A 49147-nucleotide genomic window follows, 5' to 3' on the forward strand; every position below is an offset into this window, starting at 1 on the left:
TTTTTCTGTTTTTTTTAAGTATGGATATCACCTGCGTATCTTTTTTTATCTTATAGCTAATAAGTCTAAATATATTTATTTCCCTAGTGTTGCTTTGATGAAGGAGGCTAAGCAATATTACTTTTTGAATAATAACTTAAATAAAAGTTGTTTTATACCAAATCCTATTAATGATTATTGGATTAGTAATATATATGAGTTTGATAACTTAGCTATATCTGAGAAGAAAATTCTATTTGTTGGGAGTTTTGATTATAATAAAAACCTTTTAGCTGTTTTTAATGCATGTTCTATTTTATATGAATGTAGAAAAGATTTTGAAGTTGAGTTTGTTGGGGGGTATGAAGAAGATTTTAAAAAACTATGTAAAATTGATATAATCCCTAAATGGATTTCCATTTCTCATAAAGTTGAAAAAGAAGAACTTTTATTGAAATATAGGTCTGCAAATATATTAATTGTTCCATCCTTTTTAGAAACTTTTGGTATGGTTTATTTAGAAGCTATAAGTCAAGGTTGCATAGCTATATGTTCTAAGGGACAAGGTGTGGATGGGTTGTTCAAGGATGAGGGAGTTCTTTATTCTATTAATCCGAATGATTTTGTGGAGATATCTAATACAATTAATAACTTGTTAGATGTAGAAGTAAAAATTTCTTCTGCTCATTTGAAGAAAGTTTTAGGTCCTTTTTCTTCTAATAATGTTGTTGATTTGTACACATGTTTTCTTACTAATGATTATTAATATTTATACATATTTGTATCCGCTTTAAGTTTGTGTTAACTTTTTTTGTTTTGAAAGTGCTATCGATAAAGAGTTTTTAAAACTACATAGTTGTTAATGTGAACTTATTAACTTTTAATTGTTGATAGTATAATATCAAATAGATCATTGTTAATATCTTAAATAGTGCGTAATCTAATGAATGCAAAAAAAACTTTTTGGCTTATAAACCAATATAGCTCAACGCCAGAAACTGCTATGGGGGGGCGCCATTATTATCTTGCACAGGAGTTAGCAAAGAAGGGCCATCAAGTTTATGTGATTGCTGGTCGATATAGTCATCTATTACGTAATCCAAAACAATTTGATGAACAGTATTTTATTGAGGAGATCCTTCCTAATTTCTCATTTGTATGGGTAAATTTACCTGAATATCAAGAAGCACATAGCAAACAGCGTGTATTAAATTGGTTTAAATTTTCCTGGCTTTTACGGAATATGGTAAATGTAATTCCAGCAAAGCCCGATTTAGTTTTATATTCATCCCCCTCTCTTATTGGCTATTTGGGTGCTAAGTATCTTGCAAATAAATTTAAGGTGCCTTTTATTTTTGAAGTAAGGGATATTTGGCCTTTGACTTTAATGGAGCTAGGTGGTCACTCATCAAAACATCCATTTATAAAATTTATGCAATGGATTGAGGATAGAGCTTACAAAAAAGCTGACTATGTATTTTCAAATTTATATAATGCTGTTGAACATATGCAAAGTCGGGGATTAGACAGTAACAAATTTCACTGGATACCGAATGGCGTGTCTTTAGAAGAGGTTTCTCAAAAACAGCCCTTGCATCCAGAAACATTTGCTCAATTACCTAAAAATAAATTTATCATTGGCTATACAGGGACTATAGGCGTAGCGAATGCTATAGATGACCTAATTGAATCGGCAAAGATACTTTCAAATAATACAGATTTGCATTTTGTTCTTGTCGGATCTGGAAAGGAAAAAGAGGGTTTAATACAAAAAGTTGAATCCTTAGGCTTGAAGAATATCACCTTCATTGATTCAATTCCGAAAAAGCAGATTCAATCAATGCTTGAGCAGTTTGATGTTTGTTATATTGGTTGGCAGAAAAATCCACTTTATCGTTTTGGGATAGCACCAAATAAATTACCAGAATATCTTTATGCAGGAAAACCTATAATTCATGCCTTCTCTGGTAAGGGTGACATTGTTCAGCAAGCAAAAGCAGGTATTACGATTGAAGCTGAGGATCCTCAAGCAATTGTAGATGCTGTAGAGCATTTATATGGTTTAACTACGGAGCAACGTCAAGAGTTAGGTACAAATGGTAAAAATTTTGTATTACAAAACCTTGAATATGCCATGATTGCAGAAAAACTTGAAAATATTGTTTTTAAATAATGGATAACTCATGAAACGATTACTGGATATCATTATTGCATCAACTGCCCTAATTCTGCTTTCACCTTTATATTTCTATGTTGCTTATAAAGTAAAAAAGAACTTAGGTTCGCCAGTTTTATTTCGGCAAGTTCGTCCAGGTTTACATGGTAAGCCATTTGAAATGATCAAGTTTCGCACCATGAAAGATGCAATCGATGAGCGAGGCAATCCATTACCAGATAGCGAGCGTCTAACGCCTTTTGGCAAGATGTTACGTTCAAGTAGTCTGGATGAAATGCCTGAACTCTGGAATGTGATCAAAGGTGATATGAGTATTGTAGGCCCACGTCCATTATTGATGGAATACCTGCCATTGTATAATAAAGAGCAGGCAAAACGTCATGACGTACGTCCAGGTATGACAGGACATGCTCAGGTCAATGGGCGTAATGCGATTAGTTGGGAACAAAAGTTTAAGCTTGATACTTGGTACGTTGAAAATCGATCGCTTTGGCTAGATTTTAAAATCATGCTACAGACAGTGAAAAAAGTCATTGCCAAAGATGATATTAATGAAGCTGGCGAAGCGACAATGACAAAATTTACTGGCACCCCATCGGAAGAGAAGGAATGAGCCAATCTATCTATGCAATCTATGGGGCATCAGGTTGTGGTCGCAGTCTGATGCCTGTAGCTCGACAGCAATTGCGACGTTTGAACATTACAGCTGAGATTTACTTCATTGATGATAGTCTACAAGAAGAAAAAATCATAAATGGACATAAAGCTTTAAATTATCAAACATTTAAAAAAATAGATGCGATAGATAAATACGTTTTAATCGCGATCGCGAATAGCCAGATTCGTGAGAAAATAGCAAATCAACTCGCCAGTGATGATATCCAGTTATGGACAGTTCAAGCTGATAATACGGTCATGATGGATAATATTGAGATTGGTGAAGGCGCGGCATTAAGCCCTTTTGTTTCAATTACATCAAACATAAAAATCGGCAAATGCTTTCATGCTAATTTATATAGTTATGTTGAGCATGACTGTGTGATTGGTGACTATGTTACCTTTGCCCCTGGCGTCAAATGTAACGGTAATATCCATATCGAAGACCATGCATATATTGGGACGGGTGTTGTGATCAAGCAGGGAACACCAGATAAGCCATTAGTGATTGGTAAAGGTGCTATCGTTGGTATGGGTGCAGTTGTGACTAAAAGCGTGCCTGCAGGAGTCACTGTAGTCGGTAACCCTGCAAGAATTTTAGAAAGAAAGTAAGACATATTTTTAATAGGAAATCATAATGTTAAATACTGCATTTGAACCATGGCCAAGTTTTACCCCAGAAGAAGCAGACGCAGTTAAAAATATATTACTTTCAAATAAAGTAAATTATTGGACAGGGCAAGAATGTCGTGAGTTTGAAAAAGAGTTCGCAACATTTGCAGGTACTCAATATGCAGTGGCGCTAACCAATGGCACTGTTGCTTTAGATGTGGCTTTAAAAGCTTTAGGTATTGGCGCTGGTGATGATGTTATCGTGACCTCACGTACCTTCCTTGCATCAGCTAGTTCGATTGTTACAGCGGGCGCCAATCCTGTGTTTGCTGATGTTGAGTTAGATTCCCAGAATATTTCGCGTCGTACCATCGAAGCTGTTCTTACACCAAATACCAAAGCCATTATTTGTGTGCATCTGGCGGGCTGGATGTGTGATATGGACCCAATTATGCAGCTTGCTCAAGAAAAGGGTTTGTCTGTCATTGAGGACTGTGCACAAGCGCATGGTGCAAAATACAAAGGCAAACCTGCAGGTTCAATTGGACATATTGCGGCTTGGTCTTTCTGTCAGGATAAGATCATGAGCACGGGTGGGGAAGGCGGTATGGTCACCACCAATGATGAAGTGCTGTGGAAGAAAATGTGGTCTTATAAAGATCATGGTAAAAGCTATGATAGTGTTTATAACAAGCAACATCCGCCAGGTTTCCGATGGTTGCATGATTCCTTTGGTACAAACTGGCGTATGATGGAAATGCAGGCGGTAATTGGTCGTATTCAGTTAACACGTATGACTGAGTGGACACAAAAACGTACCGAGAATGCAGAGAAAATCTTAAAGGCTTTTGAGGGTTCTCCTTACTTTACTGTTCACTTGCCTTCAAATGATTATGTACATGCGCATTATAAATGTTATGTACAGGTCAATTTAGCTGCATTACCAGAGGGCTGGTCGCGTGATCGAATCATGCAAGAGATCAATGCACAAGATGTGCCTTGCTTTAGCGGTTCGTGTTCAGAAGTCTATCTGGAGCATGCATTTGATGGAACGCCATGGCGTCCAGAACAGCGTTTGCAAAATGCACAGCAACTCGGTGAGACAAGTCTCATGTTCTTAGTGCATCCAACACTGAGCACAGAGAGCATTGATAAAACAATTAGTGCAATTGACAAGGTAATACGCGCAATTTAATAAGGTTAAAAAAGTAAGGGGAAGAGTGCAATAATCTTTCAAATGCTTCCCCTTATGATTGTGTAATCAATATGTAAAAGTCATTTCTAGTTCTGTCAGAAATGCGTATAAAGATCAAACTGTAAAATGGAATGATTAGAAGATCATTGTGAAAAAGATTATTCATCAATTCGCCTCAGCACCAAGGCTTTTTAAGCAAATTTTCCTTGTTCTTTTGGATGCTCTAGCTTTCCCTATAATTTTATGGTTGTGCTATGTGATCCGTTTATTTGACTTAGGTGCAGATGTTATTCCTGGTATTCCTCATGGAATCATGCTGGTCAGTTTTATTACGGTTCTGAGTCTGGCACTTACAGGCGTTTATCATTTTATTGTACGCACATTTAATGAAGTCTTTATTGTTAAACTGGCGATTTCCGTGGCATTGACCATGGCAACCTTGTACATCCTGAATGTGATTACGCCAGCCTATATCCCAATGTCGATTCCATTCATGTATGGATTTATGATGTTTGCCTGGGTATGGCTCAGTCGTGCAGTGATTCGTTTTATTATTAAAGCTTCTTTTTATTCTGAGATTGGTCGTAAACGAATCGCAATTTATGGAGCGGGTGACGCAGGGCAGCAAATCGCAGCAGCATTACATCGTTCAGATGACCATTTACCAGTATTCTTTATTGATGACTATACTTCTTTACAGGGCCAAACTGTTGGTGGTTTAAAAGTTTATTCGGTTGAAAAAGCGTTACAGCGATTTAAAAAAGACCGTATTGATGAAATTCTACTGGCACTTCCTTCTGTTGGACGGGTGCGTAAGGCTGAAATTATCCAGCAATTTGAAATCGCACGTTTAAAAATTACGGAATTACCTGGTCTAACCCGTTTAGTGGATGGCGAAATCCAAGTTTCGGATATTCAGGAAGTTGATATTATTGATTTATTGGGCCGTGATCCAGTTCCACCGATTTCACATCTGATTGCCAAAAATATCCAGAATAAAGTGGTTATGGTAACAGGAGCAGGCGGTTCAATTGGTTCTGAACTGTGTCGTCAAATTATTAAGAATAAGCCTAAAATGTTAGTGATTTATGAGCTAACAGAATTTGCGTTATACGATATTGATAAAGAGTTAAGACAAACAGCAACTTGTGAAATTGTTCCGATTTTGGGAACGGTACAAGATCAGCAAAAACTTGAACGTATTATTGAACAATATCATATTCAGACGGTTTATCATGCCGCAGCTTATAAGCATGTCCCTCTGGTTGAATGTAATCCTATCGCTGGCTTAAAAAACAATGCGATTGGTACTGCGAATAGTTTGAATGCAGCCGTGAAAAAAGGCGTTGAAACCTTTGTTTTGATCTCAACGGATAAGGCGGTACGACCAACCAATGTGATGGGTGCATCAAAACGTATGGCTGAGCTGTATTGTCAGGCGGTCGCTGAAACCAAACCTGAGACGCAAATCAGTATTGTGCGTTTTGGTAATGTCTTGGGATCTTCTGGTTCGGTTGTTCCACTCTTTAAGCAACAGATTGCAAAAGGTGGTCCGATTACCGTGACTCATCCTGAGGTGACCCGTTACTTTATGACTATCCCTGAAGCATCACAGCTTGTCATTCAGGCGGGTGCATTGGGCACTGGGGGCGATGTATTCTTGCTCGATATGGGTGAGCCCGTCAGAATTCAGGATCTTGCTCGTCAAATGATCAAACTCAGTGGTTTGAAAGTGAGAGAAAGTGGTTCACTGGATGGTGATATTGAAATTGCTTATAGTGGTTTGCGTCCAGGTGAAAAACTGTATGAAGAATTGCTGATTGATCAGGACAATACCGAATATACTGAACATACCCGTATCTTACGTTCGTTTGAAAAACATTTTCCCTTAGAAGAAATTCAGTGTGTATTTGGTAAAATCAATCAAATGACAGCAATCGATCATGATGTTGACTGGGCTTTAACACAGCTTGAGCATTATGTTGATGGCTATAAACGTAGTGACGAAGTTCGAGTTAACTAATCTGAGAAAGCAATGATCAAAAAAGCAATTTTACCTGTGGCTGGTTTAGGTACACGTTTCTTACCTGCAAGTAAATCTATTCCAAAGGAAATGGTGACTGTTGTTGATCGCCCTGCAATTGAATATGTGGTGCGTGAAGCAGTAGAAGCAGGTATTGAGCAAATCATTTTGGTGACTCACTCTTCAAAAGCATCGATTGAAAACTATTTTGATCGTAATTTTGAGCTAGAAACGACGTTAGAGCAGAAGAAGAAATTTGATCTTCTTAAAGAAATTACCGATATTTTGCCAAAGCATGTCAGTGTCGTGAGTGTACGTCAGCCACAGCCGTTAGGGCTTGGGCATGCGGTACTCTGTGCCAAAGATATTGTAGGTGATGAAGCCTTTGCGGTGTTATTACCCGATGTGCTGGTCAAAAACCAGAGTGCTGAAAATGATTTGTCATTGATGATTCAGCGTTTTGAAGCATCTCAAGCTGCGCAAATTATGGTAGAAGCAGTACCTGACCACTTGGTTGATCAATATGGAATTGTGGACGTTGCTGTATCACCGAATGAAGGTGAGAGTATTGTTATGCAAGGTATTGTTGAAAAACCTGCCGTGGGAACAGCACCTTCAAATCTATCTGTGGTTGGTCGTTATATTTTACCCGCACAAATTATGGGCCTTTTGGAAAATACACCGCGTGGCGCTGGAAACGAAATTCAGCTGACGGATGCGATTGCGACTTTACAGCAAGCACAGGCCGTTGAAGCATATCGTATGAAAGGGCAGACCTTCGATTGCGGTAGCAAACTTGGTTATCTGAAAGCTGTGTTACATTATGGTGTTGAGCATCCAAAACTGGGCGCAGAATTTAAGGGCTTAATCAAGGAATTGGCCCTCTAATCATTTAGGGCAAGTATTTTATGAAAGTCGCGATCTTTGGTAATACTTTATATGCAGGCGTTATGTCTGCATTATTGTCTGAATCTGGTCATTTGGTGTATTGGTGTTCACAGCTTAATAGAGAAGTAGATGATCAACAATATGCCTTCCATGATGAAAACGTCAGTCATTTATTGCAGAAACAGCTGAGCAGCGGTTTTCTGCATTATAGTGATTTAGCGGGCATACCTTTAGATATTGATGCTTATCTATTTAGTTTTAACCAAACGCAAGAGCAACAAGTCTTTCAACTGTTACACTCTTTGAAACAACGTCCGATTATTCATCCAAAACTGATGATTAATGCGTCAACTTTTGGTTTGCGTGGCACAGAGAAATTTCAACAGATCCTTTGTGATGATGATTGGGCGTATCTGCCTGATACCATGCAGGAAGGAAACGCTTTACAAAGTTTAACTCAAGCAAAACAGTTGATTGTGGGCTGTACACGAACTGAAGTACAGGTGAAGGTCAAAGAGTTATTAAGACCTTTCTTTCCCCTAGAACAACAATATCTATTTATGCCGATTCTGGATGCCGAGTTTACCAAGCTGAGTATTTCGGGCATGTTGGCGACACGTATTAGTTATATCAATGATTTGGCTGTCGTGGCGGAAAAGCTGGGTATTGATATTGCCTCTGTGCGTCAGGGCATGGCTGCTGATAACCGGATTGGATCAGCTTATCTGGCACCCGGTGCTGGTTTCGGTGGTGAAAACTTTTCTCATGATATTTTAACCCTTGCCAACACAGTTGCGAATACTGGGGTGAAAAGCCAGTTACTTGCCCAAGTTTGGGATATCAATGAGCAACAGAAAGAAATCCTGTTTCGCAAGTTCTGGAATTATTACCACGGTGATTTACAAGCCAAATCCATCGCGATCTGGGGTGCATCTTTTAAAGAAAATACCTCAAGTATTCAACAATCTCCAATTCATCAAATGCTTGCCGCTTTATGGGCTCAAGGTGTAACCGTTCATTTGCATGATCCACAGGCCTTAGATGAAATTGAAATGATGTATGGGCAGCGCAGTGATTTGATTTTGCATCATGATCAATATGATGCTGTTAAAGATGTGCATGGCTTATGCGTTTTAACAGCTTGGAAACAATACTGGAGTCCGGATTTCAAACAATTAACACAATTGATGGAACATCCCTTGATTTTAGACGGTCGAAATATTTATGACCCACACTATGTAAAAGCCCAAGGTTTTGCTTATATGGGAGTGGGACGTTAATGATGACTAAGCAGATTCATCCTTTCGCTGTTAAAGCACAGTCCTCTGTTTTGGAAGAGCTGGCTGTTTTACAAAAGCAGTTTAAGGCGCTTCATCTAAATGCTTTATTTGCAGAGGATCCTACTCGCTTCAAGCATTTTTCAGTCGAATATGATCAGATCGTTTTAGATTTTAGTAAACATCGTATTGATCAGCAGGTGTTAAATCAATTGGTGGATTTGGCCCATGCTCAGGATCTGAATGGGTGGATTAAACGACTATTCTCATGTGAGCAGATTAACTACACTGAACATCGGGCTGCGATGCATTGGGCCTTACGTCTACCTAAATCAAGTCCAAAGCTACCAGAGATCAATCAAGCCGTTCAAGATCAACTGAAGCAAATGTATGCGTTGGTTGAAAAAATTCATGCTGGCCAATGTCGTGGTGCAACGGGTGAAGTGATTCAGGATGTGGTGAATATCGGGGTCGGTGGATCTGATCTGGGCCCCCTCATGGTCACCCATGCGCTTTCAGACTTTAAAGTCAAAACGGCAAAGCCTTTAGACATTCACTTTGTTTCAACCATGGATGGCAGCCAGCTCTCCGAATTGTTACATCAGCTTCGCCCTGAAACGACCTTATTTATTATTTCTTCCAAGTCGTTTGGTACCATCGATACACTTTCGAATGCTCAAACTGTACGACAATGGTTAGAAAAAGCGTTAGGAAGCAATGAAAAGATTCTGAAGAATCACTTTGTTGGAGTTTCGACTAAACCAGAAAAAATGACGGAATGGGGGATTGCACCTGATAAGCAGCTTTTGCTTTGGGATTGGGTTGGTGGTCGTTATTCACTGTGGTCATGTATTGGTTTACCGATTGCGTTAACGATAGGTGTTGAAGGGTTTAAACAACTGTTGGCAGGGGCATATGCCATCGATCAACATTTCCAGACGGCTTCATTTGAACAGAACATCCCTGTCTTGATGGGGCTGTTAGGGGCGTGGAATAATAATTTTCTCGATATCCAAACCCATGCGGTATTGCCTTATGATGGGCGACTCAAGTATTTCGCGGCTTATTTACAGCAGCTTGAAATGGAGTCGAATGGTAAGTCCATTCAACGCAATGGGGAAAAGGTCAATTCAGCCACCTGCCCAATTGTTTGGGGGGAAGTGGGACCGAATGCCCAGCATGCCTTCTATCAGCTGTTACATCAAGGCACGCACTCGGTCAGCTGTGATTTTATTGCCCCAGTAAAACGTTATAACGCAAACCAGTTTACCTATGCAGAAAGTGCAGAGGCACTGGTCGAGCAACATCATCTTGCTTTGTCTAACTGTCTGGCTCAATCACGTTTACTGGCGTTTGGAAATCAGGCTTTAGCCGCTGACGAACTTGAAGCTTTACCTGCGTATAAGCAATATGAAGGGAATCAACCGAGCTCAACCATTTTACTTAAAGAACTCAACCCTTATAGTTTAGGGATGTTGATTGCAATGTATGAGCATAAGGTGTTTGTGCAATCTGTACTCTGGAATATCAACCCCTTCGATCAATGGGGCGTTGAAAAAGGTAAAGAAATTGCCAATCAGTTATTACCGATTTTAAATCGTGAGCAAGAAGATTTATCTTCATTTGATGCATCAACGCAAGGTTTGCTGAAAATATTGTTAGGAAAGACAGATGGCTAAGATTTTAGTCACAGGTGGTGCGGGCTATATTGGTTCGCATACCTGTTTAGAATTGCTGGATGCAGGCCATGAAGTTATCGCATTTGATAATTTGTCCAATAGTTCGGAAGAAGCTTTGCGCCGTGTCGAAAAACTGGCAAATAAAAGCCTGATTTTTGTAAAGGGTGATATTCGCCATGAGCAGGATCTAGATCAGGTCTTTCACAAATTTCAGATTGATGCGGTGATCCATTTTGCAGGTTTAAAAGCAGTGGGTGAAAGTCAGCAAATACCTTTAGCCTATTTTGAACATAATATTGCGGGGAGTATACAACTCTTCAAATCGATGGAAAAAGCAGGTGTTTTTAGCTTAGCATTTAGTTCATCTGCAACGGTATATGGGGAGCTCAATCCCTCACCTTATCAAGAAGATATGTCTCTAAGTTTGCCAAATAATAATTATGGTTATACCAAACTGATTATTGAACAGATGCTAGAAAAGATGGCGCTGGCAGACTCAAGATGGTCGATTGCCTTGCTACGTTATTTTAATCCAGTCGGTGCACATAAAAGTGGGCAGATTGGAGAAGATCCTCAGGGTATTCCCAATAATTTAATGCCCTATGTCACACAAGTAGCGGTAGGACGTCGTGAAAAACTGTCTATTTTTGGCAATGACTATCCAACCAAAGACGGCACTTGTGAGCGAGATTTTATTCATGTGGTTGATTTGGCGAAAGCTCATGTGCTGGCTGTTTCCAATCGTCTCAACAATAAAGGTTGCCGAGCTTGGAATATTGGAACCGGAGCTCCAATTTCAGTTCTACAAATTAAAGAAACCTTTGAGAAAGTGAATGGAATTAAGATTCCGACAGAATTTGCGGAGCGGAGAACCGGAGATTTAGCCGCATTTTATGCAGATACTTCACGAGCTAAAGCAGAGCTTGGCTGGCAACCCCAATATACTTTGGAAGATATGCTGGCAGATAGCTGGAACTGGCAAAAGCAAAATCCAAACGGTTTTAACTGAATCGGATGATAATAAAAAAGGAGCATGAAGCTCCTTTTTTATTGGGAGTAAATTAGCCTTGAATCAAAGCTGTTAATTCGTCGATATAATGCTGCATCGGTTGCGGATTTTTGTCTGCACGGCTTTCGATATTTAAGCGCAATAATGGCTCAGTATTTGATGCACGTACATTCAGGCGCCAAGCACCAAAATCGAGGCTAACGCCATCGGTACGGTCTACCTGAGGATTCTGGTCAGCATAATGATCAAAGATTTTTTGTACTGTGGCTTGTGTGTCAGCCACTTTAAAGTTGATCTCGCCACTGCACGGGAATTTGGCAATCATGTTTTCAACCAGTGTTGAAAGCGATTGTCCTGTTTCTGAAAGCAATGCAATGGTGAGTAACCATGGAATCATACCGCTGTCACAATAGGCAAAATCGCGGAAATAATGGTGGGCGCTCATTTCACCGCCGTACACTGCATTGTGTTCACGCATCACGTCTTTAATGAAGGCGTGTCCTGATTTTGACTGTACTGCAATACCTTGATATTGATCGACGATATCAAAGGTATTCCAGACTAGACGTGGGTCATGCACGATTTTCTCACCTGATTGTTTGATCAGGAAGGCTTGTGCCAATAAACCGACGATGTAATAGCCCTCAATAAACTGACCTTTTTCATCAAACAAGAAGCAACGGTCAAAATCACCATCCCAGGCAATGCCCATATCAGCTTGATGTTGCAGTACTGCATCACGGGTACTGTCGCGGTTTTCAATTAAAATTGGGTTAGGAATACCATTTGGGAAGTTGCCATCAGCTTCATGATGAATTTTAATAAATTCCACAGGGATGTTGAGTTGCTGGAATTTTTGTTCAATGGCATCAATCACATGACCTGCTGCACCATTGCCCGCATTGACCACTAGCTTGAGCGGACGAATTTTTTGCGGATCGATATAAGTGAGTAGATGCTCGATGAACTCAGGCAAAATATTGTAGTTTTGCGTGGTGCCTTTATTCGCAACTTCAGTGAATTGCCCTGATTCAGCAAGTGCCTGAATTTCTTTTAAGCCTGTTTCCGCACTGATAGGACGAGCATTTTCACGCACCAGTTTCATGCCGTTGTAATCCATTGGATTGTGGCTGGCAGTCACTTCAATACCGCCTTGCACATCTAAGTGGAAGGCTGCGAAATAGACTTCTTCTGTGCCTGTCATACCCAAATCAAGCACATTGATGCCTGCATCATTCAAACCACGAATGGTTGCCTGTTTTAAGCCTTCGCTACTTAAACGGATATCACAACCAATCACTACAGTTTTAGGTTGATAGATCTGTCCATAGGCACGACCAATGTTATAAGCAATCTCTTCATTCAGTTCTGTGCCGAGTTTGCCGCGAATATCATAGGCTTTAAAACAAGTCAGTTGAGTCATATTGTTCAATTCATAGTGATGTGATTTGAGTTGTGAACACATTATACAGATATCGCCAAGAAGTCATATTTATAGTTCTTTATCGAGTGATTACGGTTGAGTTTAACTTCGTAGAGTTGCCGTAAAGACAACCCTTTCATAAGACTTTAGTCGAATGTGAAATAAGAAGATTGATAGAAAAGGGTTGATTTAGTTTAATTATTATTGGTCATACCAATTATTGTCGTTACAGTGGGGTTGATCCTGATAATTCATATAATTAAGATGCATAAAGATTGCAAATGGGTGGGATTTGCTTATTTATGGAATATTGGTCATACCAATATTGGAAAGATTCGTTAAATATCGAAGTGAAAACAAAATGACGCCCAGCATTTCAAGGAGATGAGAATGCTAAATGTGTGGCAACAAATTTATGACCCTTTAAATAATATCTGGCTATCCAGTGCGGTTGCGCTGATTCCGATTATTTTCTTCTTCTTAGCTTTGGCTGTATTTCGCTTAAAAGGCAGTGTTGCGGGAACCTGCACTGTGATTATTGCCATGCTGATTGCTTTATTCTTCTATCAAATGCCCGTTGAAATGGCATTTGCTTCTGTAGTTTATGGTTTTATTTACGGTTTATGGCCAATTTCCTGGATTATTATCGGTGCCGTTTTTCTGTATAAAATTTCAGTGAAAACAGGGCAGTTTGATGTCATTCGCTCCAGTATTTTATCGATTACCGAAGACCAGCGCTTACAAATGCTGCTGGTGGGTTTCGCCTTTGGTACTTTCCTTGAGGGTGCGGCAGGTTTTGGTGCGCCAGTTGCGATTACCGCTGCCTTATTAGTCGGACTAGGTTTTAAACCGCTTTATGCCGCTGGTCTGTGCTTGATTGTAAATACGGCACCAGTGGCCTTTGGGGCGATGGGGATTCCGATTATTGTGGCAGGGCAGGTATCTGGTGTAGATACCATGGAAATCAGCCAGATGGTGGGGCGCCAGTTGCCATTTTTAACCATCATCGTGTTGTTCTGGATCATGGCGATCATGGATGGCTGGCGTGGGGTGAAAGAGACTTGGCCTGCGGTACTGGTTGGTGGAAGTGCCTTTGCCATTGCGCAATATCTGACCTCGAATTTTCTGGGGCCAGAACTGCCTGATATTACTGCCGCGATTGCCTCATTGGTCAGTCTCACCCTGTTATTCCGTGTCTGGAAGCCGAAGCATATTTTCCGTTTTGAGGGCGTAGAACCACAAAATACAAGCTCAGCAGAGCAAACGCCACAACGCTATAGCATTGCGCAGATTGCCAAAGCATGGTCTCCGTTTATGATTTTAACGGTCATGGTGACCATCTGGAGTATTCAACCGTTTAAGGCTTTGTTTGCCAAAGATGGCGCATTAGCGGACTGGATTTTTAAAATTGAAGTGCCGTATCTGCATAAGCTGGTAGAAAAAATGGCGCCGATTGTGCCTGAAACCACAGCTTATGAAGCGATCTATAAATTTGACTGGTTCTCTGCCACAGGTACAGCGATTTTTTTTGCAGCCATCATTACCATCATTTTCCTGAAAATGAAAACGCGTGAGGCGGTCACTACCTTTGGCGAAACATTGAATGAATTAAAAACGCCAATTTATTCGATTGGGATGGTGTTGGCCTTTGCTTTTATTGCCAATTATTCAGGTCTTTCTGCGACTTTGGCTCTAGCATTATCACACACAGGTCATGCTTTTACGTTCTTCTCGCCATTCTTGGGGTGGCTGGGAGTATTCCTGACGGGTTCAGATACGTCATCGAATGCCTTGTTTTCGGCTTTACAAGCGACCACAGCCCAGCAAATTGGGATTCCAGAAGTATTGCTAGTGGCTGCCAATACCAGTGGTGGCGTGACGGGCAAGATGATTTCACCACAATCGATTGCGATTGCCTGTGCAGCGGTAGGTCTCGTTGGAAAAGAGTCAGACTTGTTCCGTTTCACGGTAAAACATAGCATCATATTTACTGTCTTTGTTGGCATCATCGTCACGGTTCAGGCTTATCTGGTGCCGTGGATGATTCCATAACGCTAATCAAGGAAATGTGATGAGAATCTCCGATCAAGTGGTCATGAAATTACAGGCGCTCATTGAGCAGCGTCAGATGAAACAAGGTGACCGTTTGCCTGCTGAGCGTCAGCTTGCAACCAGCTTGGGAGTGTCTCGTCCGTCCTTGCGTGAAGCGATCCAGCAGTTGAACAGTCAGGGCGTGCTCAGTAGCCGCCGTGGCGATGGGACTTATATCCAGCAATTGCCAGAACAATGGTCACAACAGTTGATTGTGAATCCGATCAGTAACCTGATTGAAGAAGATCCGCTGTACCGTTTTGATGTGCAAGAAGCCCGTTTGTTATTGGAAGGTGGAACTGCGTGGTATGCAGCATTGCGTTCTACACCTGAAGATCGTGCCAAAATCCATCATTATTTTGATGAGATTAGCCGCCATCAAAATGCAGGGGATTCGGCTCAGGCTGCGGTTGCAGATGCAGAATTTCATCTGGCGATTGCTGAGGCCTCACACAATATTGTGTTGATCCAGATGATGCGCGGCTTGTTTGACTTGTTGCAATACAACGTCTTATTGGGACGCAAGAAAGTTTATAACGATCCTGTTAATGGTGACTTGCTCAGTGAGCAGCATTTTCAGGTGATGGATGCGATTGATCGTAAAGATCCCGAAGCTGCACGCCAAGCGGTGTGTGGTCATATTGAATTTGTGATTAATCATGTACGTGCGCTGGACGAAGATGAAGCTCGCCAGAAACGTGCAACACGTTTAACAAGAGTTGACTCAAAATGATTATTTCTTCTGGCAATGATTATCGTGCTGCGGCACAACGTCGTTTACCGCCATTTTTATTTCATTACATCGACGGTGGTGCCTATTCGGAACATACCTTAAAACGCAATGTACAGGACCTTTCTGAAATTGCCTTGCGTCAACGGGTCCTGAACGATATGTCGGCACTCAGTCTGGAAACCAAGCTGTTTAATGAAACCTTATCGATGCCAGTTGCGTTGGCACCAGTTGGTTTAACCGGTATGTATGCGCGCCGTGGTGAAGTTCAGGCGGCAGTGGCAGCGGATAAAAAAGGCATTCCATTTACCTTGTCGACGGTTTCGGTTTGTCCGATCGAGGAAGTTGCCCCTGCAATTCAGCGTCCAATGTGGTTCCAGCTCTATGTTTTGCGTGACCGTGGCTTTATGCGCAATGCTTTGGAACGTGCCAAAGCCGCAGGTTGTTCGACACTAGTGTTTACCGTGGATATGCCAGTGCCGGGTGCGCGTTATCGTGATGCTCATTCAGGGATGAGTGGCCAAAATGCGGCGATGCGTCGGTATATGCAATCGATGTTGCATCCACATTGGGCATGGAATGTCGGAATGTGTGGCCGTCCGCATGATTTGGGCAATATCTCGAAATATCTGGGCAAACCGACTGGGCTTGAGGATTATATCGGTTGGTTAGGTTCTAACTTTGATCCGTCGATTTCTTGGAAAGATCTGGAGTGGATTCGTGAGTTTTGGGATGGCCCGATGGTGATTAAGGGGATTCTTGATCCTGAAGATGCCAAAGATGCAGTGCGTTTTGGTGCAGATGGCATCGTGGTATCCAATCATGGGGGGCGTCAACTGGATGGCGTGATGTCTTCTGCACGGGCTTTGCCTGCGATTGCTGATGCAGTGAAGGGTGATCTGGCGATATTGGCAGATTCAGGTATTCGTAATGGTCTGGATGTGGTACGGATGCTGGCGCTTGGTGCGGATACGGTGTTATTGGGACGTGCCTTTGTGTATGCCTTGGCGGCAGCAGGTGGACAAGGGGTGTCGAATTTACTTGATCTGATTGATAAGGAAATGCGGGTGGCAATGACGTTGACGGGTGCGAAGTCGATTCAGGAGATTAATGCAGATTGTTTGGTACAAGCCATTAAACAAGGTTTTTAAGAATTCTTTTCTAAGTTTAGTAGTAGGCACAGCCGCCAAGTTTGGTGACATGCTTATGTCTGAGGTAGAGGCATTTGTCACTTTTGAAGGATCAAAAGTAACCAAAAATCCTCTATTCCGATGACGGTACTTCCCTGCTACGGCATCGGAACAGGCGGCATCCTTGCCGCCAATCGCGATAGCAAAATGAGATGTTCTCAATTAGAAAAAGAGCGACCTAAGCTCTTGATAGTAAATTATGCCAAAGGAGCCATTATGCAAACATTTTCCCCCAAAATGGTGATTGATCGTTTACAGCAGATTGTTGGGCGTCAGCATGTGCTGAGTGATGATCAAAGTACACGGCAGTATCGTCAAGGTCGTCGTTTTGGTGAAGGCAAAGTATTTGCAGTGGTCATCCCGGGTACCTTGCTGGAACAGTGGCAGGTGCTGCAAGCGGCGATTGATGCAGATTGTATTGTCATCATGCAAGCCGCCAATACAGGGCTGACCGGTGGTTCAACACCCTATGGCGATGATTATGACCGGCCTGTGTTGGTGATGAGTACGCGCCGTTTAAAGGGCATTCAAGTGATTCATGACGGTAAACAAGTGATTTGTTTGCCTGGGGCGACTTTGGATAATCTGGAACAGCTATTGAAAGGCTATGATCGGGAACCACATTCGGTGATTGGTTCTTCCTGCATTGGTGCTTCGGTATTGGGTGGGGTGTGTAATAACTCAGGCGGTGCCTTGGTGCGTCGTGGACCTGCTTATACGGAGTTGGCACTGTATGCACAGGTCAATGCCCAAGGTCAGTTGGAATTGGTGAATCATCTAGGTGTAAATTTAGGTTCGAGTCCTGAAGAAATCCTGACCCGTTTAGAGCAACAACAATATCAAACCACAGATATTTTAGATGATGCAGAAAAACAGGCATCCGATCAGCGTTATGCGCAAGATGTCACCCAAGTCGATGCCGATAGCCCTGCTCGTTTTAATGCTGATCCATCGCGCCTGTTTGAAGCCTCAGGTTCAGCAGGGAAAGTCTGCGTGTTTGCGGTACGTCTGGATACCTATGAAAAGGTGGAGAGCAGCGTATTTTATATTGGCACAAATGATGCCGACGACCTGACCGCGATCCGTCGTTATTTACTGACTTCATTGCCAAGCTTACCGATCGCAGGGGAATACATTCACCGCGATGCGTATCATATTGGTGAAAAATACGGTAAGGATACCTTTCTTTTTATTGAAAAATTTGGCACAGCCAATGTGCCGAAGGCCTTCGCACTGAAAGATAAGGTCGATGGTTTTTTAGAAAGATTTAAAATCAAAGGGCTGACTGATCATATTTTACAAGCGATCACGGCCTTGCTACCGAGCCATTTACCCAAACGGATGACGGAATATCGAGATCGTTATGAGCATCATTTGATGTTACGCGTTGAAAATAACTGCAAAGCCCAGACCGAGCAATTTTTACAAGATTATTTTAAAGTCCATCCCTCGGGCAATTTCTTCCTTTGTGATGCTGAGGAAGGGCGTAAAGCCTTTTTGCATCGTTTTGCGGTGGCAGGCGCAGCGATTCGTTATCGTGATACCCATCGGGATGAGGTTGAAGATATTGTGGCATTGGACATCGCTTTACGTCGCAATGACCGTGAATGGGTAGAGCAATTGCCTGCGGAGATGGAACAGCAAATCATTCATAAGCTTTATTATGGGCACTTTTTCTGTCATGTCTTTCATCAGGATTACATCATTAAAAAAGGCAATGATCCTTTAGCAATGGAGCACCAAATGTGGCATTTGCTGGATGCCCGCCGTGCTGAATATCCAGCCGAGCATAATGTCGGTCATCTGTATATTGCCAAGCCTGCATTGGCCAATTTCTATCAGAAACTTGATCCGAATAATTGTTTTAATGTCGGGATTGGACAGACCTCTAAATTGAAGTATTGGGGCAAGGCTAAGTCCTGATTTTAAATAAAAAAGACAATAAAAAAGGCGCTTGAGGCGCCTTTTTTTATCTGTTACAACTTAAGCTGTTGCAGCAGATTTTGCTAAAACTTCAGCCACGGCTTTTGCAACTTTGTACACGTTATTCATGTTCAGACCTGCAACACAGATACGACCACTGCGTACCAAGTAGATTGCATATTCTTCACGAAGAATGTCCACTTGCTCAGCCGTTAAACCGGTGTAGCTAAACATCCCTTTTTGGTTCACAAGGTAGCTAAAGTCACGGTCAGGAAGGGCTTTAGTCAATTCATCTTTTAAGATACTACGCATTTTGATAATACGCTCACGCATCTCTTTCACTTCGCCTTGCCATTGTTGATTGAGATCAGCGTCATTTAATACTTGATCAACCAACCATGCACCTGTTGTTGGTGGGCTAGAGTAGATACGACGTACTGTAGCTTTTAACTGACCGAATGTACATTTTGCTGCTTCAGCATCGTCACATACGAAAGTCAAACCGCCAACACGCTCACCGTAAAGTGAGAAGATTTTAGAGAACGAGTTGCTGACAATAAAGTTCAGACCTGCTTGGTCTAAAGCACGAATTGCATAGGCATCCTGTTCCATACCATCGCCGAAACCTTGATACGCGATGTCGAGGAATGGAATGAGGTTACGTTCTTTTAATACTACAATCACTTGATCCCATTGTGCTGGGTTCAAGTCTGCACCTGTTGGGTTATGGCAGCATGGGTGTAATAACACAATGCTTTGTTCTGGCAATGTTTTTAAAGTAGACAACATACCGTCAAAATCAACACCACGAGTTTCAGCATCGAAGTACGGATAGAAGTTGCTCTTGATGCCTGCACCATTGAAGATCGCAACGTGGTTGTCCCAAGTTGGCTGGCTTACCCAAACTTCTGAATTCGGGAAGTAGGTTTTTAAGAAGTCTGCACCCACTTTTAACGCGCCAGAACCACCAAGCGTTTGAATTGTTGCAACACGACCTTGTTGAATTGCAGGGCTATTCGCACCAAACAATAACGCTTGAATCGCATCACGGTAAGGCTTGAAACCTTCCATTGGTAAATAAAGCTTGGTTTGCGTGTTTTTAGGAGCAATACGTTTTTGCGCTTCGATAATGGTATCAAGCTGAGGAACGATACTGTCTTCGTTATAGTACAAACCAATACTAAGGTTAACCTTTTCAGCACGCGAATCAGCATTGAACTGTTCCATTAATGAAAGGATCGGATCGCCTGCATAAGGTGGGATATGTTGAAACATTAACAATGTCCTTTTCTTCAACAAAGTGCATAGATGTCTGGGGAAGTTGCGCTTCATGAGCGGAACCTTCGATGCCCAATAATGTATCAATAAAGACTGCATGAAGCACGCTGTTATTTACATTTTGGTGCAGTATTTACTTACAAAATTTGTCGGGATTGCTCAATTATAAAGATTGTCTACAATCAAGCTGTCATACCATGGTCGTAGGATAAAAAGTAGCAGCTCTGAAAGGGCAGTGAAAAGACCTAAGATCCGATCCTGTATTTTGAATTTAAGTGATTGTTTTATATTTTATTTTAATAATTCTGCCAAGAGGCAATATACGTGTGTCAAGGCCATTGGATTGACATCATCAGTCTCATTTATTGTCGACAATCCTATTGCATTTTTTGTTATACCTCGTTATAAAATCATCAAAACTGTAGAGATTGTCGACAATATGCAAGATACCCTTGTTCCTCAAGCCATCAGCACCAGTCAGGGAATGACCCTGACGGAACATGTATTTAAGCAAATTCAGTCGGCAATTGTGTTGGGACAAATTCCTGCGGGCAGCAAGATTTCAGAGCCTGAGCTGGCACGTATTTATGGTATTAGCCGTGGCCCGCTACGTGAAGCCATTCACCGTCTGGAAGGGCAGAAACTGGTTGAGCGTACTGCCCATGTTGGTGCGCGTGTGGTGTCGCTGTCACTGCAACAGTTTCAGGAACTCTATCAAATTCGTGCGTCATTAGAAGGCTTGGCCTGCAAACTGGCGGCCCATCATATTGATAAAAAACAGATTCTGGCCTTGCGTGATGTATTGCGTATGCATGCCGAAGATGAAAATTTTAAAGCAGGCAAAGGCTATTATCTGCAAGAAGGTCAGGACGATTTCCATTACTGCATTATCAAAAGCAGTGGCAATAAAACCCTAGAAAAAATGTTATGCGATGAGTTGTATCACCTCATTCGTATGTATCGAATTCAGTTTTCAAATACCCCAGATCGTCCGAGCAAAGCTTGGGATGAACATATCCGCATTTTAGATGCGATTGCCGAAGGTGATGGTGAGCTGGCTGAAATGCTGATGCACCGTCATATCAACGCATCCTACAAAATTGTTGAGCAAACATTGCTACAAAATCAAGGAGAACAACAACATGGCTAAACAGTCTGCTGGTCAGCTATTCCGCGACGCGGTCGCAAATGAAAAACCATTACAAGTGGTGGGTGCGATCAATGCCAACCATGCTTTATTGGCAAAGCGTGCAGGTTATAAAGCGATCTACTTGTCTGGTGGTGGTGTTGCGGCAGGTTCTTTGGGTTTACCTGATTTGGGTATCAGTAACCTTGATGATGTATTGACCGATGTACGCCGTATTACCGATGTGTGTGATCTGCCATTGTTGGTCGATGTGGATACAGGTTTTGGGGCATCTGCGTTTAATATCGCACGTACCACCAAGTCGATGATTAAGTTCGGTGCTGCTGCGATGCATATCGAAGATCAGGTTGGCGCTAAACGTTGTGGTCACCGCCCAAATAAAGCCATCGTGACCCAGCAAGAAATGGTCGACCGTATCAAGGCCGCAGTTGATGCACGTACCGATGACAGCTTTGTGATCATGGCACGTACTGATGCGCTTGCGGTTGAAGGCTTACAGGCTGCGATTGACCGTGCGGGTGCTTATATTGAAGCAGGTGCAGACATGCTGTTCCCAGAAGCAATTACTGAATTGGCGATGTATAAGCAATTTGCAAATGCGACCAAAGTGCCTGTTTTAGCCAATATCACTGAGTTTGGTTCTACGCCATTATTTACCACTGAAGAATTGGCTTCTGCCGATGTCAGCATCGCGCTCTATCCACTTTCTGCATTCCGTGCCATGAACAAGGCCGCAGAAAATGTTTATGAGACATTGCGTAAAGAAGGCACGCAAAAGAATGTGGTCGATACCATGCAAACCCGCCAAGAATTGTATGAACGCATTAACTACCACGCGTTTGAACAATATCTTGATGGAACTTTTGCGAAGAATAAATAATTTTACCCCCTCCTAACCTCCCCCAGAGGGAGAGGGGTTTCACGAATTTAAGACTTTCTTTTATGAAAGCATTAATGATCGTGAAGGCGGCATGGATGCTGCCACGTTGGGCTGCGGTAGCAGGGAAGTACCGTCAGGCCAACAAAGGATTTTTGCTTACTTTTGATCCATCAAAAGTAAGTCCAGCCGAAGGCTTATCCTCAAATAAGATGAGAGTTCGGTAAGACACCGCTACGAAATTCACCTAAGGATATAAAAAGGACAATCTTATGAGCAGTAATGAAACAACAACAGGCTTCAAACCAAAAAAATCAGTTGCACTCAGCGGACAAGTTGCAGGCAACACTGCACTCTGTACCGTAGGCCGCAGCGGCAACGACTTACACTACCGTGGCTATGACATTCTCGATCTTGCTGTCGGCAGCCAATTTGAAGAAGTGGCACACTTGCTGGTGCACGGCAAACTTCCAAACAAAGCAGAACTCAAAGCCTATAAAGCAAAATTAAAAGCACTCCGTGGCTTACCAGCAGCATTGAAAACAGCACTTGAGCAACTGCCGCCGTCTGCACATCCAATGGATGTGATGCGTACGGGTGTATCTGTGCTCGGTTGCTTAACACCAGAACATGAAGACCATAACGAAGCAGGCGCAAAAGATATTGCGGATAAATTGATGGCAAGCTTAGGCTCAATGTTGTTGTACTGGTATCACTTCAGCAACAACGGTCGTCGCATTGAAGTTGAAACCAATGATGACTCGATTGCTGCGCATTTCTTGCATTTACTGCATGGCGAAGCGCCATCGGAAGAATGGATTCAAGCCATGCACACCTCATTGATTCTGTATGCAGAGCATGAGTTTAACGCATCTACCTTTACTTCACGTGTGGTGGCAGGGACAGGTTCTGATATGTACTCGGCTATTACAGGCGGTATCGGTGCGTTACGTGGCCCTAAACATGGTGGCGCGAACGAAGTTGCGTTTGTGATTCAACAGCGTTATGACAATGCAGACGAAGCAGAAGCAGACATCCGTAGCCGTGTTGAGAAAAAAGAAGTGGTGATTGGTTTTGGTCACCCAGTCTATACCGTTTCTGATCCACGTAACGAAGTCATCAAGAAAGTGGCACACGACTTGGCGCAAGCACAAGACAACACCAAGATGTACTTGATTGCTGAGCGCCTAGAAGCTGTGATGAAAGAAGTGAAAAATATGTTCCCGAACCTCGACTGGTTTAGTGCGGTGAGCTATCACTTGATGGGTGTGCCAACGGCAATGTTTACGCCATTATTCGTGATTGCTCGTACTGCGGGCTGGTCTGCGCACGTGATTGAACAACGTCAGGACGGCAAAATCATTCGTCCAAGTGCCAACTATACTGGCCCTGAAAATCTTGAATTTAAACCATTGGCGGAGCGTGGTTAATGAACACAAAATATCGTAAACCGCTGGCGGGTACCCAGCTCGAATACTATGACGTGCGTCAAGCCGTTGAAGATATTCAACCAGGCGCATATGCAACTCTGCCGTACACATCGAAAGTGTTGGCTGAACAGCTGGTGCGTAAAGCTGATGCAGAAAATTTAACAGAATACTTAAAGCAATTGATCGAACGTCGTCAAGATACTGATTTTCCTTGGTATCCAGCGCGTGTAGTCTGTCACGACATCTTGGGTCAAACCGCACTCGTGGATCTTGCTGGTTTGCGTGATGCGATTGCAGATAAAGGCGGCGAACCTTCCAAAGTGAATCCTGTGGTGCCAACCCAGTTGATCGTCGATCACTCTTTGGCAGTGGAATACGGTGGTTTTGACCCAGATGCGTTTGAGAAAAACCGTGCAGTGGAAGACCGTCGTAATGAAGACCGTTTCCATTTTATTGAGTGGACCAAAACCGCTTTTAAAAATGTCGACGTGATTCCTGCGGGCAACGGCATCATGCATCAGATCAACTTGGAGAAAATGTCTCCAGTGATCCAAAACCGTGATGGCTTGGCATTCCCAGATACCTGTGTCGGTACAGATTCACATACGCCACATACCGATGCGCTTGGCGTGATTTCGGTCGGTGTCGGTGGCTTAGAAGCTGAAAATGTAATGCTCGGTCGCGCGTCTTGGATGCGTCTTCCAGACATCATTGGGGTTGAATTTGTTGGTCAACGTCAAGCAGGTATTACTGCAACCGATATCGTGTTGGCATTGACCGAGTTCCTGCGTAAAGAGCGTGTCGTCGGTGCTTATTTAGAGTTCTTCGGTGAAGGTGCTGACAGCATGTCTGTGGGCGACCGTGCAACCATTTCGAACATGACACCTGAATATGGCGCAACTGCGGCAATGTTCTATATCGACCAGAACACCATCGACTATTTACGTCTGACAGGCCGTGAAGATGAGCAAGTGGCTTTGGTTGAACAATATGCCAAAGAAATTGGTCTTTGGGCATCTGATATGACCAAAGCTGAGTACCCACGTGTACTTCGTTTTGACCTTTCAACGGTGACTCGTAACATTGCAGGCCCATCAAATCCGCATGCACGTGTTTCTACGGCTGACTTGAAAGAGAAAGGTATTGCTGGTGTAGTTGAGAATCGTACCGATGGTTTAATGCCAGATGGCGCGATTATCATTGCTGCCATTACCTCATGTACCAATACTTCAAACCCACGTAACACTGTTGCCGCAGGTCTGTTGGCACGTAAGGCCAATGAGCTAGGTTTAGTGCGTAAGCCTTGGGTGAAATCATCATTTGCACCAGGTTCAAAAGCGGCTGCACTGTATCTTGAAGAAGCGGGCGTACTTAAAGACCTTGAGAAACTTGGTTTTGGTATCGTGGCTTATGCATGTACCACTTGTAACGGCATGTCAGGCGCACTTGACCCAGTGATTCAACAAGAAATCATTGATCGTGACTTATACGCCACTGCGGTACTTTCGGGTAACCGTAACTTCGATGGTCGTATCCATCCATACGCAAAACAGGCATTCTTGGCATCTCCGCCACTTGTGGTGGCTTATGCAATTGCAGGAACCATTCGTTTTGATATCGAAAAAGATGCGCTGGGTACAGACAAAGAAGGTAATCCAATTTACCTGAAAGATATCTGGCCTTCAGATGCTGAAATTGATGCACTTGTGAAAGAGGCGGTGAAGCCTGAACAATTCCGTAAAGTCTACATTCCAATGTTTGACTTGGGCGAATTTGAACAAGCTGAAAGTCCGTTATATGACTGGCGTCCGCAAAGTACTTACATCCGCCGTCCACCCTATTGGGAAGGGGCGTTGGCTGCACCACGTACTTTAGCCAATATGCGTCCGTTGGCAATTTTGGGTGACAACATCACCACCGATCACTTGTCACCATCGAATGCGATTTTGATGGACTCGGCTGCGGGGGAATACCTACATAAAATGGGCGTACCTGAAGAAGACTTCAACTCATACGCAACCCATCGTGGTGACCATTTAACGGCACAGCGAGCAACCTTTGCGAATCCGAAACTGTTTAATGAAATGGTGGTTCGTTCAGACGGCACCATTAAGCAAGGTTCAAAAGCGCGTGTTGAGCCAGAAGGCGAAGTGATGCGTATGTGGGAAGCGATTGAAACCTACATGAACCGTAAGCAACCGTTGATCATTGTGGCGGGTGCGGATTATGGTCAGGGTTCAAGCCGTGACTGGGCGGCGAAAGGTGTGCGTCTTGCAGGTGTTGAAGCGATTGTGGCTGAAGGTTTTGAGCGTATTCACCGTACCAACTTGGTCGGTATGGGCGTTTTACCGCTTGAGTTTAAAGCTGGTGTAAACCGTAAGACCTTAAAGCTAGATGGTACTGAGCTGTATAGTGTGATTGGTAACATTGCACCGCGTTCGACATTAACTTTGGTGATTGAGCGTGCCACAGCAGATGGTAAAGAAGAGATTGTTGAAGTGCCTGTAACCTGTCGCTTAGATACAGAAGAAGAAGTGTCTGTATATGAAGCGGGTGGGGTATTACAGCGTTTTGCACAAGACTTTTTAGAAGGTCAAGTGGCTTAATACTTTAGCTAAAAGTAATTGATTCTGTTTAATAAAAGCCCTATTTTAATGATGGGGTTTTTTATTGTAAATGGATAAACAATGATTAGATTAATAAATCTTAAAAATGTTGCAAGCTATAAAAGTAATGCTACTTTAGAAACTGATAAAAAGATAAATCTTATTTATGGTTTAAATGGTACAGGTAAAAGTACTTTTTCAAATTTTTTTCATCAAATGGTAGATCCGAAATATAAATATTGTTCGATAGATGGTTTGGAAGATGATCATGAAGTTCTTGTATATAATCAAAATTTTATTCAAGAAAACTTTTTTGAAGTTGAAAATTTAAAAGGGATTTTTACTCTTTCAAAAGAGAATAAAGAGGCTGAAACTAAGATTTCTAATGCTTTGAAAGAAATTCAAAAACTTAAAGATGAAGTAGAAAAACAAAAAAGTGAACTTGAGGATGAGAAAAGAATAATAGTTCAAGAGCAAAATGCTGCAAAAGAAACAGTTTGGAAAATAAAAAATGATTATAGTGGTGGTGACAGGGTTCTTGAATTCTGATTAGACGGCTACAAAGGTTCAAAAGATAGTTTATTTAATTATATTTTAGGTTTAAGTAAACCAACTATAAAACCTCAAAAAAGTATTGATGATTTAAAAAATGATTTTCAATCTATTTCAGGTGATAACCCGCAAAAGTATCTAAGCTTACCTAAAATTAATTTTTCATCTCAAAATATAGAGATTGAATCTTTGTTTAGTAAACATATCGTAGGTAATGAAAATAGTACCGTTTCACAACTCATTAAGATGCTTGGTAACTCTGACTGGGTAAAGGCAGGATTAAAATATATACCTCAAGATAACTTGAATGAAAATCTGAATTGTCCATTTTGTCAAGAAAAGACGATCTCAAATATTTTGATAGAAAATATAAAAAGTTATTTTGATGCTTCTTATGAAGCGGATATAGTAGCTTTGAATTATTTATTTAAAACTTATTCACAAGAAATTCAATCTATCCCTAATAAATCTACTTTTGAATCACATCCAAAGTTTGAAGTATATAGCAAAGATTTCGAGATTAGATATCATGAATTTATAAAAATTATTGAAAATAATCATAAGATTATTGAAGATAAAATCAAGAATCCAAGTATTTCAGTTTCTTTGAAAAGTTCTGTGGAAGCTCTTGAAGAATTAAATAAAGTTATTCTGTGGATTAATTTACTTGTAAGTGAACATAATAAAAATATTGACCAAAAAGAAGTAGTAAGAGCAAGTATAAGAAAATCTTTTTGGGAAATAATGTGTTGGGAGTATGATCTAACTATTAGTTCATTTAAGACTAAAAAAATAATATCGCAAACAAAAATAGATCAAATAGAAGAGAATGTAAGACAAAATTCAATAAAAATTGATATACAAAAAACAATTATTTCTGAACAACAAAAAAGGACAGTAAATATTGATAAAGCAATTGAAAATATAAAAAATGGTTTAATTGATTTAGGAATTAATGATTTTGAGATCAAAAAATATTCTGATAATTTCTATAAAATAGTAAGGGGAGACAAAGAGGATAAAATTTTTCACTCTTTGAGTGAAGGCGAAAAAATGATTATTAGTTTTCTTTATTTTCTTGAATTGTGTAGAGGGAAGAAGGAAGTAACAGAAACAAGCACAAAGAAAATCATTGTTATCGATGATCCAATTTCTAGTTTGTCTCATATATATGTCTTCAATGTTGGAAGATTAATTAAAAATGAATTTTTCGGAAAGAAAGGTACTAGAGTGAATCCTGAAACTTCTTGCAAGGAAACTACATGGAACTATAAATATGAACAAGTTTTTATTTTAACTCATAGTTTATATTTCTTCTATGAAGTTACTGAGACTAATCATGAGGTTAGGAAGGAAAATCAGAGTTTGTTCAGATTAGTAAAGAATGAAACAGGAAGTAATTTTATTCCTATGAGATATGAAGAAATTCAAAATGATTATCAAGCTTATTGGTTTATTATAAAGGATAGCCAGCAACCAGCAGCCCTGATTGCGAATTGCATGAGAAATATAATTGAATATTTTTTTAATTTTGTTGAAAAAAGAGATTTGAATAATTTTTTCTTACAAGAGTCTTTAAAAGCTAATAGATTCCAAGCGTTTTATAGATATATAAATCGAGAATCACACTCTTTAGGACAAAATATTTTTGACTTTAAAGAGTTTAACTATCAAGATTTTCGGGATGCTTTTGCAGAACTTTTTAAAGTGGCTGGGTATGAGAATCATTATAAAAAAATGATAACAATATGACTTATTAAAAGATCATTCCAATAAAAAAAGCCCAACATCCTGTTGGGCTTTTTCGTATTTGGTAGTTAGATATGACTCCTGTCGTATCTCACGATCCTGATGCGTGAACGTCTAATTGTTGTTTTGTGTTCTGGAACATCCTGTTCCTGTATGACTTCATCATAGGAAAAAAGAAGAAGGCCTCCAATCCGCAAAATCCTTAAAACAATGTAGGCAAAAACGTACAAATTTAAATTTTCACCTTTCCGCCATCACCACCCGTCGGAAAGGTCAATAAATAATCAAAACTATCACGCTATAGTATATGTACCATTTCTAAAATCTATGGAGAGCAAAGATGGTAACTGCTGGCGAAAAACCTGGAACAGGCTTCTATTTTTGTGTTCAATGCGGACACCGCACCTATTTAGAAATTGGTACTGATCGTTTACCTCCGTGTACCAAATGCCTTGGCAATCAATTCAACAGTAAGAATGCCTAAGCCGCAAAATACCAAACAGTTACCCACTGTTTGAATAAAAGCCCTATCCCTTGATAGGGCTTTTTGTTACCTTAAAAATAAGATGTAAATAACAAGACCTGTCATAGGCATAGAAAGGTAATCCGTGATGGAAACAATTTTAGGACTCTGTATTGGCGTGGGACTCAGCGCAGCCTGTGGCTTTCGTGTCTTTGTTCCGCTATTGGCGATGAGTATTGCCACCCTCATGGGATGGTATCAACCTGCTCAAGGCTTTGAATGGCTGGCACTTCCATCGGTGTGTATGGCGCTGGGTTTTGCCACAATCTGTGAAATTGCAGCTTATTATGTCCCGTGGGTAGATAACTTATTAGATACCATTGCCACACCTGCGGCTGTGGTGGCAGGTACGCTGACCACGATGGCGGTCAGTAGTGGAGAAATGTCTCAGTTTGCGACTTGGGCAGCGGCACTGATAGTCGGTGGTGGGACCGCAGGCGTGGTGCAAATGAGTACCGTAGCGGCAAGAGGGGTCTCGACAGCAACCACGGGTGGACTGGGTAATTTTGTGGTTGCTACAGGTGAACTGATTGGCTCGATCTTATTGTCGATCCTGGCTTTTATCATGCCTGTGGTGATTACGGTTTTGGTGATTATTTTAGTGATCGTCACAGTACGCTGGATTCGTTCGAAAAAACAAGAGAAACTCAGCCATTCTATATAAATGTCATAACAGCAATAACAGCCTGAATGAAGAATTAAAAATGATGATAAAAATACAATGCATTGCACTCATCTTGGCTTGTTCAAGCCTATCTATACTGCCGCAAATAGCTTTTGCTCAAGAACAACCAACAGCAGAAGAACTGAAACTACGTAAAGATAAAGTCACCTATAAAGCCTATGTCCCTACGAAATATCAACTCTTTCAAGCCATTGAAGGCGACCTCAATAAAGATGGTTTGAAGGATGTGGTGCTGATCGTCAAAGCCACTGATCCCAAAGCCTTTGTGCATGATGAATATCGTGGACATTTAGACCGCAACCGCCGTGGTGTAATTGTATTGCTGAATGAAAAAGGCAAATACAAAGCTATTGTCAGTAACCTCAGTTGTTTTAGCTCAGAAAATGAAGATGGTGGCGTCTATTTCCCACCTGAGTTATGGATGGAAATTAAAAATAATCTATTGAGTGTCTATTATTCGCATGGACGTTATGGCTATTGGCGTTATCTATTTCGCTTAGATGGTAGTGACCTGCGTCTGATTGGCTATGATGATTCAAGCAATCATGGCCCTCTCATTCAAAGCCAAACCAGTATTAACTTTTTAACAGGCAAAAAAGTGATACGGAAAAATATGAGTGAAGATGAAGAAGCGGATCCAAGGTTTAAAGAAACATGGAGCAAAATCAATCAGGCACCGATCTATCTATCCAAAGTGAAAGACTTTGATGATTTAAGTTTTTAAGCACTGGTGACTATCGAAAAACCAGTCAGAACAGCGTAAATTAGCTTCACTTTTGATATTGCGTTCAAGCTTATGATGATCACTTGGATTCTATTTACCCTGATGGCTGCATTCATGCAGGCTTGGCGCAATGCATTTCAAAAACAACTCAGCACCACCGTGGATGTCTATGGCACCACGCTGGCACGATTTATCTTTTCACCCATTTTTGCCTTTAGTTATTTGGCCTTTCTTTATCTGCATCAGCCCGTCACCGCATCCGTGCATTTTTCCGATAAATTTTGGTTCTATATAGTCATTGCTGGCATTAGCCAGATCTATGCCACTGCATTGATGGTGAAACTGTTTCAACAAAAGAACTATGCGATTGGCGTGGGACTCGCCAAAAGTGAAGCGATCTTGGCCGCCTTGGTCGGTGTGCTGTTCTTGCAAGAACATCTCAGCACATGGGGCTGGGTCGGGGTCGTGATTGGGGCACTGGCGGTATTTTTACTTAGTAAAGGTAAGCAACAATCTGATTTGTCCTTAAAAACCTTGATGATTGGATTGGGTAGTGGGCTGTGCTTTGCCATCACCTCTTTATTGGTTCGTGAAGCCAGTTTAGAGCTGAGCATGTTGCCATTTCTACATCGTGCCGCTTGGGTGCTGTGCAGTCTGATCAGTTTTCAATGCATCGTATTACTGATCTATCTCGGATTTTTTAGTCGACCGACGCTGTATAAAATGTGGCAGCGTGTCGGGCTGACCTTGAGAGTGAGTATCTGTAGTTTTCTGGCTTCAGTCGGCTGGTTTAGTGCGATGAGTATGCAAACCGTGGCGATTGTCAAAACATTAGGGCAGGTGGAAATTCTATTCAGTCTATTGATTTCGGCCTTTTTCTTTAAAGAAAAGCTCGCCAAAACTGATCATTTGGGTCTGTGGCTGGTCATTGTCGCCGCGATAATGGTGATTTGGGCCTAAATTAGAAGTCTTATTTGAAAAAATACACATGTAAATTTGAATTTATCGAAATATAAATCGTAGTTTTTTACTGGAAGTGGGAAATATTTCAATATTTATCTTTTAGTATGCAAATTTATTTCATTGAGCGTTAAAAATAGCAATTTTTAGGAAAACAATCCCACCGTGATCTGCCTAAACTATGTCTCAAGGGTGTGAAAGGGATCGAAAAGAGTAGCATGCACCGATGCTTACAAAGCAAGTGTGTACGTACCCAAAAGGTCTCGATTCGGCTTAGGACGCTATAGATCAAAAGTTTATAGGCAAAGGTTATGGCTTACAAAGTCATAGGTGTTGAAGTAAACAACCTCTGTTTTCCCTTGATACCCTAAAAAATTTAACCAAATAGAAAATAATAATTAGCGCTAAATAATAAAAACTGCATCAATAAAATCAAAAACGAATGTGACCTCCATCCTGTAATCCTGCCAATATGAAGATAAATCGATATTTTTATATTAAAAAACAAAATGATATAATTTTTCTATACCTAAAAATCAAAACATGATCACAGGAACAGGTCAATACAATAATGAATCAGTTTGAACTTAAAATTCGCTATCCACATCAGATGAATCGCAATGAAATTGATGCGCTAGGGACATTTGACCTGACCACGATTTTAAGCAAATTTGAAGAGATGAGCTGGCGTCAGCAACTGGTTCGTCAGTTACAGCTCAATGGTGCCGATACCAGTTTTATCGTGACCGATCTTGATACCGATCAAACCCTTGCAATTACGCTGGACGCTTATGCCAAATCACAACAACTGGAATTTAAGCTGGATAGTGATCTTGTGGTGATTGTCCCTAAAAAAGATGTCTTTGGATTGGTGACTCGTAAAACCAAAGATACCATTGCATTTAAACAGTTGAGTCTGGCGCGGGCAAAAGACTACCTGATTGCCTTTTTAAATCGGGACATTGCCATTCTGGAAGAGAAATATAAAGATAACTTAAGCAAAGGCATTAAAGCCCATTCTTAATTCCTCAACCGCCTTGCCTATAAAATAAGCCTGTTGCGAAACTGTTTTGCAGCACTATAATCGCTGCTCATTTTGTCCCTTTGTCTGCCTGCTTATTTTCTTATGCCTTTAAACGACAACTTTATTTATGCTCCTCCGCAACACGCTTTAGAAATCATTTATGAAGATGAGGACTTGATTGTGGTGAATAAGCCTGCGGGACTATTGTCAGTCATGGGGCGTTTACCCGAGCATCAAGACAGTGCCTATTTACGGGTTTTAGAACAGCATCCAGCTGCCAAAGTGACGCATCGTCTGGATATGGCGACCTCTGGGCTGTTGATGTTTGCCAAGCATCGAGAAGCAGAAGTGGCGGTCAGTAAAATGTTTCAGGCTCGAACCGTCAAAAAATACTATGAAGCACTGGTACAAGGTGAAATTCAGGCCGAGGGGAGTGTTGACGTTCCGCTAATTACCGATTGGGAAAACCGTCCACGTCAGATCGTTCATTTTGAGCTGGGCAAGCAAGCCAAAACCTTATTTCAACGCATCCAGTATGATGCGACAACTGATCAAAGCCGTGTTCGTTTGGAGCCAGTGACAGGTCGTTCACATCAACTGCGAGTGCATATGATGCACATTGGTCATCCGATCATGGGCGATAGACTCTATCATCCTGAGCCTGCCAAGTTTCATTTAAAACGCATGGCACTACATGCTGCCTATCTGGCATTTCAGCATCCACTTAAGTTGCATGAAATTGAAATTCATTCTGAGGTAAAATTTTAAAAGACAACAATAAATAGGCAGGCTGATGTATTCGATTCAACAGGTGCTCTGGCAGACCTTGCTGCCTGCGCAACAAGCACAACTCAAGACTTTGCTGCTCGAAGCTGATCCAGATTGGGCGCAAGTTTCAAGTTATCTGTTTCAATCGAATCTATTCCTGATGCTGGATGAGCAGGCACAGATCATTGCTCAGTTATGTTTATTCAAAACGAATGATCAAGCTGAAATTAAAAATCTGACTGTGGCCGAAAATCATCAAGGGCAGGGCTTGGCTAAAAGATTGATTCAACATGCAATAGAGTATGCCAAACAGATGCATATCCATACTTTATGGGTCAAGACGGGCAACTCCAGTCTGGATCAGTTGGCACTTTATCAAAAATGTGGCTTTCGTATGTCGCATATAGAACGTGATGTGTTTAGAGATTATCCAGCACCAATTTATGAAAATGGGATTCGTTGTCTGGATCAGGTGGTGTTACGCTTAGACTGTATTGAAATACAGTAAGCCACGATATTTTAGATTGATCGTTTTTTGACTACAATATTCCTATTAACACGTATAAAAATTGAAATAAAAATCGGTTAACCTATAGCCAAATATCAACTCCAAAACACAACAAAGGATATGCATATGACACGTGACTATGACAAATTTCCAGATAATGATAACGGCAACGTACTGTGGCAAATGGTTGAAGATGGCAATGACCTGAATGAACCACATGAAGTTGAATTTTCGATTGTTTTTGAGAAGCAGGAGCAAATTGAAAAATGTGCTTTACACCTTTTGCATCAAGAACAGAAAATTTCCCTGTTTCAGGAAGAACAGCACTCGGACGGTTCTGATCTGTGGGTTCTGAATATTCACGTTAACATGACGCTGGAATACGAAGATATTGCGGATCTGGAAGAATGGATGACCCGTATCGCTCAGGAGTTTAATGGTGAATATGATGGCTGGGGCTGTATGAGCTATATTTACGATGAAGAAGATGAGTAGTCTTACAGCTGTTTGAATAAAAGCCCTGAAAAGGGCTTTTTTATTGCTTATGGTTGGATGCTACACACCCATATCCAGATACAAAGATTCTTTCACTTCTTCCATCACCACATAGCTATGCGATGAAGCAGAGGCTGGCAGTTTTTTCAGTAAATCCCCTAGGAGACGACGGTAGGCACTCATTTCTTTGAGACGCGCCTTCACTAGATAATCAAACTCCCCTGAAATCAGATGGCATTCCAATACTTCTGGGATATCCACCAAATCACGTGCGACCTGATCAAATACATCGCCTGATTTTGCTGACAGTTTAATTTCCAAAAACACTAATAGGTTACGATCGACATATTCAGGATTAAGTCGGGCGTAGTAGCCCATGATGATGCCTTCACGTTCTAAGCGCTTGACCCGTTCTGAACAAGGCGTGGTCGATAAGTTGACCCGTGAAGCCAGTTCACTAATCGCAATACGTCCTTCACGTTGCAAAATATCTAAAATCAGGCGATCAATACGGTCTAATTTACGCATCATATATTCCCTTTTATTTTAATTTTTCCGTGACGAAAACATCAAATTACCTAGATTATACCCATAAAATCAGTGAAAAAAACTATTGATCCAAAAATATACTAGTTAAATAAACTAGTGTGTGCGTGAGGGAACGACAATGCGCGTAATCGTTTTAGGAAGTGGCGTCATTGGTGTGGCAAGTGCCTATTATCTTGCACAACAAGGTGCGCAAGTGACGGTGCTTGACCGTCAATCAGGACCTGCGAAAGAAACCAGCTTTGGTAACGCAGGCCAAATCTCCCCAGGATATTCAACGCCGTGGGCTGCTCCCGGTATTCCTTTTAAAGCCGTTAAGTGGATGTTCCAGCATCATGCACCGTTAGCCATTAATATTGATGGCAGCATGTGGCAGTTGCAGTGGATGGCACAGATGCTGAAAAACTGTAATCCACAAAGCTATGCGGTGAATAAAGAACGTATGATGCGTGTTGCAGAATACAGCCGTGACTGCTTACGTGACTTAAGAGCGAAAACAGGCATCAACTATGAAAACCGTGCCAAGGGTACGCTACAGGTGTTCCGTAGCGAAGCACAACTTGAAGCGGTGCAGCGTGATATTGAAGTACTCAAAGAGTGTGGCGTTGATTTTGATTTGTTGAATGCTCAAGAATTGGGTGCTGTCGAACCCGCTTTAGCCTTTACCGATAAACTGGTGGGTGGTTTACATTTGCCGAATGATGAAACAGGCGATTGTTACCTCTTTACCAATGCTTTAGCAAAATTGGCGCAAGACTTGGGCGTGGACTTCAAATTCGATCAAAATGTCGAGAATCTGGTTGTTGAAGGCGATCAGATCAAAGGTGTTGTGGTCAATGGTGAAGTCCTGACAGCCGATCGCTATGTCTTGGCATTTGGTAGTTATTCACGTGATTTCCTCAAGCCGCTTGAGCTGAATTTGCCTGTTTATCCAGTGAAAGGTTATTCACTGACTATTCCAATTGTAGAACCAAAATTTGCACCACAATCAACGGTACTGGATGAAACCTATAAAGTTGCCTTAACCCGTTTTGACCAGCGTATCCGTGTCGGTGGTATGGCAGAACTGAGTGGTTTTAACCTAGGTCTGAAAGAAGATCGTCGTGCGACGCTGGAAATGGTGACTCAGGACTTGTTCCCAGGTGGCGACTTGACTCAGGCATCATTCTGGACCGGCTTACGTCCGATGACCCCAGACAGTACCCCGATTATTGGTGCAACAAAATATAAGAATCTGTTCCTGAATACCGGTCACGGTACGTTAGGTTGGACCATGGCATGTGGTTCTGGCAAGTTGATCAGTGATTTGGTGATGAATCATCGTCCAGATATCAGTACAGATGGTTTATCTATTCAGCGTTATTCACACGCCGCATAAATATGGTTTACAAGGAAGTTTAGTATGCCTCGTCCGATTACTGCGGTGATCCATGCCCAAGCCTTACGCCAGAATCTGGCAGTGGTCAGGCAGTCTGTACCCGACAGCAAAGTCTTTGCTGTGGTCAAAGCCAATGCGTATGGGCATGGGATTGAACGGGTCTATGAATCTTTTAAAAGTGCCGATGGTTTTGCTTTACTCGATATCGAGGAAGCAAAACGTTTGCGCGCTTTAGGCTGGACAGGCCCGATTTTATTGCTTGAAGGAATTTTCTCTCCCCAAGACCTGTTTGATTGTGCGCAGTACCAACTAAGTTTTACGGTGCATAGCGAGCAGCAAATGGTCTGGTTGCAGCACCATCCGTATCCAGCACAGTTTGATATTTTCCTGAAAATGAACAGTGGCATGAATCGTTTAGGTTTCAAGCCACAGCAATATCGTGAGATCTGGCAGCAACTTAGCCAATCAGAAAAAATTGCCAGTATTACCCATATGATGCATTTCTCTGATGCGGATGGGGAGCGTTTTGGCCAGAAGGGCATTGACTATCAACTCAGCGAATTTGAAGCCACGATTCAGGATTTACCGGGCGAAAGGTCGGTCAGTAATAGTGCTGCAATCTTAAGATATCAGAATCAATTGCAATCGGATTACGTGCGTGGCGGCATCATGCTGTACGGCAGTTCTCCCGATTACCCCAAACACAGCATTCAGGACTGGGGCCTTGCACCGACCATGAGCTTGCGCAGCGAAATCATTGCTGTACAGCAGCTCAATGCCAATGAAAGTGTCGGTTATGGTTCCAGCTATGTGGCCGAACAACCAATCAGGATCGGTATTGTGGCGTGTGGTTATGCTGATGGTTACCAACGCATTTCAGCAACAGGTACGCCAGTACTGGTCAATGGAATTCGAACCCGAACCATTGGTCGTGTCAGCATGGATATGTTGGCGGTGGACTTGACCCCGATCAATGATGCGCAAGTGGGCAGTGAAGTAGTGCTATGGGGCCAATCCAGCACAGGAACAATTTTACCTATTGACGATGTCGCAGCGACCTCAGGCACGATCGGTTATGAACTGATGTGCGGCGTGACGGCACGTGTCAATTTTATCAATCAGGAATAAGGAAATAATCATGTCAAATTCAGATATTCAAAAGATCAATACCAATGAAGTGATGAGTGCTGTAACCGTATTCAATAAGGTGGTGTATTTGTCTGGTCAGGTGCCTAAAAATGCGGATCTGGATATTGAAGGACAAACCCGTGAAATCCTTGCAACGATCGAACAGTTACTTGCTTCAGCAGGGACAGATAAATCTCGCTTGCTATCTGCGCAACTGTTTTTAAAAGATCTTTCAGATTTCCCTGTGGTCAACACCATCTGGATTGACTGGTTAAAAGGTCATGTTGCGCCTTCACGCGCGACCATTCAGGCGGATCTGGTGAATCCAAAGTGGTTGATCGAAATTGCGGTTGTTGCAGCACAAAAATAAAGCGATCCGCTTTATTTTTGCTTAAAAAATATAAAAAAAGAAGAAAAGTAACGTATTTGCAGTAGATAAAACGTAGTGAGATACGTATTTTCTTGCAATTAAAAATGAGTCAGCCCGCAGGAATGGACGGCTAGCAATAGCACAACAATAACAGGTTGGCTCATGAGGGAATCGTAAAAAGGAACTTTTGTTATGACGGTTACACATCAACAGTCAGAAGGCGAACAGTCGCCCCATGACTTGCAGCGCAAACTCTCTAATCGCCATTTGCAACTGATTGCAATTGGTGGTGCCATCGGTACGGGCCTGTTCATGGGCTCAGGAAAAACCATTTCACTTGCAGGCCCATCGATTCTGTTTATCTACATGATTATCGGCGGGATGTTTTTCTTTTTGATGCGTGCACTCGGCGAGTTGCTGCTGGCAAATTTACACTATAAATCTTTTGTGGACATGGCTCATGACCTGATTGGGCCATGGGCTGGTTATTATCTGGGTTGGACTTACTGGTTGGGCTGGGTACTGGTCGGGATTGCCGATCTTGCCGCCGTGATCAATTATTTAACTTTCTGGCTGCCCGAAGGCACCATGTTTACCCCGATCGGGCAGGCCGCGATCAGTGCAGGCTGTGTCCTGTTTGTCCTGTTTTTAAACCTGCTGACGGTACGTTTGTTTGGTGAAGTTGAATTCTGGTTTGCCTTGATCAAGATTCTGGCGATCCTCGGTTTAATTGGCGTTGGCGGCTATATGATCTTTAGCCATTTTCAGGCTCCGCATGGGACGGTCGCATCGCTCAGTAATGTCTGGTCTCATGGCGGGATGTTCCCTAAAGGACTGGATGGTTTCTTGGCGGGTTTCCAGATCGCAGTCTTTGCCTTTGTCGGGGTAGAGCTGATTGGAACGACCGCCGCTGAAACCAAAGATCCGCATAAGAACTTGCCAAAAGCGATTAATGCGATTCCGATCCGTATTATTCTGTTTTATGTACTGGCTTTACTGGTAGTGATGTCGGTCACGCCATGGAATATTATTCGTGCGGACAAGAGTCCATTTGTGGAATTGTTCATGAATGCAGGGATTGTGACCTCGGCCATTATCATGAATTTGGTGGTGCTATCTTCGGTCATGTCTTCCATGAACAGTGGGGTATTCTCGACCAGCCGTATGTTGTTTGGTCTATCTAAAGATGGTCAGGCACCGAATGCATTTGGGCGATTATCAAAAAGTGCTGTACCTGCTAATGGTTTGATCTTTTCATGTGTGTTTATTATGGGTGGTGCAGTACTGCAATACTTTGTACCGAATACCCTTGAAGCCTTTACTTTGGCAAGTTCGCTTTGTGTGATCCTGTTCATCAGTGTCTGGAGTCTGATTATGGTGTGCTATATCCGCTACCGTAAGTTACGCCCAGAATTGCATGCTCAATCGAAGTTCAAAATGCCAGGTGGTGTATTCATGTCCTATGTCGTGATTGCCTTCTTGCTGTTTGCACTGGTGATTTTGGCATTGGAACCAGATACTTTAAAAGCACTCTATGTCAGTCCATTATGGGTGATTTTGTTGGCGGTGACCTATCAGTTGCTGTATAAGCCAAGAATGAAAAAACTCGGTCGTGAACTGGTGCAATAAATCATAGCGAATTGATTAAAGGCCGATCTATAGAGATCGGCTTTTTTATGCTTTGCTTGAATGGGTTTAATCCACCAGTAACTGTTGGTATTGATCAGCCTGTTTACGTAAATAATCCCAAACCAGCTTAATGCGCGGATCATGTTGTAGATCAACAAATGTCAGCATCCAGAAGGTATGGGTAAAGCGCACTTGCTGTTGTAACACGGCTTCAAGCTCAGGTTTATCATCGGCCAGAAACTTGGGCAAGATGGCCAGTCCCGCGCCTGCACTCACTGCAATTTGTTGTGCCAGAATACTGCTGCTCCGGAAGTTGGCAGTTAGCTTCAAGGGTAAGCGTTCCAGACAATACAGCTCAGGGCTATATACCAGATCATCAATATAATTGACGAAACGATGTTGGGTTAAATCATCCAGCCCACGAATTGGCGGGTTTTGTGCCAGATAGTGCTGACTGCCATAAATCTTTAAACAATAATCAGAGAGTCGCGTAATAATATAAGGCCCTGAGGTTGGCCGCTCAATCGACACCACAATATCCGCTTCACGATGCGACAGCTTAATCATTTTAGGTACGGGAATCAGGTCAATGGTGAGCAATGGATATTGGATCGAAAACTCCGCCAGCAAACGGGCTAAAAATGCGGTACCAAAGCCTTCGGGTGTGCCAATTCGCACACGTCCCTGTAAGGGCTGATGAGGTTTATCAATCTGTAAAAAGGCCTGTTCCATTTGTTCAACACGTGGGACTAGCGCCATACCTTCAAGGGTAAGCTCATATCCCGTTGCTTCACGTTTAAATAAAGGGGTGCCTAAAGCCTGTTCCAAAGCCTGAATGCGTCTGGCGACAGTACTATGTTCGACCCCAATCACGCGTGCTGCATTGGTCAACGTCTTGGTTCTTGCCAAAACCAGAAAAAATTGTAGATGATCCCAATCCACTTTCATTGTTATTGTATTCCCTGTGCATATTTGCACAATAATCGTGCATGAATTTCCATTGGTGGTCAAAGCTTTCTTTGTTAGTCTCAGATAAAAGCCCAATCAGGAAAATACCACCAAAGTGTATTTCCGATGATTTAACACAATAAAAATACGACCTATGGAGAGGTTATGAATACAATCCAGAACATCCAGTTGGAAACCGCCAAATTACTCATTAACGGCAATTTTATCGAGTCTGAAACACAGCAATGGCAAGACATTGTCAACCCTGCGACTCAGGAAGTGATTGGTCGTGTACCCTTTGCAACGGCTCAGGAAGTTGATGCGGCGATCCAGGCTGCACAAGACGCTTTTGCTTCATGGCGTCAAACCCCGATTCAGGCACGTATGCGTATCATGCTCAAACTGCAAGAACTGATTCGTGCCAATATGAAAGAAATTGCACAGGTACTGACTGCCGAACAAGGTAAAACGCTGGCGGATGCGGAAGGTGATATTCAACGCGGTTTGGAGGTGGTTGAACATGCTTGTTCAGTCGGCACCTTGCAAATGGGAGAATACGTCGAAGGGGTGGCGCGTGGTGTTGATACGTATACCTTGCAGCAGCCGTTGGGTGTGTGCGCGGGCATTACTCCATTTAATTTCCCCGCCATGATTCCATTGTGGATGTTCCCGATGGCGATCGTCTGTGGCAATACCTTTGTTTTAAAACCATCTGAACAAGATCCGCTGTCGACCATGATGCTGGTAGAACTGGCGATTCAGGCAGGCATTCCAGCGGGTGTGCTCAATGTTGTGCATGGCGGTAAAGAAGTGGTGGATCGCCTATGTACTCATACTGATATTAAAGCGATTTCATTTGTTGGTTCGACTGCGGTCGGCACACATGTCTATAACCTTGCAGGACAACATGGCAAACGTGTGCAGTCGATGATGGGCGCCAAAAACCATGTTGCCGTAATGCCAGATGCCAATAAGGAACAAACCCTGAATGCCTTGGTGGGTGCGGCTTTTGGTGCAGCAGGGCAACGCTGTATGGCGTTATCGGTGGCGGTCATGGTTGGTGACAGTAAGCACTGGATTCCAGAATTGGTTGAAAAAGCCAAGACTTTAAAAGTAAATGCAGGGCATGAGCCAAATACCGATATCGGCCCAGTCATTTCAAAACGTGCTAAAGCGCGGGTGTTGGACTTAATTGATAGCGGTGTCGAGCAAGGTGCAGAACTGTTACTTGATGGTCGTGATGTTCAGGTACAAGGCTATGAAGCAGGGAATTTTGTCGGGGCGACGATTTTTAGTGGCGTGAATACCGACATGCGCATTTATAAAGAGGAAATCTTTGGCCCAGTACTGTCGATTATTTGTGTTGATACGCTTGAAGAAGCGATTGCGTTGATCAATGCCAATCCATTTGGTAATGGCGTAGGATTATTCACGCAAAGTGGCGCGATTGCGCGTACTTTCCAGAACCTGATTGATATCGGTCAGGTCGGGATCAATATTCCGATTCCAGTGCCTGTACCATTCTTTAGCTTTACTGGTTCCCGTGGTTCAAAACTTGGTGATTTGGGACCTTACGGCAAACAGGCAGTGCAGTTCTATACACAAACCAAAACCATTACCAGTCGCTGGTTTGAAGACAGCCACGAAGTGGGCACTGTAAACACGACCATTAGTTTACGTTAAGGGGATCACGGATGAATATCGCCTTTATCGGTCTAGGTAATATGGGCGGCAGAATGGCCCAAAACCTGCTCAAAGCCGGACTCACAGTATATGGTTATGACCTCAGCGAAGTGGCAATTCAGCACTTTGCCGAGGCGGGTGGTGTGGTTTGTGACAGCCCGCAAGCAGCAGCGAAACAAGCCGATGTGGTAATTAGCATGTTACCTGCGGCAAAGCATGTCAAAGAGGTGTATCTGGGCGAAGATGGTGTGCTGGAAGTGCTGAAAGCAGGCAGCTTATGCATTGATAGCAGTACCATTGACCCACAAACCATTAAAGACATTGCTGCCATTGCCCAAAGTAAAAATATTCATATTTGCGATGCGCCTGTTTCAGGCGGCACCATTGGTGCACAAGCGGGTACGTTGACCTTTATGGTCGGTGCCAATGATCAGACCTTTGATGAAGTGAAGCCTGTACTCAATCATATGGGCAAAAACGTGGTGCATTGTGGTGATGTGGGCGCAGGTCAAATTGCCAAAATCTGCAATAACCTGATTCTTGGGATTTCCATGGCTGCGGTGGCTGAAGGAATGGCATTGGGTGCCAAGCTTGGCATTGATCCGCAGGCGTTGGCTGGTGTGATCAACACTTCAAGCGGTCGTTGCTGGAGTTCGGAAGTCTGTAACCCGTGGCCACATATCAGTGAAAATGCCCCAGCCTCTCGTGGCTATCAGGATGGTTTTGCCACACAGTTAATGCTGAAAGATTTGGGTCTTGCAGTTGAAGCCGCAGGGCAGGTGAAGCAGCCTGTGGTGTTGGGCGGGATGGTGCAGCAGCTCTATCAGCAAATGTGCATGCGTGGTAATGCGCATCTCGATTTTTCTAGCATTATTCAGCAATACCTGCCGCCAGAGGCATAAAAACTAAAGCCAAAGGATGGCTTTTATTCAGAAATTAAACCCTGTCATGAATAACAATGAATCCAGACTGAGGGAAAATAGATGTTGAATTATAAAGAGACGGTACAGGCTTTCGATCTGGAAAGTACTGCAAAACACATGTTATCCGGTTCAATGGATGCGCTGAATGCCTGTTATGAATGTTGCGATCGATATGCGCAAGGCGACAAAATCGCCTTGTACTGGCAAGGTAAAGACGGTCGCAAAGAACAATATACCTTTCGCCAGTTACAACAATGGTCGAGTCAATTTGCCAACTTTTTAAAGACGCAAGGTGTGGAAGCAGGCGACCGTATTTCAGGTCTATTGCCGAGAACGCCTGAACTGCTGGTGACGATTTTCGCGGCTTGGCGTATTGGCGCCGTATATCAGCCTTTATTTACAGCCTTTGGGCCCAAGGCAATTGAGCATCGTCTGCAACTGGCACAAAGTAAGCTGGTGGTAACCGATGTGGCGAACCGCAGCAAACTGGATGAGATCGAACATTGTCCAGCGATTGTCACGGTTGCTGATCCACAAGGTGCGCCGCTGAAGTCAGGTGATTTCAATTTTTGGGATGAAGTCAAACAGCAGCCTGATCAATGTGAATTGGTGATGCGAAGCATCCAAGATCCCTTTTTACTCATGTTTACCTCGGGCACCACAGGGCCTGCCAAACCGCTAGAAGTGCCGTTAAAAGCCTTGCTGGCTTTTGGGCGTTATATGCAAGATGCCATTGGTTTGAGAGAGGAAGATTCGTTTTGGAATATTGCCGATCCAGGTTGGGCTTATGGTTTGTATTACGCCATTACTGGGCCACTATTCTTGGGTCATGCCACCTTGTTCTACGAAGGCGGTTTTAGTACAGATAGCCTGTGTCAGATCGTAAAGGATTATCAGATTACCAATCTGGCGGGAGCACCAACGGCTTATCGTATGATGATGGCGGCTGATCCTGCTCAGATGGCACCGTTAAAAGGCCAGTTCCGTGTGGTCAGCAGTGCGGGCGAACCGTTGAATCCTGAAGTGATTCGCTGGTTTAAGCAGGTTCTGGATGCCCCGATTTATGATCATTATGGACAGACTGAGGTCGGCATGGTGGTGTGTAATCATCATGGTTTAAGTCATGACATTCGTGCAGGTTCGGCAGGTTTTGCGAGTGCAGGTTATCGCGTTGCGGTGGTCAATGAGCAGGGCGAGGAGCTTCCAGCAGACACACCTGGAATTCTAGCCGTGGATATTAGCCAGTCTCCGATGATGTGGTTTGGTGGCTATAAAGAAAGTCGTAAATCCCCTTTTGTTGGGCACTACTATCTCACAGGTGATACCGCCGAGTTACATGCGGATGGCAGCATGAGCTTTGTTGGTCGTAGTGATGACGTAATCACCACATCGGGTTATCGGATCGGGCCTTTTGATGTGGAAAGTGCTTTGCTGGAGCATGATGCTGTGGTTGAAGCAGCCGTAATTGGTGTACCAGATCCCGACCGTACCGAAGTAGTGAAGGCTTTCGTGATTTTGGCTGCGGGTATTCAGCCTTTGGAACAGTTGGCGGAAGAGCTGAGCCAATTTGTGAAAAAACGCTTATCAGCACATGCTTATCCACGACTAGTCGAGTTCGTGACCGAACTTCCAAAAACACCAAGTGGCAAGATTCAGCGCTTTTTATTACGTAATCAGGAAATTGCGAAACAGCAAGCAAAGGCAGGGTAAGGAACACAAGATGCAATTGACCGAAGAACAAGTCTTAATACGTGATATGGCGAAAAGTTTCGCCCAAGAACAGATTAAACCCAATGCCAGTGATTGGGATCGACATGGCACATTTCCAAAAGATGTGCTTGCACAAATGGGGCAGCTCGGTTTTATGGGCATGCTGATTCCTGAGCAATGGGGCGGTTCTGACACAGGTAATTTGGCCTATGTGTTGGCACTTGAAGAAGTCGCTGCGGCAGATGGTGCGACCTCAACCATTATGAGTGTACATAACTCGGTGGGGTGTGTGCCGATTTTAAAATTTGGTACCGATGAGCAAAAAGAACGCTTTTTAAAACCATTGGCACAGGGTGAAATGATCGGTGCTTTTGCCTTAACTGAACCGCATACAGGTTCAGATGCGGCAGCCATTAAAACCCGCGCGGTGAAAGATGGCGATGATTACATTCTGAATGGCGCCAAGCAATTTATTACCTCGGGTGATAATGCGGGCGTGATTATCGTATTTGCCGTGACTGATCCAAGTGCGGGTAAAAAGGGCATCAGTGCTTTCCTTGTGCCACGCGAGACAGCGGGTTATGAAGTGATTCGGGTTGAAGAAAAACTTGGCTTACATGCTTCGGATACCTGCCAGATTGCCCTGACAGATGTGCGTATTCATAAAAGCCTGATGCTGGGTAAAGAAGGTGAAGGTTTAAAAATCGCGCTTGCCAATCTGGAAGGTGGTCGTATTGGTATTGCCGCACAGGCAGTCGGTCTGGCACGGGCGGCGCTGGAAGAAGCCACGCGATATGCCAAAGAGCGATTAACCTTTGGTAAACCAATTTTTGAGCATCAGGCACTGGCATTCCGTCTTGCCAGTATGGCGACCGAGATCGAAGCGGCCCGACAACTGGTGCATTACGCTGCACGGCTCAAAGAAGCAGGGCAACCCTGTCTCAATGAAGCGTCAATGGCCAAGCTATTTGCTTCAGAAATGACAGAACGCGTCTGTTCAAACGCATTACAGGTATTTGGTGGCTATGGCTATCTGAAAGACTTCCCGATTGAGCGGATCTATCGTGATGCACGTATTTGTCAGATTTATGAAGGCACTAGCGATATCCAGCGTTTAGTGATCGCACGTAGTCTATAAAAGCAAAGCAAGGAATGAAGCATGCAGTGGAACAGTATTTTATTAGAAAAGCGTAATGGCGTTGGATTGATTACCCTCAATCGTCCGCAAGCCTTGAATGCGCTGAATAGTGAATTGATTAGTGAAATTAATCAGGTGTTGGATGCGTTAGAGAAAGATCGTGAGATTGGCTGCATCGTATTGGCAGGTTCTGAAAAGGCTTTTGCCGCAGGTGCCGATATTAAGGAAATGGCTGATCTGGCATTTCCAGATATCTACTTCGATGACTTTTTCCATCTGGCAGATCGTATCGCACAACGCCGTAAACCGCTCATTGCAGCGGTGAGTGGCTATGCTTTGGGTGGTGGTTGTGAATTGGCACTGATGTGTGACTTTATCTATTGTGCTGACAATGCCAAGTTTGGTTTACCCGAAGTGACTTTAGGTGTTATCCCGGGCATTGGCGGTACACAGCGTTTAACTCACGCGATTGGGAAAGCCAAAGCCATGGAAATGTGCTTTACCGCACGGCAAATGGGTGCAGTAGAGGCAGAGCAAAGTGGTCTGGTGGCGCGTGTGTTTGGCAAAGAAGAATTATTGGAACAGACCCTGCAAGCCGCAGAAAAAATTGCAGCACGCTCTTTAACCGCCAATATGATGCTGAAAGAAACCATCAATCGTGCCTTTGAGGTCAATCTCACCGAAGGTTTGCGTTTTGAGCGCCGTATGTTCCATTCGATTTTTGCAACTTCGGATCAAAAAGAGGGGATGCAGGCCTTTGTGGAAAAACGGCAGGCAAACTTCAAAAATCAATAAGGGATCAAGAAAATGAATACAGAAAATCACTTAATGATTGAGCAACAAGGCAGTTTAGGCATCATCAGTCTGGATCGGGTAAAGCATTTAAATGCGTTATCGCTCGATATGATTGAAGGCATCTGCACACAACTGGAACTGTGGCGCAATGATGCTGCTATTCAGGCGGTTTTGTTCAAATCGAATAGTCCCAAAGCCTTTTGTGCGGGTGGCGATATCCGTTATCTGTATGACAGTTATAAGAATGAAACGGCTGATTATAAAGGCTATTTCAGCGCTGAATATAAAATGCTGAATCTCCTACGCGAATATCAAAAGCCTGTGATCGTGATACTTGATGGCTATGTGCTGGGCGGCGGTTTTGGCTTGGCTCAAGCGTGTCATATTGTGGTGAGTAGTGAAAAGTCCAGATTCGCCATGCCTGAAACTGCGATTGGCTTTTTCCCTGATGTAGGCGCAACCCATTTCTTGTCTCGGCTGGATGATATCGGCGTGTATATGGCGATTACGGGAGAGCAGATCAGCAGTAGTGATGCGCTCTATCTTGATCTGATCGATTACCATGTGCCGAGTGAGCAATTGTCTTCCTTACAAGAGGCATTGATTGCAGCACCGAGTCTGAGCAAAGCCAATATTGAACAGATTATTGCCCGCTTTATTACCCGTCCTGCTGAAAGTGAACTTAAGCAACTCATTGAACCGATCCGTAAACATTTCGGTTTCCAGCATCTGGATGAGATCGAGCATAGCCTTGAACATGAACAGGAGGAACAGTTCAAAACTTGGGCCAGCAAGATGCTGGATATTTTGCAGCAACGCTCTTTTATCGCCAAACAAACCAGCCTGAAATTACAGTATTTGGGGCGTGGATTATCTTTACAACAGTGTATGCAACTGGAACGGGATTTACAGGATATCTGGTTTGAACATGGTGATTTTATTGAAGGTGTGCGCGCCTTAATTGTCGATAAAGACAAACAGCCAAAATGGCAACAGCGTAATCCTGAACTGGAACAGATTCTAGAAAAACTGAGCTAAATCCACTCTTCCTTCTATCTACATACATCAAGGAGTATCAACCATCTGAACATGCTGGTGATCAGGATTGAGCATCAGCACAAAAATATAAAACAAGAATATCCAAGAAAGGAAAATGACGATGCAAACAATACATGGAAACGGTTCATCTCCTAACAAGTCATCTCATCGACTGGCAGGTATCTCCAGTATGGTGGGGACCACCATTGAGTGGTATGACTTTTTTATTTACGGTGCAGCAGCAGCTTTAATTTTCAATAAATTATTTTTCCCGAATCTTGATCCACTGACGGGCGTACTCGCTGCCTTTGCGACCTATGCGGTGGGATTCATTGGGCGACCTCTGGGTGGTCTGGTATTTGGGCATTTTGGTGACAAGATTGGCCGCAAATCGATGTTACTGTTGACCTTGATGCTGATGGGAATACCCACAGTATTGATCGGTCTGTTACCGACCTATGAGTCAATTGGTTATTGGGCTGCAATTGGCTTGGTGATCTTACGATTTATCCAAGGTATGGCGATGGGTGGCGAATGGGGCGGTGCGGTTTTGATGGCGGTTGAACACGCGCCAGAGGGCAAAAAAGGCTTCTGGGGCAGCCTTCCCCAAGCCAGTACCGGTGGCGGTTTGATGTTGGCCTCTATTGCGCTTGGGCTGGTGTCTTTATTACCTGAACAGGCCCTGTTTAGCTGGGGCTGGCGGATTCCCTTTCTAGCGAGCATTATTTTACTGGCAGTCGGTTGGTACATTCGGGTGAAAGTACCAGAGTCGCCAGACTTTGAAAAAGTGAAACAACAAGCTGAAGAAGTTAAAGTTCCTGCCTTACAGGTATTTAAGCAACATCCTAAGCAATTGATTAGCATTATTGTGGCACGTGCGGCAGAGAATGCATGGTTTTATATTGCCTCTACCTTTACTTTGGCCTACACCACCACACAACTGGGCATCGCCAGACAGGAAATTCTATTTGCCACCATTTGCGGTGCCGCCGTGATTTTAGTGATGACACCATTATGTGGACATTTGTCTGATAAAGTCGGACAGCGCAATATGTTCATGTTTGGTCTCTGCGTGCTGGCACTGTATTGTTATCCCTTCTTTAGTATGCTCAACACTAAAGATCCTGTGCTGGTTTGGATGGCAATTGTATTGGCAATCGGTGTGGTTTTTCCGATTATGTATGCGCCTCAGGCACAACTTTTCGCCCGACAGTTTCCCGCAGAAATTCGCTATAGCGGCATCTCGATTTCGGTACAGCTAGCAGGTGTAGTCGGTGGTGGTCTTGCACCGCTGATTGCGACAAAATTATTGAGCGTTGGCGGTGGAAATCCTTACTTGATCATGTTGTATATCGGTTCGATGGCAGTTGTTGCCATTATTGCCACTTCATTTATGCCACGAGATCACAGTCAGCAGGCATTGGCAGCGGAGAACAACAAGCAAGGCGTCAAACTGCAAGCCAAGATGACAGAATAGCTGTTTATTCAAAATGAAATGAAAAGGTGTTGCTCGATGCTGAGGAACACCTTTTTATTTTTTAAGGATTTTTATGCAAATAAGGGAAATCTAATATTAGCGCTTCATTATTTTTGATGTTCCACGTGGAGCAGAATATTGAGACAAAGAAAAAAGCCCTAATCTTTCGACTAGGGCCTTTTAAATTTGGAGCGGGAAACGAGACT

Annotated in this window: 42 protein-coding genes and 1 pseudogene; 39 read left to right on the top strand and 4 right to left on the bottom strand. The window is 42.9% G+C overall.

The window, feature by feature from the left end; all coding sequences use genetic code 11:
• From A9Z07_RS10900 to galE, 10 genes are all read left to right on the top strand, one after another.
• A partial coding sequence (locus A9Z07_RS10900) for a glycosyltransferase family 4 protein (RefSeq protein ID WP_139126641.1) occupies positions 1 to 745 on the top strand: 745 nt, incomplete at its 5' end.
• Between the two features lie 177 nt (positions 746 to 922).
• Positions 923 to 2152 carry a glycosyltransferase family 4 protein gene (locus A9Z07_RS10905; protein WP_069578666.1) on the top strand — a complete coding sequence of 410 codons (1230 nt, stop codon included), beginning with the start codon at positions 923 to 925 and terminating at the stop codon, positions 2150 to 2152.
• A 10-nt stretch (positions 2153 to 2162) separates the two neighbouring features.
• Entirely contained in the window at positions 2163 to 2768 is a 606-nt protein-coding gene (locus A9Z07_RS10910) for a sugar transferase (RefSeq protein WP_069578668.1), read from the top strand.
• Positions 2765 to 3424 (top strand): acetyltransferase, encoded by a 660-nt coding sequence (locus A9Z07_RS10915; protein WP_069578670.1) that lies wholly within the window; start codon positions 2765 to 2767, stop codon positions 3422 to 3424. The genes A9Z07_RS10910 and A9Z07_RS10915 overlap by 4 nt, the downstream gene beginning before the upstream one ends.
• Before the next feature lie 25 nt (positions 3425 to 3449).
• A complete protein-coding gene (locus A9Z07_RS10920) occupies positions 3450 to 4619 on the top strand; it encodes a DegT/DnrJ/EryC1/StrS family aminotransferase (protein ID WP_069578676.1) in 1170 nt (389 codons plus the stop codon).
• Between the two features lie 148 nt (positions 4620 to 4767).
• Positions 4768 to 6642 carry a nucleoside-diphosphate sugar epimerase/dehydratase gene (locus A9Z07_RS10925; RefSeq protein WP_069578678.1) on the top strand — a complete coding sequence of 625 codons (1875 nt, stop codon included), beginning with the start codon at positions 4768 to 4770 and terminating at the stop codon, positions 6640 to 6642.
• A gap of 12 nt (positions 6643 to 6654) precedes the next feature.
• Positions 6655 to 7530, top strand: a complete 876-nt coding sequence (galU, locus tag A9Z07_RS10930; protein ID WP_004773372.1) for a UTP--glucose-1-phosphate uridylyltransferase GalU — start codon at positions 6655 to 6657, stop codon at positions 7528 to 7530.
• A 20-nt stretch (positions 7531 to 7550) separates the two neighbouring features.
• On the top strand, positions 7551 to 8810 hold the full coding sequence (locus tag A9Z07_RS10935; RefSeq protein ID WP_069578680.1) for a nucleotide sugar dehydrogenase: 1260 nt from the start codon (positions 7551 to 7553) through the stop codon (positions 8808 to 8810).
• A 2-nt stretch (positions 8811 to 8812) separates the two neighbouring features.
• Positions 8813 to 10486, top strand: coding sequence for a glucose-6-phosphate isomerase (pgi, locus tag A9Z07_RS10940; protein ID WP_171258970.1), 1674 nt, complete (start codon positions 8813 to 8815; stop codon positions 10484 to 10486).
• Positions 10479 to 11495 carry a UDP-glucose 4-epimerase GalE gene (gene galE, locus A9Z07_RS10945; RefSeq protein ID WP_069578689.1) on the top strand — a complete coding sequence of 339 codons (1017 nt, stop codon included), beginning with the start codon at positions 10479 to 10481 and terminating at the stop codon, positions 11493 to 11495. Before pgi ends, galE begins: the two co-directional genes overlap by 8 nt.
• Positions 11496 to 11547: 52 nt before the next feature.
• Here galE and A9Z07_RS10950 read toward each other — a convergent pair whose 3' ends face one another.
• Positions 11548 to 12918, bottom strand: a complete 1371-nt coding sequence (locus A9Z07_RS10950) for a phosphomannomutase/phosphoglucomutase (protein WP_047433176.1) — start codon at positions 12916 to 12918, stop codon at positions 11548 to 11550.
• A gap of 384 nt (positions 12919 to 13302) precedes the next feature.
• Between A9Z07_RS10950 and lldP the strand changes: the two genes are divergently transcribed.
• The 4 genes from lldP (at position 13303) to dld (ending at position 18852) form a co-directional block, all read left to right on the top strand.
• Positions 13303 to 14970: an L-lactate permease gene (lldP, locus tag A9Z07_RS10955; RefSeq protein WP_171258968.1), complete on the top strand. Its 1668-nt coding sequence runs from the start codon at positions 13303 to 13305 to the stop codon at positions 14968 to 14970.
• Between the two features lie 19 nt (positions 14971 to 14989).
• Entirely contained in the window at positions 14990 to 15742 is a 753-nt protein-coding gene (lldR, locus tag A9Z07_RS10960; RefSeq protein WP_069578695.1) for a transcriptional regulator LldR, read from the top strand.
• Complete coding sequence (lldD, locus tag A9Z07_RS10965) at positions 15739 to 16890, top strand: FMN-dependent L-lactate dehydrogenase LldD (RefSeq protein ID WP_069578696.1); 1152 nt, start codon at positions 15739 to 15741, stop codon at positions 16888 to 16890. Before lldR ends, lldD begins: the two co-directional genes overlap by 4 nt.
• Before the next feature lie 255 nt (positions 16891 to 17145).
• The gene (gene dld, locus A9Z07_RS10970) at positions 17146 to 18852 is read left to right on the top strand and encodes a D-lactate dehydrogenase (protein ID WP_069578697.1); all 1707 of its coding nucleotides are present in this window, start codon (positions 17146 to 17148) and stop codon (positions 18850 to 18852) included.
• Between the two features lie 60 nt (positions 18853 to 18912).
• On the opposite strand, the gene A9Z07_RS10975 is transcribed toward dld, so the two are convergent.
• Positions 18913 to 20127 (bottom strand): aromatic amino acid transaminase, encoded by a 1215-nt coding sequence (locus tag A9Z07_RS10975; protein ID WP_005228320.1) that lies wholly within the window; start codon positions 20125 to 20127, stop codon positions 18913 to 18915.
• 442 nt (positions 20128 to 20569) lie between these two features.
• Between A9Z07_RS10975 and A9Z07_RS10980 the strand changes: the two genes are divergently transcribed.
• From A9Z07_RS10980 to A9Z07_RS11035, 14 genes and pseudogenes are all read left to right on the top strand, one after another.
• Positions 20570 to 21280: a GntR family transcriptional regulator gene (locus A9Z07_RS10980; RefSeq protein WP_069578698.1), complete on the top strand. Its 711-nt coding sequence runs from the start codon at positions 20570 to 20572 to the stop codon at positions 21278 to 21280.
• Positions 21273 to 22157: a methylisocitrate lyase gene (gene prpB, locus A9Z07_RS10985; RefSeq protein ID WP_004773358.1), complete on the top strand. Its 885-nt coding sequence runs from the start codon at positions 21273 to 21275 to the stop codon at positions 22155 to 22157. The genes A9Z07_RS10980 and prpB overlap by 8 nt, the downstream gene beginning before the upstream one ends.
• A 74-nt stretch (positions 22158 to 22231) precedes the next feature.
• On the top strand, positions 22232 to 22381 hold the full coding sequence (locus A9Z07_RS17905) for a hypothetical protein (RefSeq protein WP_171258969.1): 150 nt from the start codon (positions 22232 to 22234) through the stop codon (positions 22379 to 22381).
• 45 nt (positions 22382 to 22426) lie between these two features.
• On the top strand, positions 22427 to 23584 hold the full coding sequence (gene prpC / locus A9Z07_RS10990; protein ID WP_004773356.1) for a 2-methylcitrate synthase: 1158 nt from the start codon (positions 22427 to 22429) through the stop codon (positions 23582 to 23584).
• Positions 23584 to 26190: a Fe/S-dependent 2-methylisocitrate dehydratase AcnD gene (gene acnD, locus A9Z07_RS10995; RefSeq protein WP_069578699.1), complete on the top strand. Its 2607-nt coding sequence runs from the start codon at positions 23584 to 23586 to the stop codon at positions 26188 to 26190. The genes prpC and acnD overlap by 1 nt, the downstream gene beginning before the upstream one ends.
• Before the next feature lie 81 nt (positions 26191 to 26271).
• Positions 26272 to 28494 (top strand): annotated as a pseudogene (locus A9Z07_RS11000) (AAA family ATPase).
• Between the two features lie 337 nt (positions 28495 to 28831).
• A complete protein-coding gene (locus A9Z07_RS17640; protein ID WP_004637424.1) occupies positions 28832 to 28975 on the top strand; it encodes a zinc ribbon-containing protein in 144 nt (47 codons plus the stop codon).
• A 127-nt stretch (positions 28976 to 29102) separates the two neighbouring features.
• On the top strand, positions 29103 to 29678 hold the full coding sequence (locus A9Z07_RS11005) for a DUF4126 domain-containing protein (RefSeq protein ID WP_062846365.1): 576 nt from the start codon (positions 29103 to 29105) through the stop codon (positions 29676 to 29678).
• Between the two features lie 43 nt (positions 29679 to 29721).
• The gene (locus A9Z07_RS11010; protein ID WP_069578739.1) at positions 29722 to 30423 is read left to right on the top strand and encodes a hypothetical protein; all 702 of its coding nucleotides are present in this window, start codon (positions 29722 to 29724) and stop codon (positions 30421 to 30423) included.
• A gap of 72 nt (positions 30424 to 30495) precedes the next feature.
• Positions 30496 to 31383: a DMT family transporter gene (locus A9Z07_RS11015; RefSeq protein ID WP_047433044.1), complete on the top strand. Its 888-nt coding sequence runs from the start codon at positions 30496 to 30498 to the stop codon at positions 31381 to 31383.
• A 571-nt stretch (positions 31384 to 31954) separates the two neighbouring features.
• A complete protein-coding gene (locus A9Z07_RS11020; protein ID WP_047433046.1) occupies positions 31955 to 32407 on the top strand; it encodes a hypothetical protein in 453 nt (150 codons plus the stop codon).
• Positions 32408 to 32509: 102 nt separating this feature from the next.
• Positions 32510 to 33175, top strand: coding sequence for an RluA family pseudouridine synthase (locus A9Z07_RS11025; RefSeq protein WP_069578701.1), 666 nt, complete (start codon positions 32510 to 32512; stop codon positions 33173 to 33175).
• Between the two features lie 25 nt (positions 33176 to 33200).
• Positions 33201 to 33683 (top strand): GNAT family N-acetyltransferase, encoded by a 483-nt coding sequence (locus A9Z07_RS11030; protein WP_069578703.1) that lies wholly within the window; start codon positions 33201 to 33203, stop codon positions 33681 to 33683.
• 126 nt (positions 33684 to 33809) lie between these two features.
• A complete protein-coding gene (locus A9Z07_RS11035; protein ID WP_005255750.1) occupies positions 33810 to 34178 on the top strand; it encodes a ribonuclease E inhibitor RraB in 369 nt (122 codons plus the stop codon).
• Positions 34179 to 34238: 60 nt separating this feature from the next.
• On the opposite strand, the gene A9Z07_RS11040 is transcribed toward A9Z07_RS11035, so the two are convergent.
• Complete coding sequence (locus A9Z07_RS11040; RefSeq protein WP_004773316.1) at positions 34239 to 34706, bottom strand: Lrp/AsnC ligand binding domain-containing protein; 468 nt, start codon at positions 34704 to 34706, stop codon at positions 34239 to 34241.
• Between the two features lie 139 nt (positions 34707 to 34845).
• On the opposite strand from A9Z07_RS11040, the gene A9Z07_RS11045 reads away from it, so the two are divergent.
• From A9Z07_RS11045 to A9Z07_RS11060, 4 genes are all read left to right on the top strand, one after another.
• Entirely contained in the window at positions 34846 to 36102 is a 1257-nt protein-coding gene (locus tag A9Z07_RS11045) for a D-amino acid dehydrogenase (protein ID WP_047433055.1), read from the top strand.
• A gap of 24 nt (positions 36103 to 36126) precedes the next feature.
• Positions 36127 to 37230: an alanine racemase gene (gene alr, locus A9Z07_RS11050; protein ID WP_069578704.1), complete on the top strand. Its 1104-nt coding sequence runs from the start codon at positions 36127 to 36129 to the stop codon at positions 37228 to 37230.
• Positions 37231 to 37240: 10 nt separating this feature from the next.
• Positions 37241 to 37600, top strand: a complete 360-nt coding sequence (locus A9Z07_RS11055) for a RidA family protein (protein WP_005290913.1) — start codon at positions 37241 to 37243, stop codon at positions 37598 to 37600.
• Positions 37601 to 37792: 192 nt separating this feature from the next.
• Positions 37793 to 39229 carry an amino acid permease gene (locus A9Z07_RS11060; protein WP_005255738.1) on the top strand — a complete coding sequence of 479 codons (1437 nt, stop codon included), beginning with the start codon at positions 37793 to 37795 and terminating at the stop codon, positions 39227 to 39229.
• Positions 39230 to 39295: 66 nt separating this feature from the next.
• Here A9Z07_RS11060 and A9Z07_RS11065 read toward each other — a convergent pair whose 3' ends face one another.
• On the bottom strand, positions 39296 to 40177 hold the full coding sequence (locus A9Z07_RS11065; protein ID WP_069578709.1) for a LysR family transcriptional regulator: 882 nt from the start codon (positions 40175 to 40177) through the stop codon (positions 39296 to 39298).
• 165 nt (positions 40178 to 40342) lie between these two features.
• Between A9Z07_RS11065 and A9Z07_RS11070 the strand changes: the two genes are divergently transcribed.
• The 7 genes from A9Z07_RS11070 (at position 40343) to A9Z07_RS11100 (ending at position 48941) form a co-directional block, all read left to right on the top strand.
• Positions 40343 to 41860, top strand: a complete 1518-nt coding sequence (locus tag A9Z07_RS11070) for a CoA-acylating methylmalonate-semialdehyde dehydrogenase (RefSeq protein WP_069578712.1) — start codon at positions 40343 to 40345, stop codon at positions 41858 to 41860.
• An 11-nt stretch (positions 41861 to 41871) separates the two neighbouring features.
• On the top strand, positions 41872 to 42762 hold the full coding sequence (mmsB, locus tag A9Z07_RS11075) for a 3-hydroxyisobutyrate dehydrogenase (RefSeq protein WP_069578721.1): 891 nt from the start codon (positions 41872 to 41874) through the stop codon (positions 42760 to 42762).
• A gap of 81 nt (positions 42763 to 42843) precedes the next feature.
• Positions 42844 to 44493, top strand: coding sequence for an AMP-binding protein (locus tag A9Z07_RS11080; protein ID WP_069578725.1), 1650 nt, complete (start codon positions 42844 to 42846; stop codon positions 44491 to 44493).
• A gap of 10 nt (positions 44494 to 44503) precedes the next feature.
• Entirely contained in the window at positions 44504 to 45631 is a 1128-nt protein-coding gene (locus A9Z07_RS11085; RefSeq protein WP_069578729.1) for an acyl-CoA dehydrogenase family protein, read from the top strand.
• Between the two features lie 21 nt (positions 45632 to 45652).
• The gene (locus tag A9Z07_RS11090; protein WP_069578731.1) at positions 45653 to 46426 is read left to right on the top strand and encodes an enoyl-CoA hydratase; all 774 of its coding nucleotides are present in this window, start codon (positions 45653 to 45655) and stop codon (positions 46424 to 46426) included.
• A gap of 12 nt (positions 46427 to 46438) precedes the next feature.
• Positions 46439 to 47464: an enoyl-CoA hydratase/isomerase family protein gene (locus A9Z07_RS11095; RefSeq protein WP_069578734.1), complete on the top strand. Its 1026-nt coding sequence runs from the start codon at positions 46439 to 46441 to the stop codon at positions 47462 to 47464.
• A 121-nt stretch (positions 47465 to 47585) separates the two neighbouring features.
• The gene (locus tag A9Z07_RS11100; RefSeq protein WP_069578737.1) at positions 47586 to 48941 is read left to right on the top strand and encodes an MFS transporter; all 1356 of its coding nucleotides are present in this window, start codon (positions 47586 to 47588) and stop codon (positions 48939 to 48941) included.
• Positions 48942 to 49147: the final 206 nt, after the last annotated feature.

Source organism: Acinetobacter sp. YK3 (genome assembly GCF_001729365.1).
GTDB classification, from domain to species: domain Bacteria; phylum Pseudomonadota; class Gammaproteobacteria; order Pseudomonadales; family Moraxellaceae; genus Acinetobacter; species Acinetobacter vivianii.

What these genes read in the sequence shown, in the direction of transcription:
- dld (WP_069578697.1), top strand. Translation starts at nt 17,146, where the DNA reads ATGCAAACATTTTCCCCCAAAATGGTGATTGATCGTTTACAGCAGATT.
- A9Z07_RS11010 (WP_069578739.1), top strand. Translation starts at nt 29,722, where the DNA reads ATGATAAAAATACAATGCATTGCACTCATCTTGGCTTGTTCAAGCCTA.
- lldR (WP_069578695.1), top strand. Translation starts at nt 14,990, where the DNA reads ATGAGAATCTCCGATCAAGTGGTCATGAAATTACAGGCGCTCATTGAG.
- A9Z07_RS11090 (WP_069578731.1), top strand. Translation starts at nt 45,653, where the DNA reads ATGCAGTGGAACAGTATTTTATTAGAAAAGCGTAATGGCGTTGGATTG.
- A9Z07_RS10910 (WP_069578668.1), top strand. Translation starts at nt 2,163, where the DNA reads ATGAAACGATTACTGGATATCATTATTGCATCAACTGCCCTAATTCTG.
- A9Z07_RS11025 (WP_069578701.1), top strand. Translation starts at nt 32,510, where the DNA reads ATGCCTTTAAACGACAACTTTATTTATGCTCCTCCGCAACACGCTTTA.
- A9Z07_RS11055 (WP_005290913.1), top strand. Translation starts at nt 37,241, where the DNA reads ATGTCAAATTCAGATATTCAAAAGATCAATACCAATGAAGTGATGAGT.
- A9Z07_RS11095 (WP_069578734.1), top strand. Translation starts at nt 46,439, where the DNA reads ATGAATACAGAAAATCACTTAATGATTGAGCAACAAGGCAGTTTAGGC.
- prpC (WP_004773356.1), top strand. Translation starts at nt 22,427, where the DNA reads ATGAGCAGTAATGAAACAACAACAGGCTTCAAACCAAAAAAATCAGTT.
- galU (WP_004773372.1), top strand. Translation starts at nt 6,655, where the DNA reads ATGATCAAAAAAGCAATTTTACCTGTGGCTGGTTTAGGTACACGTTTC.
- A9Z07_RS10920 (WP_069578676.1), top strand. Translation starts at nt 3,450, where the DNA reads ATGTTAAATACTGCATTTGAACCATGGCCAAGTTTTACCCCAGAAGAA.
- A9Z07_RS10975 (WP_005228320.1), bottom strand. Translation starts at nt 20,127, where the DNA reads ATGTTTCAACATATCCCACCTTATGCAGGCGATCCGATCCTTTCATTA.
- galE (WP_069578689.1), top strand. Translation starts at nt 10,479, where the DNA reads ATGGCTAAGATTTTAGTCACAGGTGGTGCGGGCTATATTGGTTCGCAT.
- A9Z07_RS11020 (WP_047433046.1), top strand. Translation starts at nt 31,955, where the DNA reads ATGAATCAGTTTGAACTTAAAATTCGCTATCCACATCAGATGAATCGC.
- A9Z07_RS11040 (WP_004773316.1), bottom strand. Translation starts at nt 34,706, where the DNA reads ATGCGTAAATTAGACCGTATTGATCGCCTGATTTTAGATATTTTGCAA.
- pgi (WP_171258970.1), top strand. Translation starts at nt 8,813, where the DNA reads ATGACTAAGCAGATTCATCCTTTCGCTGTTAAAGCACAGTCCTCTGTT.
- A9Z07_RS10935 (WP_069578680.1), top strand. Translation starts at nt 7,551, where the DNA reads ATGAAAGTCGCGATCTTTGGTAATACTTTATATGCAGGCGTTATGTCT.
- lldD (WP_069578696.1), top strand. Translation starts at nt 15,739, where the DNA reads ATGATTATTTCTTCTGGCAATGATTATCGTGCTGCGGCACAACGTCGT.
- A9Z07_RS10950 (WP_047433176.1), bottom strand. Translation starts at nt 12,918, where the DNA reads ATGACTCAACTGACTTGTTTTAAAGCCTATGATATTCGCGGCAAACTC.
- A9Z07_RS11065 (WP_069578709.1), bottom strand. Translation starts at nt 40,177, where the DNA reads ATGAAAGTGGATTGGGATCATCTACAATTTTTTCTGGTTTTGGCAAGA.
- A9Z07_RS11060 (WP_005255738.1), top strand. Translation starts at nt 37,793, where the DNA reads ATGACGGTTACACATCAACAGTCAGAAGGCGAACAGTCGCCCCATGAC.
- A9Z07_RS10980 (WP_069578698.1), top strand. Translation starts at nt 20,570, where the DNA reads ATGCAAGATACCCTTGTTCCTCAAGCCATCAGCACCAGTCAGGGAATG.
- A9Z07_RS17640 (WP_004637424.1), top strand. Translation starts at nt 28,832, where the DNA reads ATGGTAACTGCTGGCGAAAAACCTGGAACAGGCTTCTATTTTTGTGTT.
- prpB (WP_004773358.1), top strand. Translation starts at nt 21,273, where the DNA reads ATGGCTAAACAGTCTGCTGGTCAGCTATTCCGCGACGCGGTCGCAAAT.
- A9Z07_RS11080 (WP_069578725.1), top strand. Translation starts at nt 42,844, where the DNA reads ATGTTGAATTATAAAGAGACGGTACAGGCTTTCGATCTGGAAAGTACT.
- A9Z07_RS11030 (WP_069578703.1), top strand. Translation starts at nt 33,201, where the DNA reads ATGTATTCGATTCAACAGGTGCTCTGGCAGACCTTGCTGCCTGCGCAA.
- alr (WP_069578704.1), top strand. Translation starts at nt 36,127, where the DNA reads ATGCCTCGTCCGATTACTGCGGTGATCCATGCCCAAGCCTTACGCCAG.
- A9Z07_RS11085 (WP_069578729.1), top strand. Translation starts at nt 44,504, where the DNA reads ATGCAATTGACCGAAGAACAAGTCTTAATACGTGATATGGCGAAAAGT.
- A9Z07_RS11100 (WP_069578737.1), top strand. Translation starts at nt 47,586, where the DNA reads ATGCAAACAATACATGGAAACGGTTCATCTCCTAACAAGTCATCTCAT.
- A9Z07_RS11035 (WP_005255750.1), top strand. Translation starts at nt 33,810, where the DNA reads ATGACACGTGACTATGACAAATTTCCAGATAATGATAACGGCAACGTA.
- A9Z07_RS11070 (WP_069578712.1), top strand. Translation starts at nt 40,343, where the DNA reads ATGAATACAATCCAGAACATCCAGTTGGAAACCGCCAAATTACTCATT.
- A9Z07_RS10905 (WP_069578666.1), top strand. Translation starts at nt 923, where the DNA reads ATGAATGCAAAAAAAACTTTTTGGCTTATAAACCAATATAGCTCAACG.
- mmsB (WP_069578721.1), top strand. Translation starts at nt 41,872, where the DNA reads ATGAATATCGCCTTTATCGGTCTAGGTAATATGGGCGGCAGAATGGCC.
- lldP (WP_171258968.1), top strand. Translation starts at nt 13,303, where the DNA reads ATGAGAATGCTAAATGTGTGGCAACAAATTTATGACCCTTTAAATAAT.
- A9Z07_RS17905 (WP_171258969.1), top strand. Translation starts at nt 22,232, where the DNA reads ATGATCGTGAAGGCGGCATGGATGCTGCCACGTTGGGCTGCGGTAGCA.
- acnD (WP_069578699.1), top strand. Translation starts at nt 23,584, where the DNA reads ATGAACACAAAATATCGTAAACCGCTGGCGGGTACCCAGCTCGAATAC.
- A9Z07_RS11005 (WP_062846365.1), top strand. Translation starts at nt 29,103, where the DNA reads ATGGAAACAATTTTAGGACTCTGTATTGGCGTGGGACTCAGCGCAGCC.
- A9Z07_RS10915 (WP_069578670.1), top strand. Translation starts at nt 2,765, where the DNA reads ATGAGCCAATCTATCTATGCAATCTATGGGGCATCAGGTTGTGGTCGC.
- A9Z07_RS11045 (WP_047433055.1), top strand. Translation starts at nt 34,846, where the DNA reads ATGCGCGTAATCGTTTTAGGAAGTGGCGTCATTGGTGTGGCAAGTGCC.
- A9Z07_RS11015 (WP_047433044.1), top strand. Translation starts at nt 30,496, where the DNA reads ATGATGATCACTTGGATTCTATTTACCCTGATGGCTGCATTCATGCAG.